Raw genomic sequence first — 56,801 nt, forward strand, 5'->3', positions numbered from 1 at the left:
TATACCCGAAGTCCGTTCGTAACCTACGCTTAGCGTACTCCTCTACTCTATTATTTCAGCCTGTTTTTACCCTATCCATCAAATCTTGATAGCTTTTAATGGTGCTTTGGTATTGATTTGGACTTATCCTCATGACTGCAGACAAACCTTTTAAATTTGATAAATCACAGCGGCTGCTAACGCCCAAAGATTTTAAAGCGATGTCGGGTCGTCATACCAAAACTGGTGAAGATCAGTCACAGCATGTTGTCGTTTTTAAAATTCATCAACCTAATCTGTTGTTATTCGTCAAAGTGGTTTTAGCTGATAGCCAAAGACAAGCTGCAGTAAATCGGTTGGGTCTTGCGATTACTAAAAAGAAAGTCAAACGTGCCCATGAAAGAAATCGTATTAAGCGATTAACGCGAGAGTATTTTCGGTTGCATCAGCACCAGCTAAATGCTCAAGTTGATATTTTATTAACTATCAAGCAGTTTTCCGATGATATGCAAAATCAAGCAATTGTCCAGCAATTAGCGATGGGCTTTAACTTAATCAATGATAAGATTGGAAAGTTGAAGCGGAATTAATTTTAGCGGCAGTTCGTAATATCTTTACTCCAATGAAGGTAATAAAAAATCTGGGTTTAATCCATGGATAAATTATTAGCAAAATTTTTGCTGTTGATGATTATATTTTATCAGCGTTTGATTAGTCCCTGGTTGGCACCTCGTTGCCGCTTTTATCCAACGTGTTCTAGTTATGGTCTAGAGGCGATAAGATTACATGGCGGGTATCGAGGGGGATTATTAACAGCCAAGCGTATCGCACGTTGTCATCCTTGGGGTGGGCATGGCATTGATTTTGTCCCTAAGCCATTATATCGCTACCGTTATCATTATATTGACACATTGCCGTCTTACTTTTTGGTATATGCTTATCACTATCATTAATTTATTGGGTTGATGAAATTATAAAAACTTGTTGCGAGTCTTAAATAGCGTAATTGAGTCAACTATTTATGGAATATCTTTTTTAACTTTTTTTTAGTAGAATGTCTTCTATTTTTTAATTGTTTTTCCTTTATTAGCAACTAGTGATTTCAAGCAATATCATTAGATAGGATAGCTATATATGCAAAAAATTTTACGGACATTGATTATTATCGCAATGTTAATTACGGGTTATTTGCTGATTCTGGCATGGCGGGATGATTATACCAATGTAAATAAACCCGTGGCGATAACCCCAACAACCACAGCGGTCAGTAGCAATGATGTGCCAGTGGCGGGGACTTCAAGTACGCCAACGGGCGATGTTCCAACCGCAACAGCAACCACACCAACCGCCGCTCCCACTACCCAGAAAACGGGCGCACAGCTCATTAGCGTGATGACGGATAAATACGATATTCGTATTAATCCAGTCGGTGGCGATGTGGTGTACGCCGCGCTTCGAGAGCAGACTCAAACATTAGATAGCAAACAGCCATTTGTACTCCTTGAAGAAGATAGTAATCGCGTATATGTGGCTCAGTCAGGGTTGATTGGCGCCAATGGTATTGATAATAGCAATGGTCGTGCGACTTTTACCGCACCTAGTAACCAATTTGTCATGCAGCCCAATCAAGCCGAATTGGTCGTTCCTTTAACTTATCAAAAAGATGGTGTAACTATCATCAAATCGTATAAGTTTACCAAAGGTCAATATCCTATCAACGTTAGCTATAACATCACCAATAACGGCACGCAGCCTTGGCAAGGACAAATGTATGCGCAGTTAAAACGTGATAATAGCGAAGATCCAGGTAAAGGTGACAAAGGCGCAATTAGCCTATCGACTTACCTAGGTGGCGCATGGGGCACACCAGATCAGCCTTACAACAAACTCAAGTTTGGTAATTTCAATGATGGGTTAAAAGCCAGCAGTGATAAAGGCTGGATTGGTATGGTACAGCACTATTTTGTTACCGCTTGGATGCCAAAGAATTACACAGCAAATTTTTATAGCCGTGAAGCTGGCAAAGATCACATTATCGGGTTTACCAGTAACCCTGTGTCAGTCGCTCCCAACAAGCAAGTGACGTTAACGTCTGCCTTGTATGCAGGTCCAAAAATTCAAACCAACTTAAAGCCTTTGGCAGAGGGGTTAGATAAAACTGTTGATTACGGTATTTTATGGCCGATTTCAAAAGTCCTATTTTGGATTTTGGATAATGTGCATAAAGTATTGGGCAACTGGGGTTGGTCAATTATTGCACTCACTTTATTGGTTAAAATCGCGTTAATGCCAATTGCCAATAAAAGCTATCACTCGATGGCAAAAATGCGCGCAGTGGCACCACGATTACAAGCCCTAAAAGAAGAATATGGTGATGACCGTATGCGTATGTCACAAGAGATGATGCGCATCTACAAAGAAGAGCAAGTCAACCCAATGGCAGGTTGTTTACCTGTATTGCTGCAAATGCCGATTTTCTTGGCGTTGTATTGGGTACTGGTCGAATCGGTCCAATTACGCCATGCCCCTTGGATTGGCTGGATTCGTGACTTATCATCCATGGATCCATTGTTTATCTTGCCACTGATTATGGGCGCTGCGATGTTTTTCCAGCAGATGTTAAACCCACAGCCGCAAGATCCTATGCAAGCCCGTGTGATGAAATTTATGCCGATTATTTTCACCGTGTTTATGCTATTCTTCCCAGCGGGTCTAGTGCTGTATTGGACGGTCAACAACTTGTTTAGTATGGCGCAGCAATACTTTATCAATAAGAAAGTTGAGCGTGAGCAAGCGGCAAAAGAGGCAGCACGTAACGTGGTCTAAATTCGTCAATCAGTAAGTTAACCGCCCTTTAAACAGTTGTTTAAAGGGTTTTTTATTGGCAAAAAATAATCATGTTGTAATCAGTGAACGGATGTTAAAATATCAGCATTAAGTCAATGCTGACTACCCAAAATGTTAGATTGTAAAAAATTATGTTAAATAACTCTCAGACAGTGCTTACTTCAACCATTGCCGCCATTGCAACACCAATCGGTCGTGGCGGGGTTGGTGTGATACGCCTATCAGGTCCAAACAGTTACCAAATTGCCTTGGCGTTAACCGGTCGTCAAGCTTTCAAACCGCGATTTGCCCATTTTTGCCGATTTTATGATAGTGATGATACAGTGATTGATGAAGGATTGGTGTTATATTTCCCTGCCCCCCATTCTTTTACCGGTGAAGATGTGATTGAGTTGCAAGGTCACGGTGGCATGATTTTGCAGCAGCAGCTTTTGACCCGTGTGTTTGAATTGGGTGCAAATCAAGCGGTAGCGGGCGAGTTTTCGGCGCGGGCTTTTGATAATGATAAGCTTGATTTGGTACAAGCAGAAGCGATTGCTGATGCCATTGATGCCACCAGTGTGGCTGCCGCAAAAAGTGCCATGCGCTCATTGACCGGTGAGTTTTCACAAAAAATTAATGCGCTGCTTGAGCAGTTAATTCAGCTACGGCTGTATGTTGAAGCCGCTATTGATTTCCCGGATGAAGAAGGGGTTGATTTTTTGGCAGATGAGCATATCGCCAAGCAATTACGCCAAGTTTGTGAGCAATTAAACAATGTGTTAGCCACTGCCAAACAAGGGCAGCTGCTGCGAGATGGTGTCTCAGTTGTGATTGCCGGGCGACCCAATGCGGGAAAATCTAGCTTGCTCAATCGCTTAGCAGGGCAAGAGCGTGCCATTGTGACCGATATTGCCGGGACAACCCGTGATATCCTACAAGAAACCATTGTGTTAAATGGTCTAACGCTGAATTTGACCGATACCGCTGGGCTACGTCAGACTGATGATATTGTGGAACAGGCGGGCATTGAGCGAGCACGACAAGCCATCACCCAAGCTGATTTACTGCTTATGGTGTATGATGCGCACCGTGAGCATGAGCCGTTACGATTGGCGACGGAATTATTTGGTAGCTTACCCAATGCCAATTCGATATTAATGATTGCCAACAAAATTGATTTATCCGACAATCACCAAAATTTGCCCAAGCAATTTTCATCACAAGAGCAGATTTATCACCCCGTCTATGTGTCTTGTAAATATGGTACAGGGCTTGAAGAATTGGTCAATCAAATCTGTGATAAAGTCGGTTTTCACCCCCCTGAAAATAGCTTAATTGCACGAACCCGCCATCTTGATGCGCTGCGCCGTACCCAAATGGCGCTGCAAGAAGCCGATGAACAACTGCATTTGTTTCATGCGGGTGAATTGGTGGCGGAAAGCCTACGCCAAGCACAGATTAGCCTCAACGAAATCACCGGTGAATTTACCGCCGATGATTTATTGGGTAAGATTTTTGGCAGTTTTTGTATTGGTAAATAACGTAATAGGTTTAAACTTAGCTAGGAAATCGCATGCACTGTCCATTTTGTAATGCTGAAGATACCAAAGTCATTGATTCAAGACTCGCGGCAGAAGGGGCGCAGGTACGCCGTCGTCGTCAGTGTACCGCGTGCCAAGAGCGATTTACTACCTTTGAAATCATTGAGGCAGTAATGCCCCGTATCATCAAATCCAATGGTCGTATTGAGCCGTATGATGGACAAAAACTGCGTCGCTCAGTGCAGCTACCGTTACAAAAACGTCCAATATCGACCGACAACATTGAAGCCATGATTAGCCGTATTGAAAAACAGCTCAGGCAGCTCGGCGAGCGTGAGGTGCCCAGTAAAATTTTAGGTGAAATCGTCATGAAAGAGCTAAGCCAAATTGACGATGTCGCCTACGTTCGATTTGCTAGCGTCTATCGTGATTTTCAAGATATTGAAGCGTTTAAACACATGGTGTCAAACCTCACCACTGATGCCAATAAACAAGAAATCAATCAACGTATCGAAGATTTGACTCACCCACACAAGCTCAAACATCTACAATCCTAAGTTTTTTATGACGGCAACTTTATCGTCCGCTGAGCGCTATCAGCACCAATACTACATGTCACGCGCCATTGAGCTGGCTAAAAAAGGACGTTTCACCACCCGTCCCAATCCTAATGTCGGCTGCGTCATTGTCAAAGATAATCAAGTCATTGGCGAAGGTTTTCACTATCAAGCAGGACAACCCCACGCCGAAGTATTTGCCCTTCGCCAAGCGTATGAGCATGATGCCAAGCAATTGCAAGGTGCAACAGCGTATGTCACGCTTGAACCTTGTAGCCATCATGGACGTACTCCGCCCTGTGCTGATGCGCTAATCAAAGCGGGTATCAGCCGTGTGGTGATTGCTGTTGTCGATCCTAATCCTAAAGTTGATGGTGGTGGTATTGCCAAACTGCATCAGGCAGGTATCGAAGTCATTACCGGTATTTGTGAGCAAGCGGCTTATCAATTAAATGAAGGCTTTTTTAAAGTCATGCGTGGCGGCTTGCCTTTTGTGCGCTTAAAGATAGCGACAAGTTTGGATGGACGCACCGCGATGGCAAATGGCGAGTCAAAATGGATAACCAGCGACCAATCACGCGAGGATGTACAGCGTTTACGAGCGCAGGCAGGGGCGATTATTACGGGGAGCGAAACCATCCTACAAGACCATCCTGCGCTAAATATCCGTAGTCAGCAATTAGGGGTAAATTTAGACGACATACCCCAGCCGCTATTGGTAGTGCTTGACCGTCGTCAACGCATCCAAATGACGGATGCATGGTACCAAAGTCAAATCAACAAGCGTCCCGTTTTGCTTATCCAAGACGCAACTATGAGCTTAACCACACTACTCAACACTTTAAAAGACAATTACCAAATTAACGATGTGCTAGTTGAAGCAGGTGCGACGGTCGCTGCTAGTTTTTTACAACAAGGTTTGGTAGATGAATTAGTCGTGTATCAAGCGCCATGCATTTTGGGTAACAATGCTAAGCCCATGATTAACTTTACGGCACAGCATATCCACCAGCAAATTATCGCTTCGTTAGTTTCACATGAAACAATGGAGACTGATATCAAATTAACCTATCGTTTTGATAAGTAAATACACATAATGGGTTGGATAAATCTCGCTGAAAATAAAATAGTTAAATTATTATATTTTTCGCTTTTTAAAACTTATCCACATTGTTAGCTAAATTTAATGAAAGCGTTAAAACCAGCATTTCTTTTGTGGATAAGTGTTTCACATGAAACAGTCATTAAAGCTATGTTTTACTGCAATACTAGACTATAAGCGGTGTTTCACATGAAACATAGCACAAAACACCCGTAATCTATCACAATTAAGACCAGTGGATAAGTAGATAAACAAGGTCATAAGTAGTCTATGATGGTAAGTTATCCACCAAAAGCTACCTCTATCATGTTAATTTTTTGAACGCTTGATGCTCGATTTGAGTTAGAGTCCAGCAGCAATTATAATTTAATTATTCTAAATAATATTTTATATTTGTGATAGTCGTAAAAGTACATTAAAATGCATTGATATCATAAAAAACAAGGATAAACAATGTTCACAGGTATTATTGAAGCGACTGGAAAAATTGTTGCCATTACGCCAACACAGGGTGATGTACGCTTAAAAGTTCAATCTGACTATTTGGATTTTGCTGATGTCAAATTGGGTGACTCGATTGCAAGTAACGGGATTTGTCTCACTGTTGTAGAACAAGGTAAAGACTGGTACGCCGTTGATGTTTCACGTGAAACACTCAATAAAACAGCGATGCAACAATGGCAAGTTGGCGATGTAGTAAACCTTGAAAAAGCCATGTTGCCTACCACACGATTTGGCGGACACATTGTCACCGGTCATGTTGATACCACGGGTACAGTTAAACTGATAAAAAATGATTCGCGCTCGATTTACATAGAGATTGAGATTCCAAGCGAGTTTACCAAATATGTCGCTACCAAGGGTTCTGTAACAGTCGATGGTGTTAGCCTGACCAGTAATTTGGTGGAAGGTAATGTGATTAGTTTAAATATCATCCCTCATACAGCGCAGGTCACCAACATAAGCAGACATTGGAAAGTGGCAACAAAAGTTAACATCGAGGTGGATGTGGTAGCCAGATATTTAGAAAAACTTCTTGTGTCAACACCAGACACCATGTCAAATTCTAATCATGAAGGCATTACATTAAGCTTCCTACAACAAAATGGGTTTAGCAAATAGAGCGCAACTGCTTTATAATGATGGACAAAGAACCACCAACCAATTTACTTTTAAAACTCGACCCTCATAACGTTTTACTTCAAACAAAAAAAGACCAAGTTAACCTGGTCTTTTTTATTGTCTCAGACCATGTAATGATTGATGGCTTCGATGAGTTTTTGCTTGTTGATGGGTTTGGTCAAAAAACTGTCCATCCCCGCTTCTAAACAGATATTCTTATCATCATCAGAATCATTGGCGGTTAAGGCAACAATCGGCACACTATCTTTATTGAGGCGAATAATACGCGTCGCTTCAATACCATCTAGAATTGGCATGCGACAGTCCATCAACACAAGGCCGATTTGCTGACGATTTTCACTGAGTAACTTAACTGCTTGCTCGCCATCGGATGCTACAAGATAGCGATAACCCAAGGCTTCCAAATGCTTTTTGGCAATTTTTTGATTAACCGGGTTGTCTTCTGCTATCAATATCAATTTTTGGCTAGAAGAATGCGCATCGTTTGGGCTCTCAAGATTGGTGTGGCCCTCATCAACCACTTGAATTGGTCCATCCAATAACAGATTAGGGTTATTAACGGGGGGCGTTACGGATGCTACGTTAACGCTAGAATTAGAGGGATTGGGGTACTGCTGCAAAAATTGCTTAAAGGCCAGTTGTACGGGCAGATGGGTATTGGTTTTTTCTTTTTTGATTTTTAACTCATATAGATGATTCACCTCAGCAATCAACAGGCTTAAAGACGCAGGTTTTTGCAAATACCCATCAAATTGTAATTGCAGCTCGGGTGGCAGAGTTTTAGGTGATTCAATACTTAAAATAATTTTAATCGCATCATTATAAAAATGAATATTATTTAATAAATGGTTGTTGGCTTTGAGTGCTGCATCATCAATCACAAAGACAGGAACCAAGCCTTGCAAATTAAGGTTATTAATCGTATTGATAACGGTTTCATCAATAGTTGTGAAGATATGGTGCGATAATTCCACATAACTTAAAACTTTATTCGCTCGCTCAAAGATAGAAAATGGCGAGATAAGAATGAGTGTTACCCTTAAATTCCTGGTTTTATGTTGGTAAACAGGTTGCAGACTAAACTTTGGAATCGGTAAAAATAGTTGGAATTCGCTGCCTTGACCAAATTGACTTTCTAAATGAATAAAGCCACCCAATAAATGTGAAAAACTATTGGAAATAGCTAAACCAAGTCCTGTACCGCCAAACTGCCGACTAATGGAATCATTGGCTTGTTCAAAGTAGGAAAATAATTTTTGTTGGTCTTTTTCGCTAATACCTAAACCGGTATCTTTTACCGTTATTTTTAACCAATCTTTGCTGACAGTCATATTTTGGCTGGTTTTAGCCGCGATTAATGGGTGACGGCTATCGGTTTTATCAACCGTGATAGCCACGTAGCCCTCTTTGGTAAATTTTACCGCATTGGTCAATAAGTTTAAAATAATTTGGCGTAATTTGCCTTCATCACAATCAATAAAACGTGGGGTAAATGGGTCCACAAAAATATACAGACTAATTTTTTGACGTCGGGCGTTACCAACCATCAGTCCAGTGGTTTGGCGTAGTAACTGCAAGAGATCAATAGACGTGACATTGGTTTGTAGCCTGCCTGCGTCTAATTTGGCCACATCAAGCATATCATTGAGCAGTTGAATCATGGTATAGCTAGATTGTTGCAGGGTTGCGATAGTCTCTTGTTGCTCGCTATTAAACTGTGCTTTATCTTCAGCAAGTAGATCTATCATGCCGACTAGACCACTGAGTGGAGTACGCAATTCATGCCCCACTACCGCCCACATTTTATTAAAATTGGTTAGTTTATCAGTAGTAAATTTATCTTCGACCCACGCTTTTTGCAGCTTATCGTGATAATCGGTGGTATCTTGTAAGCCACAGCTATAACCTTGTAGTTGACCAAAACGGTTATAATACGGGGTAATGCGTAAATCAAAATACAGATTTCGCTGTAGATTGGTCACGGGTAAGGTCGCATAAGTCTGAATATTCTCGAGCGAATTTAGTAACTGCTGCGTGGTTTTATTGGCACCGGTGATAAAGTCACTGAGAATATACATCGAACCCGGTTGAAACGGGGTATAAAACACTTGTGAAAATTTATGATTAAAGTAAACAATCCGACCATTTCTGCTCATGATAAATAGCAAAATTGGTGAAGTATCAATCAAAATATTTTGTCGATAGGTTAACTCGCGAACCTTATCATAATATTGCCCCATCTTATAAGCATATCGGTTAAATAGCTGAGCCAAATAGCGCGATTCAGGGTGGTCACGAAACTCATGAAGCTTGGCAGGCTGATAACCTTGACTAATTTGCAATTGCAAATTTTGGGCGTAATCGAGAAATTTATCCCAAACATCATAAACTTTTCGTAGCTGAATCATCACATATAAAAATAGGCAAAGCCCTAGTAGCAGCGGCAGCAAATAGATAGGGTTAGCAAAATTACGCCAAAGCGGGAAGTATTGTACTTTAACATATAAGCGGTAACCCGCTGCCAGATTCTGCCAAACTTCAAAGCCATGAATATCATAAAACATTTTATTGCTTTGTTTGTTAGATAGCGTCCAATTGGGTAAGGGGACAGAAAAATCGTCATGGTTGTTTTTGACAACGGTAGTAGCACCCGTCGGCTCAACGATAATCAACTGATAATTTTTAATCACCGCATGGTGATCTAAAGTGACTTGGCTCCAATCGTACTCATGATGGCTAATTTTATGATTGAGTTTATCAACCAGCTCAATGAGGTAGCTTTTACCAAGCTGCTGTTGCTGCTGCAACGCATAAAAACCTAGCAACCCATAACCTGCCACTATCAGTATCAGTTCGATAGCCACTAAGGTTACGATGAGTCGCCGAGCTGCCGGGCGATTGTAGAGAGAAAACTGGTTTGACACAGCGTGATATACCCAATAAAGAAAACGGTCAATGAAGGTAAAAGAAAAAAACCCATCATCACAATGCTAGATTTAAGTATTGTGCCAATTCATATTATAATAGCAGAAATTTATTGTATTTAAGACGAAATTTATCATGTCTCAAACCCCGCTTAGGGTCGTATTTGCTGGTACGCCCGAATTTGCTAAAGTCGCCTTACAAGCGCTCATCAGTCACCAAAAAGCCCTTAATATTGACGTTGTGGCAGTCTATACACAACCTGACCGCAAATCTGGTCGTGGGCAAAAAATTAGTGCATCGCCCGTCAAAGCACTTGCCTTGGCAAATAACATTGCGGTAGAACAACCTGAAAGCTTTAGCTTAAAATCAGCCAATGGGAGTGTTTCACGTGAAACACTCAAAAACTATCGACCCGATATCATGGTGGTGGCGGCCTATGGGTTGATTTTACCGCTTGGCGTGCTACATACCCCAAAATTTGGCTGTATCAATATTCATGGCTCATTATTGCCACGCTGGCGCGGTGCAGCGCCCATTCAGCGTGCGATTTTGGCAGGTGATAACATTACAGGCATTACCATTATGCAAATGGCGCAGGGACTCGATACGGGCGATATGCTGTATAAGATAGCTTGCCCCATCACTGACACAGATACCACCCAACTATTGCATGATAAATTAGCCAAATTAGGCGGTGAAGCCATTGTGACGGTGCTGTCTGATGTAGAAAACTATCAACAAAAAGCCGAAAAACAAGACGACGCTTTGGCTAATTATGCCGAGAAAATCACCACGGCAGAGGGTGAGATTAACTGGCAAAATGATGCCATCAGTATTCAGCGTCAAATCCGTGCGTTAAATGCCTTTACCTATCTTGATGAAAACAAAGACCCCAATCAGCGTATCAAAATAATAGAAGCAGCGCCCATTAAACTCGACCAACAAATCTATGAACCCGCAGGTAAAATCGTCAGTGTGGGTCGTAACGCGATTTTGGTCGCGTGTGGCAAAAACGCGACCAACCACCAACATCAGGGTGCACAACATTTGATTAATATCACCCAAATGCAGTGGCCAGGTGGTAAGCCGTTAACCGCTGAGCAAATTGCCAATGGAGATAAACTCAACGATGGTGATATTTTTCACTCATAATCAATTAGGCACATCATGACCCAATTACATTCTCAGCTTAACACTCGCGCCAAAGTTGTCGCCACCCTCGAGCGTATCCAACAAGGTGAGTCCTTAGCTAGCTTGCTTGAGCCACTACTCAACCAAGTGAGCGACAAAGACAAAGGCTTTGCCCATGAATTATTGCTTGGCACACTGCGTCAATGGTGGGCACTCGCTCGTATTGGTGAAAGCTTGATTGAGCATGAAGTCACTGACAAAGGCGTATGGGCAGCACTCAATATCGGACTGTACCAACTGCTGTATATGGACACGCCAGATTACGCGGCAATTGGTGAAACGGTCGAAGCAGTCAAACAACTGGATAAAGGTTACGGTGCTGGACTCATCAATGCCATACTGCGAAAGGTGCAAAAAAACCCTGCCAAATTTGCCAAAAAAATTGAGAAAAATCACAGTCTACCCAATTGGCTTGCCAAACAGCTCAAACAGGATTGGGGTGAATACTATGCCGAGCTTGGACAAGCGCTTCGCCAACCTGCGCCCATATTCTTACGCGTCAATCGCAAATTTTGTAGTGTAGAGGATTATGCCAATATATTAACCCAACAAGGCATCGGTTTTGACCTAGTGTCAATTGGCATTGAGAAGGTGCAAACCATTCAACTCACTGACGCTATAAGAATCACCGATTTGCCTAAATTTGCCGAAGGATGGGTCAGTGTGCAAGATAAACATGCCCAGTTATCAGCACATATTTTGGCAAGCCTCGCCTTGGATAAATCTTTGACGGTACTAGATGCTTGTACTGCGCCCGGGGGTAAACTGGCGCATTTATTGGAGCTTGATGAGTCAAAAACGTTTCACGTGAAACATCAAAATATCGCGCATGTAATCGCTTTGGACAGCGATGAAAAACGTTTACAACGGGTAAGCCAAAACCTTGAGCGTTTGCAGTTAAAGCAAGAAAATGTACAATTGGTATGTGAGGATGCCACAACGTTTCAAGCAGATACCCAATTTGATGTGATAGTGCTTGATGCACCTTGTACCGCAACGGGTGTGATTCGCCGCCATCCTGATATTGCATTGCTACGTACTGAAGAAGATGTAGGGCAAACTGCCGCGTTACAAGCCAATATTTTAGCAAACTGTTGGCATAATTTAGCCGATAATGGTTATCTACTCTATATCACTTGCTCGATGTTAAAAGCAGAGAATGAAAATCAATTACAAGCGTTTTTAGCCACACACAAAGCGGCGCAAATCGTGGATTTTAGCCTTAATTTATCCAACCAAATCAAACGGGACATCGGTTATCAATGCTTGCCGCTTCATCAAAACGATGGCGATGGCTTTTATTATGCCTTACTGCAAAAACTTGGGTAAAAAATTGGCATTCATTGCAATGCTAGGTTTATGCTAAACTGCATCAAATTGATTAAATGGATGGAAAGATGAACTATATCAGCACGCGTGGCAAAACAGCCCCTATGCAATTTAGTGATGTGTTACTGATGGGACTTGCCCCAGACGGCGGCTTAATGCTACCTGAAGAATACCCACAGATTGATGAAGTAACCCTCACCCAATGGCGCACTTTAAGCTACCCTGAGCTTGCCTTTGAAATCATGCAATTATTTGCCACCGATATTCCAAAACATGATTTAAAAACACTGATTGAGAAAACTTACACCGTGCAGGCATTTGGCAATCCCGATATCACCCCTGTTCGTACACTCAAAGATGGCATCAAAATCATCGAGTTATCAAATGGTCCAACACTGGCATTTAAAGACATCGCCATGCAGTTTTTGGGCAATGCTTTTGAATATGTGTTAAAGAAAAAAAATGAGCGTCTGACTATCATCGGTGCGACATCAGGCGATACAGGCTCGGCTGCTGAATATGCGCTGCGTGGCAAAGACAATATCGAAGTGTTTATGATGTCGCCACATGGCAAAATGAGTGAGTTCCAGCGCGCACAAATGTATAGCCTCGATGACAAAAATATCCATAACATCGCCATCAAAGGTATGTTCGATGACTGCCAAGATATCGTAAAAGCCTTGCAGCAAGATGCCGAATTTAAAGCCAAATACAGCCTTGGGACTGTCAACTCCATTAACTGGGGTCGTATCCTCGCGCAAATCGTCTACTATTTTAAAGGTTACTTTGCCAGCACCACCGACAACAGCCAAAAGGTCAGTTTCTGCGTGCCATCGGGTAACTTTGGTAATATCTGCGCGGGACATATTGCCCGTGAAATGGGATTACCCATCGAGCGGTTAATCGTTGCCACCAACGAAAACGACGTTCTGCACGACTTTTTTACTACTGGCAAATATAGCCCGCGTACCGCTGACAAGACCTATGTGACATCAAGCCCATCGATGGATATTTCAAAAGCATCGAATTTTGAGCGTTTTGTGTACCTGCTCGCTGAGAAAAATGGCGAAAAAATTAATACACTTTGGCAGGATGTCAACGTAGGTAAAGGCTTTGATATGTCGGATTTGATGGCAAATATCAATGGCAAATATGGCTTTGCATCGGGTAAATCAACGCATGCCGACCGTATCGCCACGATCAAACAAGTGTATGCCGAAGACAACCAGCTAATTGACCCGCATACCGCTGATGGGATAAAAGTGGCTCGTGAAGTACGCAAAGAGGGTGAGGTCATTGTCTGCGCCGAAACCGCATTGCCAGCCAAATTTGCCGAGACCATCACCGAAGCTGTTGGTCAACTTGACATTCCCCGTCCCAAACATACCGATAATATCGAAAGCTTGGCACAGTATGTGACTGTGCTTGATAACGATGCAAATTTGGTGCGGGCGCAAATTGAACAGTTTGTGGTAGCCAAATAATAGCTATCTAATAAATTGACTCAAATAAAAGCCTTTTAATTTGCTAGTTAAAAGGCTTTTTTGCTTTACTGTTTATGGACAAATTTGCGCAGTATCGCTTTGACTTCATCCGTCTGTAGACGGTTACTAAAGTGAATGTTTTCTTGTTGGATACGCGCTAGGATTTCCGTGGCATTACGCATCAAGTCTTTGGTTTGTCTTACCGATGGCACCGATTTTTTGGCGAGTATTTCTGCTTTTTGGCGCGCCGTGCTTAGTACTTCATCGCTACTAGCAAAAGCTTGGTTGGCTAAGCCCAATTCAACTGCCTGTTTGCCTGTGATTTTTTCACCCATCACAAACACCTCAAAGGCACGCTGATAACCAATTCTATGCGTCAGCAAAAGCGTCGAACCTGCTTCTGGCACCAAAGATAAATCCACAAAGGGGGCTAATAATTTAGCGTTTTCTACGATATACACCAAATCACAATGAAGTAGCAGCGTCAAGCCAATGCCAACGCCTGAGCCTGTCACCGCTGCCACGATGGGTTTAGGATAATCGCCCAAAAACTGCACGAAATCTAACGCATTAAGCTCAGCATCATCATTTTCTGCTTTGGTTAAAAAATCGACAAGATCATTACCTGCGGTAAAAAAATCACCGGTTGACGTAAACAAAATCACTCGAATATTATCGTCACTTTTTGCCTGTTCCATCGCGGTTTGTACGGCTTGGTACATGGCATTGGTTAGGGCATTTTTTTTATCAGCACGATTAAACTGGATTTCTAAAACGCCATTTTGCGTGTGAAAATTGACAAGTTGTTCCATGAAAGTGTTTACCTTAGTATCTTATCAGTGTCTAGTAGATATTTGGTACTAGAAACCAAGTCAACAATATAGCATTATTCTAAGCTGAGATTCTAAACTTAGTGAGACAATGACCGCAAAAAAATCAAACTGAAAAAAATTTAAAGCCAACATACCAACTGTTCAAAGAATTTTAGCCAATAAAAAAGGCATTTAATTTAAATGCCTTTTTTTAATTGATTTTTTAAATTGATTGCTTAATTAATTAATGCAGCATTAACCAATACGGCGTTTACCCGTCGCTAGTTCATAAACGAATAGCACAATAATGGCACCAATCACTGAAAAGATTAAACCGGTAAAGCCACCATTGGCATTCATACCTAGCATACCTGCTAAGAAACCGCCTACTAACGCACCAATAATACCGAGTACAATGGTAAGAATCCAGCCCATTGCGTCCGCACCTGGCTTAATAGCACGCGCGATAACACCAACGATAAGACCCATGATAATCATATAAATAAAGCTCATTTTAACACTCCTAATTTTTTAACTTGTCTAATTTTTAACTTATTTTGTTGCCTAATCGATTGGCAGGCGTTACAGCGCTAAATTGTTATATTTATGGTTTTAACTAATAACTGCCTCTCTGATGACTGTCATTTTATAGCCAAGCTATCAGGAGTTAAAATGTTGGTTTGTTAATTATGTAAGTTCTCTTTGAAGTATTAAGAGGATTTTTTATTTAATGTAATGCTATGTCAGTAGAGACGATTAAATGTAAGTTCCGTTATCTGGATTCGATTTCTTGATAAAGCGCAGCATACTGCTGGGTGAGTTTATGTTTAGCGTCCAAATAAATTAGCGGTAAGCTTTGATGGTGGGACTGTTTCATGATAATTGAAGGGCTAAGTTTGGTCTCATACACAGGATAGCCTTCATTGACCAACGTTTGTACCACTTCTTTGGGTAAATTGGCACGTGGGTCAAACTGATTGACGATAATACCTTCAATTAACAAGTCACTATTATGGTCCTGGCGCGTCTCTAAGATATTTTGCACCAAGGTTTGCAGCGCGCGTTTGGAGAAAATATCACAATCAAACGGGACGATGACACGATCAGCCGCGATCAATGCCGACAAAGTAAAAAAGTTAAACGCCGGTGGTGTATCAATGTACACCCGATCAAACTGCTGACTTAAAAGGTTTAAGCCGTCTTTTAATTTATAAATTTTATGTTTGCTTTCAAGGGGCTGCAAAATATCGGCAAGCATGGGGCTGGCTGGAATCAGTGATAAATTATCAAATCGGGTGGTGTGAATGCAATGCTCCAACCCTTGATTGCGACTACCCGCCATACCGCCAAACGGAAATGCAAACATCATCGGCATGGGGCTAGACGTCGCTTGCAGGGTTTGCGAAAAGAAATTTTCAATATTGGGTTCTGTGATATGCGCGGGATGAATGTCTGTGGCATCATCGCCGATGATATATTGGGTTGCGTTGCACTGGGGATCAAGGTCGATGAGTAAGGTACGCAAACCTTGATGGGCACTCATCGCGGCAAGGTTGACAGCAATGCTGGATTTACCAACACCGCCTTTTTGATTAAAAATGACTCGGGTAAGCATTGTGTAACCTAATATTTGTACAAGTAATCATGAGTATGCTAAAAAATCACGATTTTTGCTAGCAAATTTACAAGGTTAAAACAGTTAGGCTTGCTGCAGTGCCTTCACCAGTCGACCATGAATGCCTTCAAAGCCGCCATTTGACATTACAATCACCGCATCGTCATCGCCAATGTGCGCTGCAATATGCTTAATAATCGCATCGGTCGATGTCATCACTTGTTGGTTGGCAGCATTGCCAATCGCATCGGCAACTGACCAATCTAGATTGGCAGGTTGATACCAAATGACTTGGTCGGCGATACTCGCTGATGGCGCAAGCAAACCTTGGTGGGTACCGAGTTTCATGGTATTTGAACGCGGTTCAATCACTGCCCAAATTTTACGCTTTGGGTTATCCGCAAAACGTTTTTTGGCACCATCGAGCGTGGTTTCAATGGCGGTTGGGTGGTGGGCAAAGTCGTCATAAACTTCTATATGTTTGCCGTGGTTATCGATTGTGCCGACCAGCTCCATACGGCGTTTGATACCCGCAAAATTGGATAAGGCTTCACAGGCTTGTGCAACCGATACGCCAACATTGTAGGCTGCCGCAATTGCCACTAAACCATTATTGACGCTATGTAGCCCGCTCATCTGCCAATGGACTTGTCCTTTGTGACCATCAAACATAACTTCATATTGGCTTCCGTCTTGTTTCACTAGCTTGGCTTTCCAATCCGCGTGGGGATTAGTGCTAGCAATCGCCGTCCGCCAAATCGGTGTCCAGCAGCCTTTTTTAAGGGTTTCTTCCAAGCTTTCGGTATCTGCTGGCATGATGATTTTGCCATTTGACGGTATCATGCGTACCATGTGATGGAACTGGGTTTGGATGGCGGCAAGGTTTGGGAAGATATCGGCGTGGTCGTATTCAAGGTTGTTTAAAATTGCGGTGGTTGGGCGATAGTGAACAAACTTAGAGCGTTTATCAAAAAAAGCACTGTCATATTCATCCGCTTCGATGACAAAGTAACCTTCATGATCCGCAGTTTTATCACTCCCCAAATAACTACTGTGGGCAAACGCTTTTTTTAGGCGTTCATCTTGGGTATCAACCAGTGGCACGCCACCAATCAAAAAGCCGGCATCAATGCCTGCATAGTGTAAAATCCATGCCAGCATCGTGGTAGTGGTGGTTTTGCCATGCGTGCCTGCGACGGCTAATACATGACGGTATTGCAATACCTGCTCTGCCAAAAACTGCGGACCTGAGGTATAAGGAATACGCTCATTGAGCATATATTCAACCGCTTCAATGCCGCGCTTCATGGCATTGCCGACAATCACCAAATCAGGTGCAGGTTGTAAATGACTAGCAGCGTACCCTTGCATAATCTCAACACCCGCATTTTCAAGCTGGGTGGACATTGGTGGATAGACATTGGCGTCTGAGCCTGTCACGGTATGTCCAAGGTCACGCGCAAGCAGCGCCAACGAACCCATGAAGGTACCACAAATACCAAGAATATGAATGTGCATAAGTTTGCCTTAGGTCAAATACGCATTAGCGGCTAACCAAAGCCGCTAAACCTTGCTAAAAATTAACAATTTTAAAGGACAAATTAGGCTTTGTCAGCTATTAAATCCAGTTGTAGGTTAACTTGCTCGCAAACACCCATGTCTAGTTTTCGGCAACCCATCCTGCCAAAGGGGTACAGAAAAATAGTTTTACAAATTACAAAATAGTTTTACAAATTACTATGACAGTGATAAGTTACTATAAATTCACCAAAATAGTGTTTTTGCACTATTTTTATGAAGTTAAAGCATTGAGGAGTGGTATGAAAAGCAGTGAGTTATTAAGCATTTTAAAGCAGTGTCATAGCAATGAGCCAGAGTTTATCCAAGCGGTCGAAGAATTCTGGGAAGATATCGCAGCGGTTTATGACCAATCCACTGTTTATCAACACCTTAATCTATTTGACCGCTTAACCAACCCTGACCGTGTTATTCAATTTCGTATCAACTGGGAAGATGACCAAGGCAATGTTCAAGTCAACCGCGGTTGGCGTGTGCAATTTAACAATGCATTAGGCCCTTACAAAGGCGGTATCCGTTTTCATCCCAGTGTGAATCTTTCGGTACTAAAATTTTTAGGGTTTGAACAAATCTTTAAAAACGCATTGACCGGTCTGCCCATGGGTGGGGGTAAAGGCGGTTCAGACTTTGACCCAAAAGGTAAATCAGACGCCGAAATCCGCCGATTTTGCTATGCCTTTATGCGCGAATTAGCGCCCTATATTGGTGCAGATATAGACGTACCTGCGGGTGATATCGGTGTCGGTGGCCGTGAAATTAATTATATGTTCGCCATGTATAAGACGCTTAATCGTGAGTTTACGGGGGTATTAACCGGTAAGACAGTGGGACAAGGTGGTAGCTTGATTCGTACCGAGGCAACGGGGTTTGGTCTTGTGTATTTTTTACAAAACATGCTAGAAGCCCATCATGACGGCTTGATGGCTAAGACTGTCCTAGTCTCAGGTGCGGGCAATGTTTCGCTACATGCGGCACAAAAATGTATTGAGCTTGGCGCGCAGGTACTGACATTATCAGACTCAAAAGGCACCTTATATCTCAAGCATGGCTTTACCTTAGAGCAAATTGAAGCGCTCAAAACTTATAAAGCGCAAGATAAACGTTTAAAAGACTTCGTCGGTACCAGTGATGACGCAGAATGGATCGACGGTAGCCGTCCATGGCATATCAAAGCCGATATTGCCCTACCTTGCGCCACCCAAAACGAAATCAATGGGCACGATGCGCAAAATCTGGTCAATCATGGCGTTAAATACGTGGCAGAAGGTGCCAATATGCCCAGTGATGCCGATGCCATCGCCATCTTCCAAACTAATGGCGTCATCTATGCGCCGGGAAAAGCCTCGAATGCCGGTGGGGTTGCGGTATCCGGTCTTGAGATGTCACAAAACTCGGTACGTCAATACGCAACCTTTGCGGTGCTTGATGAGCAATTAAAAACCATCATGACAAATATCCATGACGATTGTTTTAACCATGGTAAACAAGCGGATGGCAGCATTGATTATAAAAAAGGCGCCAATCTAGCAGGTTTTAACAAGATTGCTAAAGCCATGGTGAATTACGGCATTCTATAATAATAAAAAACCTCTCATTAACTTTACTAAATAAAAAGCTCCGTCATTGTGATGGCGTTTTTTATTGAAGCAATAGCAATCAGTCAGTACAAGCCTGAAAAAATTTAAAGCTGGTGCTAGGCAGCCAATTCACATTGAGTTTTTTGTTTTGTAATTGTACAAAGCCCACATGCCCACCATGCTGGCTATACAGTAAGCGCACACAAGGTGACACATCGGCTTGGGTGGCAAGAATGCCCAAAAATGGGTCGTCTTTGGCAGTGATAATCAGCGTGGGTTTAGTGATATTTTTGAGTACAGGTAGGGCAGAGGCTTGGATGTAATAATTCGCCCCTGTACCAAAACCATGGCGCGGCGCGGTATATAACTCATCAAACTCATCAATCATCTTGATATTTTTTAATGCATTAATTAATGATGGATCATCCACCTTTTTGAAGGCTTTTTGCAATAAAGGATTGAGCAAATAAGGCGTATACACCCGTTTGGCGACAAAACGATGCATGGCTTTTGCCGAAGTCGTCAAATCGACGGGCGCAGAAATCACCACTGCTGCTTCACAGGCAGCTGCATCGCCTTGCTCGCCCATATAACGCGCCAGCATATTGGCGCCGAGCGACACGCCACTGGCTACAATTCGGCTATAGCCGTACTGAGTTTTTAGCAGGTCAAACATATGTACCGCTTCGGCAGTATCACCCGCGTTATAGTCCAATTCTGAGGTATTATCCACCCCGCCGCAGCCGCGAAAATGGACGATAACCGCATCATACCCCAATCGGTGGGCTTGGTGGACAAAGGCAATGGCATAATGGCTGTCGCTACTGCCTTCAAGCCCATGAAACATCACCGCCAATGGCTTATCAAGATTTGGCTGATTGTCGGTATTGGCAAATACAAAGTCATAAGCCACTTGGGTGGTGCCGGTACGGTCAGGGTGAAGGTGTCGCTGATAGTTAGGTTTTGGCAGTTTGATAAACTTGGGTAAAATGGTTTGAACGTGGGGGTTGGCTAAGAAAAACGGGGTGCGAAATGGCGTTAGGGGTAGTTGGTGAATGTTCATAATATACCTAGTGATTGTTATAATTTTTGACTATTTTACGGCTTTTTGACAGTTTTTTCATGGCGACTTGTGAGCTAAGTTTGGGGTGTTTTGTAGGTTTTTTTGAGGACAATTTTGCTAGGCTATCACTTTTACGCTACGGCTGTAGTTAGTCGCTCGCTTTCACAGTACCGTAAAAGCCGATTTTTTCGCTGAGGGCTTGAACCGACTTTTGCGCAGCCTCTACGGTCAAAACGACATTTTTACCATAATCAACCTTTAAAATCGTGGCATTAAAGCCGTCTAATGTATGCCTAACAAAGGATTCATTGGCAAAATCGGTTTCAATCATTATCACGCTTAACGGCACAAACGCGTGCAAATTCATGTTATCAACCACGGCTTGCGCGCTGCTGCTATAGGCACGTGTCAGCCCACCTGCACCAAGTTTGATACCGCCAAAGTAACGCACCACAATGACCACGCAGTTACCAATCCCCTTATGTTGTAGCACGTTTAAAATCGGCTTGCCTGCCGTACCACTGGGCTCACCATCGTCATCAAAACCTGCCGAGGTGGTGTTGTGCGGGTCGCCAATAATATAGCCATAGCAGACATGGCGTGCATCGGGATACTGGCTGCGTAATTGTTCCACGTGAAACATTAATTGCTCGCGGCTATCAATGGCAAAGCCAAAGCCCAAAAATTGGCTTTTTTTAATCTCAAGTGTGGCAGTACATGGGTCGCTAAGCGTGTAATAGGTCATGGTTAATCTATGTTACAATAAACAAAACAAGCACTAGGATAACAAAAAAATGCGTTTAGACAAATTTTTAAGCAAAGCCACCGAGCTATCGCGTAAAGACTGCAAAAAAATCTTGCACGCAGGCGAAGTCACTGTCAATGGCGAGGTGGTCAAAGATGCAAGTCTACATATCGATGAAGTGGGTGACGATATCGAATGGGCGGGTGAGCCATTATCGGTCGCGATGGGCAATCGCTACTTACTGTTATATAAGCCAGAAGGCTTTGAGTGCACCCTAAAGCCAAAAGAGTGGCCGATTGTCACAGACTTGATTGATGTACCCCAGCTAGGTAGCTTGCGGATTGCAGGGCGACTCGATGTCGACACCACAGGTGCGCTGCTGCTTAGCGATGATGGTGGCTTTTTGCACCGCGTCACCAGCCCAAAACATCATGTGGCAAAGGTGTATGAGTTGACCCTTGCCGACCCAATGACTGAAGCACAACAGGCATTTGCTATCAAAGAATTGGCAAAAGGCATCATGCTTGAGGACGAGTATGATAAAACCAAACCCGCTGAGTTAAGTTTTTCTGATGCTACCCATGCCAAGTTGGTACTCACGGAAGGCAAATATCACCAAGTCAAACGCATGATGGGCTATTTTGGCAATAAAGTTATTGAGCTACATCGTGCCAGCATCGGTAACATTACCTTAGCAGGATTAGAAAAAGGCGAAAGCCGATTTTTGACCGCTGAAGAAATTGACCAGTTTTAAGTATTTAGCGGCAGTGTCACACCCACGATTTTCCAATGAATGAGCCCTTGGCGCTGCAAGTGGAGCGTTAACGGGTAGCCACGTACCTGTCCGGTGACTTCAAAACAGTTAACACCGCAATAGTGTGTGGTGGGTTGGGTCTGCGACGTTGCTGTGGTGGCATTGGGATTAGGCGATTGTAGTTGTTGTTTGATTTTTTGATTAAGCTCAGTTGAATTGCGCGCCAAAATCAAGTCTTTGATATCAATCTTATCCATCGCTACTGCCACCAAGCCCCCCAGTAGTTTGACATTTGTTTTGAGCAGCTCGGTGGTCGCTTGTCCTGTCAGCGCATACTGTACGCCCTCTGGCGTGGCGGTATTATCCACGGCTTGATTGACCATTTTATTCACTAGGTCATCAGGGTTTAGCGTGATATTGAGCATCTGCAAAATAGGGGATTTTGCCACATGATTGGCTTTTTCCACCAATACAGGAGTTAGCTGTGATTTGATACTTTGCTGCAGTTGCGTAAATTCAATCGCTGCACTGATAGTGTCTGCTTGTTGTGCATCATAGGCTTTTTTCAGTTGGTACACTGCCCAATAAGGGGAAGCAAATACCCATGCGACGACAATCAGTGCAAGGATGATTAGCAAAGATAATACTTTTTTCATAAATCACTATCAGAGTTAGAGTTTGCTAATTAGTTTAAAACAACGGGCTAGGCTATTGCGAATTTTTCTTGCAAAAAAAGCAAAATATTTTTGCGCTGATTGCCGATTATTTGCTTGATTATTTAACAAAAATCGCCACTATATTGCATATTTTTAAATTTTAGTCTTTCAAAGGTTTGGCAGCTGCTAAACGTTGCTACTGGTCGAATCCACTCTTCCGTACTGTCAAAACTATGCTGCCAAAGGAGTTACTATGTCAAAACGCGATTTTTATGAAGTATTAGGGGTAGATAAAACCGCTAATGAACAAGAAATCAAAAAAGCCTACCGCAAACTTGCGATGAAATATCATCCAGACCGTAACCCTGATGACCCTGCCGCCGAAGAAAAATTCAAAGAAGCCTCGATGGCATACGAAGTGCTAAGCGATGATAGCAAACGTTCAGCGTATGACCGTATGGGTCATGCAGCGTTTGAGAATGGCATGGGCGGTGGCGGCTTTGGCGGTGGAAACTTCCAAGACATTTTTGGCGATATTTTTGGCGGCATGGGCGGCGGCCGTGGTGGCAGCGCCGGCGGCTTCCAAGACATTTTTGGCGACATTTTTGGGGGTCGCACAGGGGGTGGACGTAGCAGACGCGGCTCAGATTTACGCTATATGCTTGATTTGACGCTTGAAGAAGCGGTGCAAGGGACAAAAAAAGAAATTACCTTTACCGCACCTGCCCCTTGTGAAACTTGTGATGGTAAGGGCGCCAAAGACAGCAGCGATATCGTGACCTGCGCAACTTGTGGTGGTGCGGGTGTGGTACGTATGCAGCAAGGCTTTTTTGCTGTGCAACAGACTTGCCCCAACTGTGGCGGCTCAGGTAAACAAATCAAAAATCCTTGCAATGACTGTCATGGCTCGGGTGTTAAAGAAAAATCACGCACCCTTGAAGTCACCATTCCTGCTGGTATCGACAATGGTGATCGGGTACGTTTAACGGGCGAAGGTGAAGCGATTGCAGGCGGTGAAAGCGGCGACTTGTATGTTGAAATCCGTGTGGCACAGCACCCTATTTTTACCCGTGAAGGCGCTGATTTATACATGGATGTGCCAATCAGCTTTGCGGATGCAGCCTTAGGTCGTGAGGTGGAAGTACCAACGCTTGAAGGACGTATCAATTTACGCATTCCCGAAGGCACCCAAAGCCACAAAGTATTCCGTATCAAAGGCAAAGGCGTTACCCCCGTGCGCACGACGATGAAAGGTGACTTGTTATGCCGTGTGGTGGTAGAGACACCGACCAACCTTAACAACAAACAAAAAGAGCTACTTCGTCAGCTACAATCATCCATGGGTGATCATCAACAATCGCCCCAGAAAAAATCTTTCTTTGATAAACTCAAAGAAGATGTCAAAGACTTGTTTGACTAGGTTTTATTGGTTTATAGTGTTTGATAGATGTTTCACGTGAAACATCGAACCCTTGTAATGATTGCAAGGGTTTTTTTGTATAAGGCAATATTGAGCTAAGCTAGGATTCAGCGAGACAAGCTGTTATGATTTGAACTTAGAAAGTTATACTAGAAAATCAGGCTAGAAAATCAGATTAGCAAGTTACACTAGGTAATTGGGCGAGATAAAGGATAAGCAAATGGTAAAAATCGGGGTCATAGGCGCAGGTGGGCGCATGGGACGTATGCTGATTCAAGCAGTGGCACAAAATCCACAAACTACCCTTGCAGGGGCGATAGAGCGTCAAGGCTCAAGCTTGTTGGGCGTGGATGCGGGCGAGCTAGTTAATCTCGACAAAACTAATGTCGCTTTGGTCGATGACTTGGCAGGCGTCATTCATGATATTGATGTGCTCATAGATTTTAGCTTGCCTGAGTCGACTGCCAAAAACTTACAACTTTGTGCTGACCAAGGCGTCAATATGGTCATTGGGACAACAGGCTTAAACGATGAGCAAAACGCCATCTTAAAACAGGCAAGTGAAAAAATCGCCATCGTGTATGCGGGCAACTACTCAACTGGAGTAAATTTAACCCTTAAACTGCTTGAAATGGCTGCCAAAGCATTTGGCGACAGCGCCGATGTTGAAGTTATCGAAGCCCACCATAAACACAAAATTGATGCGCCATCGGGCACCGCTTATATGATGGCTGAAGCGGTTGCCAAAGGACGCGGTCAAAACCTAAAAGACGTGGCGATTTATGGCCGCGAAGGTCAAACTGGCGCACGAAAAGCAGGCGAGATTGGTATCCATGCCATTCGCGGTGGCGAGATTGTCGGCGACCATACGGTGATGTTTATCGCCGATGGCGAGATGGTTGAAATCACCCATAAAGCCCGTGAGCGCATGACCTTTGCTGCAGGTGCGGTGCGTGCTGCGGTGTGGGTCAATGAGCAGCAAACGGGACAGTTTGATATGCAAGATGTGCTTGGGCTGAAAGATTAGCATCAACTGCTTATGCAACAAAAAAGCCGAAACACCATCAAAGTGTTTCGGCTTTTTTATTAACGAATGCTTATTTGGTTTTGGGTTGTAGCACTTGTTTTTTAAAACCCGCTTTTTTCATTAGGGTTTCTAAGCCATTACGCACTGCTAGCGTTAAATTTTTTGATTTGGTGAGTTGTTCTGCAAATTTTTTCTTAGAGTCAGCGGTCGGTTTTGGATTGGCGATGACGATTTGAGCGGCAGCGATATCGCTATTTAGCGTTTCGATATATTGGTCACGCAAGTTTGATACGCTTGGCTCGGTCAATTTGATTGCCGCAAATTTTTGTTTTTGATAGCTTTTATAGGCAATCACCTCATTTAAAAACTGGGTCTGAATCGCGGCTTTTTGGGCATCGGTTTTGGCTTCAGCGACTTTAGGCTGGTATTTTTTTTCGATTTCAGCTTGTTTGACTTGGGTCTCAGCTTCCATCGCTTGACCAGCTTTGATTAAAGTCAATAGATTTTGCTGTAGCAGAGTAGGTGCAGTTTGGTTGGCAGCACGGGCAGGCGTGGGATTAGTAGGCGCTGCATGCGCAGCCCCGACATGTGTAACCACTGAGCCAAGCACGGCAAGGGTCAAAGCTGTTAGCATTTTAGGGTGCATAAAAACCTCTTGATTTCTTTGTAGTACGCTTGTTTTTTTAATTCAATTAAATACGATTTGCAACTTGCGGGTTAAACGACTTTGCAAATTAGTAGCTGTTATAGGTTCGCGCGTTTTTTTTAACTTTAATTAATGGCACATTAAAAAGGCACTACCGTAACAGGTAACTGATTGAAAAATCAATAAAAAATATGATAAAAATTGGTGTAAAAAAGCCGCTAAGCTGCAACCAGTATTTGGCAAGTTGACTATGCTAGCGGCTGTACATCATAGCGGCGTTAGATTAGCTGGGGCTTAAACTTCTTTATACAGCTGTTTGCCTTCTTCAATAAATTTTTGCTTCATCTGCTCCATGCCTAGGCGGACTTCATCGGCAGACGCTTCACCCACTTGCCCGACCAATTCAGTATCCACCTGCTTGATAGCGTGGCTTGTATCCGATAACTCGCCTGTATCTGGGGTGATATCTTGCCCAAGCTGTGGTTTATTAAACTCAAGCCCTGCTGCATAATCCCGCACGTTTTGGGTGATTTTCATCGAGCAGAATTTTGGACCGCACATCGAGCAAAAATGCGCTGATTTATGCGCTTCTTTTGGCAAGGTTTCATCATGGAATTCACGTGCCGTGTCTGGGTCTAGGCTGAGATTAAACTGGTCGTCCCAGCGAAACTCAAAACGCGCTTTTGATAAGGCGTTATCCCGCGCTTGGGCACCTGGGTGTCCTTTTGCCAAGTCTGCTGCATGTGCTGCGATTTTGTAAGTGATGATACCGTCTTTGACATCCTTTTTATTGGGTAAGCCTAAATGCTCTTTTGGCGTGACATAGCACAGCATGGCAGTACCATACCAACCAATCATCGCCGCACCAATGGCGGATGTGATATGGTCGTAGCCTGGGGCGATATCCGTCGTCAAAGGTCCAAGTGTGTAAAAAGGCGCTTCTTTACAGACTTCAAGTTGTAAGTCCATGTTTTCTTTGATACGGTTCATAGCAACGTGCCCTGGACCTTCAATCATCACCTGCACGTCATGTTGCCATGCCACTTGGGTCAGCTCGCCCAAGGTTTTGAGCTCACCAAACTGCGCATCATCGTTGGCGTCTTGTAGGCAACCGGGGCGCAAACCATCACCCAGACTAAATGCCACATCGTAGGCTTTCATAATCTCGCAAATTTCTTCAAAGTGGGTATAAAGAAAATTCTCTTTATGATGGGCAAGACACCACTGCGCCATAATCGAGCCGCCGCGGCTGACGATGCCTGTCAAACGATTGGCGGTCACCGGTACGTAGCGCAGCAGTACACCCGCGTGAATGGTGAAATAATCAACACCTTGCTCGGCTTGTTCAATCAAAGTGTCTTTAAAGATGTCCCATGTCAAATCTTCGGCAACGCCATCCACTTTTTCTAGGGCTTGATAAATCGGTACGGTACCGATGGGCACGGGGGAGTTACGGATAATCCATTCACGGGTTTCATGGATATGCTTACCGGTTGATAAGTCCATGATGGTGTCCGCGCCCCAACGGGTAGCCCAGGTCATTTTGGCAACTTCTTCGTCAATGCTAGAGCCCAGGGCTGAATTACCGATATTGGCATTGATTTTAACCAAAAAATTACGACCAATAATCATCGGTTCTGATTCGGGGTGATTGATGTTATTGGGAATAATCGCCCGTCCCGCAGCGACTTCGGCACGCACAAATTCTGGGGTGATAATTTTGGGGGTGTTGGCACCAAAGTTGTTACCAGCGTGCTGACGCAAATCTGTCAGGTCATGCTGCTTTTGGGTTTCACGGATAGCGATGTATTCCATCTCTGGGGTGATGATGCCTTGTTTGGCGTAGTGCATTTGGGTGACGTTTTTGCCATTGATCGCCCGTCTTGGCTTGTCGATATGCCCAAAGCGCAGGTTAGCAGTGGCGATGTCATTGGCACGCTCATTGCCGTATTGGCTTGAGAGTTTGGCAAGCTGCTCGGTGTCGCCACGCGCTTCTATCCAAGCTTGACGCAGTTTTGGTAAGCCTTTAGTCAAGTCAATTTCGACATTGGGGTCGGTATACACCCCTGAGGTGTCATACACATAAAACGGTGGGTTTTTTTCGCCTTCTGCCTTGCCAAAACCGCCCACCGGGGTATCGGTCAAGGTGATTTCTCGCATCGGCACTTGGATGTCGGGGCGTGAGCCTTGGATATAGACTTTGCGAGATGCCGGCAACGCGCGCGTCAAATCACGCGCTTCTTCTTCAAAGCGGTCATCGGTAGGGTCACGGTGGGCAGGGGTTTTGTGAGTAACGTTGGTAAGTTGGTTCATAGCGAGTCCATGTTATGTTATGAAGTGATGGTTTGCTGGACTCGGGCGAAGATAGGTGAGTATGACTGTTTCTAAAAAACTGATTCTAGAAAAAACTAATTCTAGAAAAATACTGGTCTAACTAACCTAATAGACGACTTCCCTACGACGGTATTAACCGTGTCAGGTTCGACGGGTATGTCTCAGCCGTTGGTATGTCATCCAACTGCACCCCGAGTCAATACCTCCATATTAACAAAAACTCACAGGTTTACCTAATAGATTTTTAGCCATTTTGTGATGATGATTTACTGCACTAAATTACTGATTTTTTTGACAACTATCGGTATGATAGAGGCTCCTTGGTTGTTGAAAATGTTGTAATTATTGATATGGAATGCATCTGTTTGTGGAATCGTAAAGCGACTGGCGCCCGATGGCGGTTAGGGGCGATGGTAGTGTCATTGATAGGGTCGATGTCCCTCAGCCCAGCCGTGATGGCAAAAGATTTGTGGGAATTGTATAGCGCCGCCCACCGCACCAATGGCAATTGGGCAGGGCAGCAATATGACTATTTGGCAACGCAAAAAAATGTGCAGCTAGCGTTTGGCGATATGCTGCCGCAAGTGGGGCTGCAAGGCAGTGTCAAACATAACCAGTTTTATCCCAAAGACGATAACATCCCTGACACGGGCAATACCGCAAGCCAAATTGGTATCGGACTGCGCCAAGCCTTGTTTCGTGCTGATAAATGGGCAAACTATGAAAAAGCCGTGCTCGCCAGTCAAGCCAATGACATCCAGCTATTACAGCAGCATCAACAACTCATCGAGCAAATCAGCAAAGCCTATCTCAATGTATTGCGCGCTGAAGCGATGACAGATAGCCTTAATGCCGAGTTCACCGCACTCAAAGCACAAAATGACATGATGCAAGCGAGACTCGCACAAGGGGTAGCGGCGCGGGTAGATACCGAAGAAAGCCGTGCAAGGCTTGAAAGCGTCAGCGCCTCTATCGCCAACAATGACGTGGCAATCGTGAATGCCAAACAGCAGTTATCACTGCTCACCGGTCAACCAATCAATCAGCTAGACAGTATCAAGTTACCGCCTGATTTAAATCTTGTGGCAAGTCAAAGTATCGGAAACTGGATGCAGCAGTCACAAAATAATAATCTCGATATTCAGCTAGCACAAACCCAAGTGGCGATTGCCAACAAACAAGTCGATTATCTCAAAGCCAATATCTACCCCCGTGTCGATTTGGTAGGCAATGTGGGGTGGCAAGACTATACCCATAATAATGTTAGCGCTATTGATGGCACCAATTATAGCTTTGGGGTGGAAGTGGATTTTCCGTTTTATACCGGTGGGCGGACACGCGCAGGCGTTGAGCAAGGCACTCTGCAAGCGCAAGCGGCAAAAAGTCGCCTCGCCTATGTGTACCAAGCTGCGATGACTCAGACCAGCCAAGCGTATTTAAATTTGGTCGCACAGCGTGCCACGATTAAAGCCCAGCAAGTTGCGGTGGAGGCCAATCGCCGCGTCGCCCAAGCGTCAAAAACAGGCTATGATTTGGGGGTGCGCTCGATGGTAGATACACTACTGGCAGAGCGCCAATATCACGCTGCCAAACGCGATTTGATTAATGCGTATTTTGATTATTTAAATGCCTACATTGACCTACAAAAAGCTGCGGGCAATCTGACCGATGAGACGGTCAAAGTGTTAGATAATCAGCTGATTTGATGCTTTTTTTGGCAAAATTTTAAGCTAAAAAACCCCGCCTATCGGCAGGGTTAATTTGCGTAGTAAGCTGACGCAAATGACTATTTAACTTTCGTCCATTCTTTACGAACCGCAGCTTTGGTGTCGGCAGGTAGCGGAACGTAGTCAAGAGCGGTTGCTTGTGCATTGCCGTTAGTAAATGCCCAGTCAAAGAATTTAAGCGCTTCTTTCGCTTTAGCACCACCCGTACGGGGTACGAGGATGAACGTCGCTGCAGAGATTGGCCAAGCGTTGGCTGCTGGCATGTTAGTAATCGTCACCGCAAAACCAGGGTATTGTGCCCAGTTAATGTTTGATGCTGCGGCAAACGTTGAATCGTCAGGCAGGACAAATTTACCCGCGCGGTTTTGAAGTTGGGTATAAGCTAAACGGTTTTGTTTTGCGTAAGCATACTCAACATAACCGATGGAGTTTGCAACACGTTGTACGTTGCTTGATACGCCTTCGTTACCTTTACCACCCACGCTTGCTGAAGCATTAGGCCATTTAACGGTTTTGTCCGCGCCTACTTTTGCTTTCCAATCGCTTGATACTTGGCTTAGGTAGTTAGTAAATACGAAAGTAGTACCTGAACCGTCTGAGCGGTTAACGGTGGTAATCTTAGCGGCAGGTAGGGCAACACCTGGGTTTAATGCTTGGATACGTGCATCGTTCCAAGTAGTGATTTTGCCCATATAGATGTCAGCAAGGACGGTGCCCGATAGTTTTAATTGACCGGGTTTGACGCCAGCGATGTTGACCACAGGTACGATACCGCCAATGACTGCGGGGAATTGGATTAAGCCGCTGGCATTTAGCTCTGCTGGGCTCATGGGCGCATCAGTGGCACCAAAATCAACCGTTTTTGCTTGGATTTGTTTGATACCGCCTGAAGATCCGATACCTTGATAGTTTACTTGGTTACCCGTTGCTTTTTGGTAGTCGCTTGCCCATTTTGAGTAAACAGGTTGTGGGAAGGTTGCACCAGCGCCTGTGATGTTGACAGCATTGGCTTGTACGCCTACAGCAGCGAATGCCACACTGACGATTAAATGTGATAGTTTCATAATGATTCCTTGATGGACAAATGAGATGATTGTCAGGGAAGATGGTAACTTAGCTTGGGAGTCGCCAACTAATGTGTCGCGTTTTAAATCACCCAAAGCTGAAAAATTGTTGCCATGTTAATGTAACAAAATGTCAAATCTATTACGGTTATGTTAAAGTTTGATGACATTGAAATGTTTGTTAGGTTTTTTGCTCGGTTTATATGATGCAATATCAGCGAATAGGCGCGCTATTTTTCATCATTTTGTCGTAATTTTTAGTTATAGTTAGCTTTTCTTTAACGTCTTTTTTAATCACAATTTTGCACAGTCCATGAGTCACAATCCATGAGTTAGGAAGGGAAATATGAATTTAATTGGTGAGCATTTATCAAAAAGTTATGACCAAGATTTACAAAACTTGGTCAATTTATTTTTAAAAATGGGTGGCATGGCAGAAGCCAATCTCACCAAAGCAATTGAATCTTTGGTAAAAAGTGATGTGGCGCTTGCCGAAGATGTCATTGATGGTGACAAAGAAATCAACTTTACTGAGCAGCAGCTTGATGATTCGGTGGTCAAAGTATTGGCACGTCGTCAACCTGCCGCAACCGACTTACGCCTAATCATGGCAGTGAGCAAATGCAGTGCTGACATTGAGCGTATTGGTGATGAAGCCAAAAAAATCGCCAAGATGGCGCGCCGTGCCACCCGAGAAGGTCAATCACCGATTGGGTATCATGAAGCGCATCAAATGGGTAATTTTGTGCAGATGATGCTAAAAAATGCGCTAGAAGCTTTTGCCAAGTTTGATGCAACAGGTGCTTACCGAGTAATAGAGCAAGATAGTGAAATTGATGCGATGTACAAATCTGCGTCACGTGCGATGATGACCTACATCATGGAAGATGGTCGCTATGTAGCAAAAGTCATTGATATTTTATGGGTACTACGTTCGATAGAGCGTATTGGTGCGCATGCGCGTAATATCGCTGAGCAATTGATTTTTTGTATTACCGGTGAAGATGTGCGTTATCAAAAACTGGGTGCCAACAAAGACAGTGCATTTAACCCCGCAGCTAGCCATGAAATCGCCGATGCCTCACTAGATTATCAACCGAGCAATGGCGAAAACTAACATTTGCTAGCAACACCTACTGTTAGAGGCAGTGAGCTATCCGTGTTAGGTTATTTTAATGGACGGTTGCATGGTATTTTTAAGTGATTCTGCTACACTGTAGCCTATCAACTTTTGGTGAAAAAACGATAGGAAACACCATGTCTAGCGAATCACTTAAAACCCCAATCCCCACACCCACTGGGGAAAATATCACCCAAAAATCATTACTTATTTTTGACTTGGACGGTACGTTGATTGATAGCGTGCCAGATTTGGCGGACGCCGTCAATGCGATGCTAACCACGCTTGGCAAAGCCAACTTTAGCGAAGATGTCATCCGCAACTGGGTGGGCAATGGCGGCAAAGTGCTGGTGCAACGTGCCTTATCAGGCTCACAAACCATTGACCCCAATCTCACTGAAAACGATACCAATCAGGCGCTTGCTTTATTCTTTGACTACTACCATCAAAACACCTGTGTCAGAACCCAGCCCTATGTAGGGGTGAGCGAAGGGTTGCGTCAGCTTAAAGAGCAAGGCTATACCCTCGCTATCGCCACCAATAAACCCATTGATTTTGTTCCTGCGATTGTCGAAAAATTGGGTTGGCAAGCCCTTTTTGCTTATATTTTGGGTGGTGATAGCTTGCCTGCAAAAAAACCCGACCCAATGCCACTACTGCATGTCTGTGACCAATTAGGCTTTAGCATCGCTCAAAGCTATATGATTGGTGATTCCAAAAACGATATTTTGGCAGGGCAAAATGCGGGCATGGATACATTAGGATTGTCATACGGCTATAACTATGGGCAGGATATTCGTGACTATCACCCGACCCAAACCTTTGATGACTTTGCCACGCTGACTGAGTTTTTGAGTCATGCACGAGTTTAATTATCATCTCAACTTTGACACGCTGAATTTTCGCGAGCATCCAGGGTTGTATCGGGTGGGGCGCGGTGAGCAAGGGGTGTTATTGGTAGAGCCGTATAAATCCGAGATTTTGCCGCATTGGCGATTTGCTACGCCAGAACTTGCGCGCGAGAGTAGTGATACTATCTATGCGATGTTTTTGGACTACCTTGCTCAAGGGGATTTTGTCGGTGCTGATATGGCGCGTAAATTTATCCAAATGGGTTATACGCGCTCGCGTCGTTATGCCAATCACAAAGGGGGCAAAAAATATGACGGCGCTGTCCCTGACGCTAAAAAAGGACAAAGTGGCGCGCATGGGCGTGAGCAATTGCCGCAGCAATCACAGCAGCTTGAATCCGCACAAATCAAAGCCCAATCTGCACAAATTTTTAAGCAAAAATGGGATGAATGCCGCGCCAATGCGGACTACAAAGCGCTAAAGAAACAGTTTGAAGCCAAATACGTCAACGACACGCAATACGATAACCTGCCGCCCACGTTTTTTCGCGAGCATCCGTTTTTATAGCCTTGCTATATGATGAGTTAGCACGAAAATTAGGCATTCGTTAATTGACTACGATAACTTAATGCCTCAGTTAAATGCGCGGTTTGGATTGCTTCACTACCTGCCAAGTCCGCAATCGTGCGGGCGACGCGAAGGACGCGATGATAGCCGCGCGCGGACAGATTCAACCGACTTTGTGCCATTGCCAAAATACGACTTTCTGCATCGCCAAGCGGCGCAAATTGGTCAAGTTCACTGGGGGAGAGTTCATTATTGGCTTTGCCCTGTCTGGCTTGCTGACGCTGATAGGCTTGTATCACCCGCTCACGCACTACCGCAGAAGATTCACCCCTTTGTGCTGACTGCAAATCACTGGCAGGCAGGGCAGGCACGGTAATATGCAAATCAATACGGTCCAGCAAAGGTCCTGATAGTTTTTCTTGATAGCGTTTGATTTGCTCGGGTCGGCACTGGCAGCGACCTGATTTATCCCCATAGTAGCCACAGGGGCAGGGATTCATCGCTGCTACCAGCTGAAAATTGGCGGGAAAGCGTACTTGAGAGTTGGCACGGCTGATGACAATTTCTTTGTTCTCGATGGGCTGTCTGAGTACCTCAAGCACCTTGCGATCAAACTCTGGAATCTCATCCAAAAATAACACTCCCCGATTGGCGAGCGTGATTTCACCGGGTTTGGGCGATGAGCCGCCGCCCACGAGCGCCACTGCTGAAGTAGTATGATGGACTTGGCGAAAAGGGCGTGTGCCGTAGTCATAATCACTGTTGGCAATCGAATAGATGCTGGCAACTTCAAGCGCTTCATGGTCGTTGAGCGGTGGCAAAATGGTGGGTAGGCGAGATGCCATCAAGGTTTTGCCTGTCCCAGGTGAGCCACAAAATAGTAGCGAATGTCCGCCCGCTGCCGCAATCTCTAGCGCACGTCTGGCTTGGTGTTGTCCTTTGACATCGGCTAAATCTAGCTGATAATTGGCTGATTGGTAAGATGTTTTATGCTCGGCTTGGCTAAGTTGTTGCTCGTTCATCAAGTGTTGGCACACAGCTTTGAGGGTATCGGCTTGCAACACCTTCACGCCATCGACTTTGACCGCTTCATCGGCATTGTCTTTGGGAACAATCAAGGTGCGCTGCGCCGCCTTGAGTGCTCGTGATACTGCCAACGCACCAGCAATGCCTCGTAAATCGCCATTGAGTGCCAATTCGCCAATAAATTCGTACTGCGCAAGCACGGTTTCATCAATTTGACCACTCGCTGCCAAGATGCCTATGGCAATGGGCAAATCAAGCCGTGCGCCATCTTTGGGTAAATCCGCGGGGGCAAGGTTGATAGTTAATCTGCGATTGGGAAATTGAAAACCCGAGTTGATAATGGCAGAGCGCACCCTATCTTTACTCTCGCGTACCGCGGCTTCAGGCAAGCCCACTATGGTGACTGCAGGCAATCCTTGCGATAAATGTACTTCAACCATCACGCTTGGCGCGTTTAAACCTACCACCGAGCGCGTATATACTTGAGCAAACGACATTTTTAAAATCCTTTTTCAACCACTTGGCGGCTACCTTGACACAAGACAGGCCGTTTTTTTATGGCAGCAACTAGACAATTTTTGATAAAAAACGACTAAATCATAGCATAGTTCATCTATTTTCTCATCATCGGCTATCTAGGATGACTATGTTATAATCACAACCAATATTCCGAGAATTTTACGCTACACGCTATACGAGACTATTATGACAGACCAAACTCGCCCTTTATCTGACAGCGAACTGCCCACCTTTGATCGTCCTGTCGAAATCATCGAAAATCCGTATGCCAATGCCAATCGTAGCTACACGACCCAAAGCCATTTGTTTAACGAAGCTATCATCAATAAATACAACCGCTCAGGTCCCCGTTATACCTCGTACCCAACCGCGCTAGAATTTGCCCCCATTGCTGACGGTATGGAAGCCCGCGTTTTGGCAGAAAAAGACCCACGGGTGCCAGTGTCCTTGTATTTTCACATCCCATTTTGTCGCCACCTGTGCTATTACTGCGGCTGCAATAAAATCATCACCAAGAAAAACAGTGATTCGGGCGACTATTTAGCGTATCTTTTTGCCGAAATTCGGCATAAACGCAGCTTGATGCAAGGGGACCCTATCGTCGAACAAGTGCATTTTGGCGGCGGCACACCGACCTTTTTGACCGATGATGAGCTGGTCAAATTGTGGAACTTTTTGCAAACCCAATTTACTTTTAGCAATAAACCTACCGCAGATTATTCGATTGAAATTGACCCGCGAGAATTGCGCCCGACCACGCTTGAGATATTGCGTGGACTTGGATTTAATCGGGTGAGTTTTGGTGTGCAGGATTTGCAAGAAAAAGTACAAATTGCCGTCAATCGTGTGCAGTCAGAAGAAATGATTCAAGGCGTGATGACGGAAGCTCGCCGCCTTGGGTTTCATTCTATCAATATTGACTTGATTTATGGCTTACCGCACCAAACGCTGGATAGCATGCGCAATACGGTTGAGCGCATCATCACTATCTCGCCAGACCGTCTGTCTGTTTTTAACTATGCCCATTTGCCAGAGCGATTTAAAGGTCAGCGTCAGATTAATGAAGCGGATTTGCCAAGCCCTGCCGATAAACTGACCATGCTCGGTAATACCATCCATGCGCTGACTGACGCAGGCTATCAATATATCGGCATTGACCACTTTGCCAAGCCTGATGATGAGCTGGCGATTGCGCAACGTGAGGGCAAATTGCACCGCAATTTTCAAGGCTATACCACGCATGGCAATTGTGATTTACTGGGGTTTGGGGTGTCGTCGATTAGCCAAATCGGTCTGCATATTTTGCAAAATCCAACGGATTTGAATGATTACCAAAATCTCATCAATGCGGGAAAATTGCCTGCGGTGAAGGTGATTTCTGCGCGCTTGCCTGACTTGCTGCGCCGTTATGTGATTATGAATCTGCTATGCCATGATTATATTGATTTTAAAGATGTGAATGCGCGCTTTAGTATTGACCCGATGACCTATTTTATTGATGAAATCCGCCAACTGGGGGAGATGCAAGCGGATAAACTCGTTGATATGGATGCCAAAGGGATTCGGGTGCTACCAAAAGGGCGACTTTTGGGACGTAATGTGGCAATGGTTTTTGATACTTATTTGGCGAGTAAAGAAGGCAATCGTTTTAGTAAGGTGATTTAAAAGGATTTTAAAATGTTTTCAAAGTTAAAAATGGTTGGTTTAACGATGGTTTTTGGCTTGTATGGTTGTCAGCAAAATACGCTTATAGAAAAAGCTGAAATTCCGCCAGCTTCCACACCAAAACCTGTTGAAATAGGTAAAGAAATTCCCGATTCAAGAGTAGCGACTTTTGTACGCCCCAAACCAAAACCCAATGAAATTCCTACTTGTATGGCAGCAGCATTAAGTGGTCGTTTAAAAGTACAAGGTAGTTGTTTGGTAATAGCGAATGGAAACGATTATACCCAACCTATTTTTGAAAAGAGTTCCATAAATTGGGATGAAGCCAGTAAAACACTTACTTTTGAAGGTAAAAAGTATAAGGAAGGCGATGAAATTCGTGTTGGAGGCGGTGGTTTACCGACTGATGAAACTTACCCAAAAAAAATGAGTATGGGTATTCCTGACTGCCCAAACTCTCATTTATTTCTTGTTTGTTAATAATAGATTTAAGGAATAAAATTGCAAATCACTAATCCAAGCCCAACGATTGCCCAAGCCGTTCACCAATTGCAAATACTGCCGCCTGCAAGTCAGCAAACAGCATTGGATTTTATCAATTTTTTGGTCACTCAAAATTTAGGAAAATCCTCACAGCCTAGCGAAAAACCAAACGCCAATTTGGGAAAATGGTTGGCAAAGGCAGTTTTACCATCAAAGATGATTTTGAGATGACCGAAGAAGAATTTATCAATCTATGAAAAAGCTGTCAAAAAAACTAAAGCCCCATTTTATCGTTGATACGCATATTTTACTATGGCTTGTTTTTAGTCCGCCGGCAAATTCAGCACGTATCAGCCATTTGGCTTAACCCTTCTTTAATTTTTGGAATAAACATGCACCCCATCGACCCTGACTTACTCAAAAAATCTGCCTACTGGCGCGAAGACATCCAATTTACCCAAGAGGTACTCGGCAAGCCGTTTCACTTTACCAGCACTTGGGGTATTTTCTCGCCCGAAAAACTCGACGAGGGTAGCCTTATGCTGCTTGACTATATCGAGTTCAAAGCCGATGACCACTCAATCGACCTAGGCTGTGGCTATGGCGTACTGGGTATGACTGCCGCCCGTGAATGCCCAAACGGACAGCACCTGCTCATCGACAAAGACTTTGTGGCGGTGGAATATGCCAAACTTAACTGTCAAAAAAATCATTTAAATAATGCCCAAGTTCAGCTATCCAATGGCTTTCGTGATGTTGAAAAAGATAAAAAATTTAGCCTAGTGATGAGTAACTTACCTGCCAAAGCCAGTAAAGAACAGCATTATCTGTATTTGCTCGATGCGTATAATGCGATGGAAAGTGGCGCACGGTTTTACGTGGTAACCATCAACGGCTTGCGAGACTTTATGAAACGCTCATTTACCGAAGTGTTTGGTAACTCAGATAAAATCAAGCAAGGTAAAACTTATACCATCACCATGGCGGTCAAAGACTAACGCCCTTCAGCTAAATTCTCAGCGTTTGGGTTTTTGATTTACTGTAGGCTCGTAACCGGATGTATAGGGTCTTGGTGACGGTGGCGACCACCTCATTTTGGTCATCAACCACTTGTACCTCATAGTTGCGGAACACCGCTTTACCATCCTTTGCTAAGGATTTTATGGTATCGATTTCAGTGTCATCAAGGTGAAAATCGGCAAACACATCGCTTTTGCCCGCTTTAACAAAATCAATGCTCGCCGACTTATCCCATACCACGTACTTATTGCCCAACGCTTGCATCAACAAAATCATCAAAAATGGGTCGGTCATCGAATACAAACTGCCCCCAAACTGGGTGCCGACGATGTTTTGATTGAGTTTGTTTAAGGGTAAACGCACGCGAATATGATGGGTGGCGAAATCAAGGCTTTCAACACGGATACCCGCCCCAAAATATGGCGGATAAAAGTTAAAAAACTGCTTTAACAACTTGGGGTTATGAAACGGATTAAGGTAGTCTTTGGCTTGAGATTGAAAGGTTTGGCTTAGCTTAGATAACTTGGATAACCTAGATAGCTTGGATAAATTGGATAGCTTGGATAACATGGCAGACTCGTTTTTAACATGAAAAAAGCATTGCACAACACGCCATTGGCAAAGCAACAATGCTATTGTATGATGGATACAACTGATAGCAAAGCGTGACAAACTAATGGCAAAAGGTAAAGCAAAAAATAACGAAGATGCAGCATTCTGGGAGGCGATTTTGGCTGAAAAAGCGCCATCGCCACCGTGTGAATTGTGTGGACGTGATGAAGTTGAATTAACCCAACATCATCTGATTCCCAAATCCCGCCACGACAAAGCCCGTACCAAACGCGAATTTAGCCGTGACGAAATGAAAAACGACATCGCCATGCTGTGTCCTGCTTGTCATGCACAAGTGCATGAAGTGTTTAGCAACCAAGAATTATCCAGCTACTACCATACGGTTGAGCGGCTAAAAGAACATACCGAGATGCAAAAATTTATCAATTGGGTAAAAAAACGCCCGGCTGGACAAACTATTCGTGTCAAAAGTGGCAAAGATTTTTAGTGAATAGATTTTTAGCAGATAGTAGCTACTTGTAAAAGTCTTTTTACGATTACCATTATATGCAGCGAGGACATAAGCAAGGATATCGCATGATGACTTGTTAGGCGGGTAGAAGGGTTTTATATCTGGCCGTCCCTGTTAAAGTTTAATCTTACTTGCATTGAAAAGTGATTGAATTAACTTAATATAGTATAAAAATCGTGAAATAGTAAACAAGCAATGCCAAAAAACAAAACGCCCAGTATCGACTCAGCCACCATTGAAATTGCTGCAGCGACTGCCGACCGCAAAGCGCGATTGGATCACTTGATTAAGCGCCTGCCCAACTTGCCAGGCGTGTACAAAATGCTGGGCAAAAATGGCGACATCATCTATGTGGGCAAAGCCAAATCGCTCAAAAGCCGCGTCAACAGCTACTTTGCCAAAACCATCGACCACCCCAAAACGCGGGCGCTGGTGCAACGTATCGACAACATCGAAACCATCATAACCCGCTCTGAGACCGAAGCGCTGCTGCTTGAGCAAAACCTCATCAAGCTGCATCGACCGCCCTACAATGTGCTACTGCGTGATGATAAATCTTATCTATACGTGTTTATCTCAGCGGATAAACCTTATCCAAGACTTGCCTATGGGCGCGGTAAAGGGCAACACCAAAAAGGCAGATTTTTTGGACCTTTTCCTTCGGCGCATGCCGCCAAGCAAACCTTGTTAATGATGCAAAAAATTTTTATGGTGCGCCAATGTACCAATACATTTTTTGCCCAGCGTCAGCGCCCTTGCCTAGAGTACCAAATCAAACGCTGTAAAGCGCCGTGTGTCGGGCTGGTGTCGCCCGAAGAGTATGCCGATGACGTCAACAACACCATTCGATTTTTAAAAGGTGAAGGCACGGATTTGCAAGTCAAATTGGTGGGTAAAATGGAGCAGGCGGCTGAAGACATGAACTTTGAGCAAGCCGCCTTGTATCGCGACCAACTCTCGATGCTACGCGAAGTACAAGCCAAACAAGCGGTATATACGGTCAAAGGTGAAGCCGATATCATCGCCATCGCCAGTCAAGCGGGCATTACCTGTGTGCATGTCATGAATGTGCGTAATGGGCAGGTTTTGGGCGGCAACAATTATTTTCCTGATGTGGATAGTGAAAACGACATAGCGGATAACTTGTCTGAGTTTGTCAGCTCGTTTTATTTTCAAGTCAGTGATGATTTGCCCGAAGAGCTGATTATAAGCCATGAGTTGCCCGACCAAACCGCGATGACAGAAGCCTTAACTGAAACCTTTGGCAAAAAGGTGACGATAAAAACCAAAGTTCGTGAGCAGCGGAGCGAATGGCTCACCCTTGCCCAAATGAATGCCAACAACGCCCTGCAAACCAAATTGGGCGATTATTTGGAAGTTAAATCTCGCTTTAACGCGCTCAATGCGGTATTAAAAGAGGCGCTGCAAGGCAAATCGCTCGACCGTATCGAATGTTTTGATATCTCCCATACCATGGGTGAAGCCACCATCGCAAGCTGTGTGGTCGCTGACCAAGGCGGGCTACGCAAACGCGACTATCGCCAATATGCCATTCATGGCATCACGGGTGGTGATGACTATGCCGCCATGAAGCAAGTATTAAACCGCCGCTATAGCAAGCAGCCGCTGCCAGATTTACTGCTGATTGATGGCGGTAAGGGGCAGCTTAATATGGCAAAAGACGTACTGAGCGAGCTGGGGATTTTAACCCAAACCTTGCTCGTCGGGGTGGCAAAAGGCGAAGGTCGCAAGGCTGGGCTTGAAGTACTGCATTTTATTGACCGTGAGCCGCTCGATTTGCCGGCTGATAGCAAGGCACTGCATTTGATTATGCATATCCGTGATGAAGCGCACCGCTTCGCCATTACCGCACACCGCAAAAAACGCGATAAACGCCGCTCAAGCTCGGTGCTAGAAGCCATCCCTGGGTTGGGAGAAAAACGCCGCCGAGAGTTGCTCAATCATTTTGGCGGCTTGCAGCAGCTGCTTGGCGCATCACAAGATGAAATTGGGCAAGTAAATGGCATTGGTAAGGTAATGGCCAATACCATTTATAAAGTGTTGCATGGCTGATATTAAATTTTTAGCCGTTTTGGCTGAAATGGGTAGTTAACAATGATAATGACATGGCATTGTAACAATGGCAGAAATTTTTTTTAAATCAAGCGCAGCTTCGGATAGCGATACCTGCATGCACTGTGGCGCATGTTGCGCTAACTATCGGGTGTCTTTTTATTGGGCAGAAGGCGAGACACTCGGTATCCCCGAGGATATGACGGTCAAAGTCAATGATTTTTATACCTGTATGAAAGGTACCGAAACAAAGCCGGTCAGATGTATTGCATTAGCGGGCGAAGTTGGTAACTCGGTGGCTTGCCAAATCTATGATAAACGTTCAAGCACCTGCCAATCGGTACAAGTCGGTGACGAGCAATGTATCAAAGCCCGTCATCATTATGAGTTATCTAACGATATCTTTAGTCAAGTGCCTGTTTAATGGCTTTGTGATAAACGAACAGTCAGCTGTTTTTCCACTTCGGTTTTGAGCCATTGATTCAAATCCTCATTCATCAGCGTCATTGATTCGAGCAAATAGTTGTCGATATAGCCTTGCAGCTGTTTGACGATATCTTGTTTGATTTGTTCAATAGCGGGCGTGGTGGCGATAGATGGGTTGGCAATATCAACAAGTGGGTCAGTAACGCGCGTTTCATGGGTCATCACGGCAGCCGTTGGGTCATCAGCTAACGGCTCGGCAATGTTATCAGTGTTATCAGCGGTATCAGTATGATCAATGGCATAGACCATCTCACTGCGATGGCGCTCAATCGTGACATCGCTGGTTGCGGCATCCGTGGATTGAGCTTGTGCATCTAGCTGGTGATTTGCTTCCTCGATTGAGCCAGTTGATAGTTGCGTCGCTGGTTGTGCAGGATTGCTTTGTTTTGCCAGATGCGCTTGTTTGGCAATGGCGCGTTCTTGCTCGAGTGCCGCAATAGCTGCGTCATCTTGTGCTTGGCGTTCGCGTTGTAGACGTTCTTCTTGCGCTTGGCGTTCTTGCTCGTTTTCCTGTGTTAACTGTGCTTGTTCAAGGCGCTGTTGTTCAAGATGTTCTGCTTCACGCCTTTCTTGTTTTAAGCGCTCAGCTTCAAGTCGTTGTTGCTCAAGGCGCTCTTTTTCCAAACGCTCGGTTTCTAGGCGTTCAATTTCTAACCGTTCTTGTTCTAGCCTGTGTTGTTCTTCAAGCTCGCGCTCACGTGCTTGCGCTTGTAATTTTTCTTGGTTATCACGCTCGATAGCCAGTAATTCCTCGACTTTATCATGCAAATTATGCACGCTAAATTGATACTCATCAAGGTCGGTATCCGGGTAAAGCAAGGTAACGATATCATCGAGTTCTTGAATAATCGCGTGTTTGACAGGGGTAGGGGTGGCAAGCCAGCGCTTTGAAAATTGGTGGGAGAAGGCAAATCCTGACATGAATGGTGTCCAGCGTTAAGGATGAAATAGGATAGTTTCATTTAACGAAAAAACGGCTACAATTTCAATAGCCGTTTTCAAAATTCACACCGTTAAAGGGTCAATGTTGTCATCACAGTGATTGCTATTTATCGTGACTGCCATTTGGCAAACAACAGCGAGCCGTTAGTACCCCCAAATCCAAAGCTGTTAGAAATCGCATGGGTTAAGTGGTCGACTTTTCGGGCTGTATGCGGTACATAGTCAAGCTTGCACTCAGGGTCTTGATGATCCAAATTGATGGTCGGTGGCAATATTTGTTGTTGCAGCGCCTTAACGGTGAAAATCGCTTCGATACCCCCTGCAGCACCCAGTAGATGACCGGTCATTGATTTGGTGGAACTTGCCACCATATTCTCACCAAAGATACCCGCAATCGCACGGCTTTCTGCCACATCACCCGCTGGGGTACTGGTGCCATGGGTATTGATGTAGCCAACGTCACTGGGGGCAATGCCAGCATCACTCAAGGCGTGACGCATCGCCATAGCGGCACCTTCGCCATTTTCCGGTGGCGCAGTGATATGACTGGCATCATCACTCATGCCAAAGCCGACAAACTCTGCCAGAATCGTCGCACCGCGCGCTTTGGCGTGGGCAAGGCTTTCCATCACTAGCACGCCTGCACCATCACCCAGCACAAAACCATCACGGTCTTTGTCAAATGGACGACTGGCTTTGGTGGGTGCATCGTTGCGCGTTGATAACGCTTGCATTGCTGAGAAGCCACCGATACCGAGTTGGCTTGAGGCTTTTTCACAGCCGCCCGCCACAATCACATCGGCATCGCCATACGCAATCAACCGTGCCGCCAAGCCAATCGCATGAGTCGCTGTGGTACAAGCGGTAGAAGTGGCAAGATTTAACCCTTTAATCCCATGACGAATCGCCACTTGCCCAGCTGCCATATTCACAATGGCTGAGGGCACAAAGAACGGCGAGATTTTACGCGGACCTTCGCTATTAAGTTTTACCGCTGTATCTTCAATGGTGGTGATACCGCCAATCCCTGAGCCGATAATCACCCCGATACGGTCGGGGTCAACCTGCTGTACAGGCGCGGCTTGCAACTCACTAATAAAGCCTGCTTGCTTCAAGGCTTGCGCTGCTGCGGCAACGCCATATTGCACAAAGGTGTCATACCGACGCGCGTCTTTGGCGTTCATATACAAGCTGATATCAAAACCATCCACTGTGCCGGCGATTTGTGCGCGGTAGTCAGTGGCGTCAAAATGGCTAATCGCTTTGATGCCGCTTTCGCCATTAATGAGCCGTTGCCAAGTGCTCTCTACATCGAGTCCTAGCGGGGTAATGGCTCCCATGCCTGTGATGACAATACGCTCATGGTCGGGGCGTTCGTCGTAGCGGGGCTTTTTTGGGCTAATTTTTGTGGTCATTTTATGCTCGAATTTTTGAATAATATTTTTTGAATAACATTTTATGAAAGTTTAGCAAAAATAGTGTACGAGTGTAAACACAATAACTTTAACGTCTTTAGGTTGATTGTATATAATATCTGATAAATTAAACAATGTTTTTAAGGGTTATAAATGCCACAATTTAGCGATTTTATGGTGTATGTGGACGAAAGTGGCGACCATAGCTTAACGTCTATTGATAAGAGTTATCCAATTTTCGCTCTCGCTTTCTGTGTGTTTTATAAATCGCATTACTTAAATAAAGTTGTACCCAAAGTCCAACGTTTAAAGTTTGATACTTTTGGACATGATTTCGTGGTTTTACATGAGCATGAAATTCGAAAAGAAAAAGGCGATTTCAATATTTTTAAATCAGCTGAAGAAAAGCGTCAATTTTTAGAAAAGTTGAATCAAATCATGAGTGAAAGTAACTTTATTTTAATCGCTCATGTAATTGAAAAGCATAAAATTAAAGCTGAGCAAATCAAAGAATTACACGCTTATCACTATTCCCTAAAGCATTGTATCGAAACACTTTATGAATTGATGATTGAAAAATCTCAACAGGATAAAATCACGTTTGTGGCAGTAGAGAGTCGTGGTGCAAAAGAAGATAACGAATTAGAGTTGGAATTTTTGCGAATTTGCAATGGTGAAAATCGTTTTAAAATCCCTTTGCCTTTCAAGGTCAAAGTCGTTTCAAAAATGACTAACTCTGTGGGTTTACAATTGGTGGATTTGGTAGCTCGCCCGATTGGTCGTTATGTGTATCAACCAGATCAAGCTAATCGTGCATTTGAAATTTTGAAAGCAAAATTTTATTGTAAAGGTGGGCGAAACCAAGTTGGCAGAGAATTTGACCAAGTGGGGTTAAAGCATTTTCCATAAGTAGAGAGATAGTAAACTAAAAACCCATACTCCTAAAAAGCGAAAAGTCCCGATGAATCCACCGAGACTATAACGCCGACTGGGCACCCCCAATCCATTTATAGCTAAAACTATAACATAATTATCGCTTTAAAACAATTGATTTAACTTTCAAATTAAAACCAATTGTTCTAGAAACACACCTGCCCAAGCACCACTTTTTTACTTGCCCCGGTGACACTCGGCAAGTTACTCGGTACGTTCAAAATCGTCTGCTGAGCCAGCCATGCAAACGCTACGGCTTCGACCCACAACGGCGACAATCCAATTTTGTCGGTAGTTTGTATGGTCCAAGTGGCTAAATTATCTTGTAAACGGCTCATTAAATAGGTATTTAATGCCCCACCACCACAGACAAACAACTCGCCTTGCGCACCATCAGTGACGGACACAATGGCATCGCTGACGGATTTAGCGGTAAGCTCCACCAACGTCGCTTGCACATCGGCAGGTGAATACGCCAAACTGGGGAATTGCTGACCCAATTGTTCTAGCATAGCGTCAAGCCAAGCCAAATTAAACTCCTCTCGCCCAGTGCTTTTTGGGAACGGCTTGGCGAAAAATGGGTGGGTCAAAAGCAAACTTAATAATGGCTCAAGCACTTGCCCCGATTTTCCCCAGTCGCCATTGTGATCATAAGCTTGTTGGGTATGGCGCTGGCACCAAGCATCAATGAGCAAATTTGCCACCCCTGTATCAAATCCAATTACATCATCACTGCCATCAAGTACCGTGATATTGGCGATACCGCCTAAATTTAAAATCACTTTTGGCACAACTTTATCGGCATGATAAGGCGGTGTAGCAAACATGGCTTGGTGAAACGCAGGCACGAGTGGTGCGCCTTGCCCACCCACTGCCATATCACGGCGCCGAAAATCGCTCACCACCGCAATAGCAGTGCGCTCAGCCAGTACATTCGGGTCAAGCAGTTGCAAGCTAAATGACCACTGTGGGCGATGGCGCACAGTTTGCCCATGACAACCAATCGCGGTTACTTCATCAGGGGTGACCTGCGCTTTCTCGAGCAATTGATTGACCAAATTTGCGGCAAATTCAGCATAAAACACGCTCGCCCAACCAAATACATCCAGTTCGCTCTGGAACGCCAAATTACCATCAGCGATGAGTTGTGCCACCCCGTTTGGTTGGGTGAGCGCTAACAACACGGCGCGTAAATCATCGGGAAACGGCTCGCTTACCGTCGCCAAAATCTCGACAGGCTCATCATTGTCTTCATCAATCTCATAAAACTGGCACAGCACCGCATCGAGTCCGTCAAGGCTGGTGCCACCCATCATGCCAATCACATACGGCGAGTCGGCAAGCGGGTTTTCTTTGGTGCGCATCATATCATCCATGAGGTCGGTAAAATGGCTAAAAAATCCTTCATCAAAAGGCAGGTTTGCAGGTAGTCCAGTCGGCAACGTTTGGCTCATAATTATTCTCGTTAGGGCTGTCAAAGTAGAAAGTGCCTTGATTATAGCATACTAAAAGCCTGCCTTATTTTATCTGCAAATTTGCTATAATGGCTAAACTTCACTTTTTTTCAGCCGTTTTAACCCGCGCTTTTTTCGAGGTAAGCATGACCGAGTCTACTCATAGATTTTTAGCACCAGAAGAACAACTCAAACTCATCCAACGTGGTACGCACGAAATTATTTCGCAAGACGATTTAATTAAAAAACTCAAGGAAAACCGCCCACTGCGAGTCAAAGCAGGGTTTGACCCGACCGCACCCGATTTGCACTTGGGTCATACGGTTTTAATCAATAAGCTCAAGCATTTTCAAGATTTGGGACACCAAGTGTTGTTTTTGATTGGGGATTATACCGCGCGCATTGGCGACCCAACGGGTAAAAATACCACTCGTCCGCCATTGTCTGAAGAAAAAATCTTGGAGAATGCCCAAACTTATAAAGAGCAAGTATTTAAAATCCTTGACCCCGCCAAAACCCAAGTGATGTTTAACTCCGATTGGTTTAGCAAAATGTCGGCAGGCGACATGATTGGTTTGGCAAGCCAGCAAACCGTGTCCCGTATGCTCGAGCGCGATGACTTCTCAAAACGCTATCACAGTCAAACGCCGATTTCGATTCATGAGTTTTTGTACCCACTGGTGCAAGGTTATGACTCAGTCGCCATGCAAGCTGATGTTGAGCTAGGTGGTACTGACCAAACCTTTAACCTACTCATGGGTCGTACCCTGCAATCTCGCTACGGTCAAGTACCACAAGTCTGTATCACCGTGCCGATTTTGGAAGGTTTAGACGGCGTACAAAAGATGAGTAAATCGCTTGGCAATTACATCGGCATTTATGACAGCGCAGGCTCAATGTACCAAAAAATCTTGTCCATGCCAGACACTTTGATTGCGCGTTATTTTGAGTTACTTAGCTTCAAACCCATGGATGAAGTCGAAGCCTTGCTAAAAGACATCGAAAACGGGCGCAATCCGCAAGAAGTCAAACGTATTTTGGCACTAGAGCTGATTGAGCGTTTCCATGACAAAGAAGCCGCCGAAAATGCTCACAAATCAGCGGGCAATCGCTTGGTAGAAGGTGAATTGCCAGTGGATTTGCCAGAGGTGACGATTAGCCTTGATGGTCAAGCGCAGTTGTTTATCACGCAAGTGTTAAACCAAGCCAATTTGGTGAAAAACTCGGCGCAAGCCAAAGACTTTTTGAAAAACCAATCGGTGAAAGTGGATGGGCAGGTCGTGGATGCAGGATTTGCCCTCACGGCAGGACAAACGGTGGTGATTCAAGCAGGCAAAAAAGCGTATGCCAAAGTGACGATTTCCTAAAGTCTATTGCTTAACCAATGGTTTTATTTTAAAATGTAGTGACAATATCACTACATTTTTGCTTTTTATAGAGGTCAGTAGCTATGACACAATCAACTATGTATCAATTTCGACTTGATGCCAATGAAAAGCGCCAAGCCTTTGAAGTGTTTGACGAACTAGGTATTAAGCCTGCGCAAGCGATTCGTCTATTTTTACGTCAAGTTACGGCAACAAAGTCTATTCCGTTTGACGTCGCAATTCCTAACGCCACCACGCAACGAGCGATGCAAGACGTTGAAGCCATGATTGCAGACAAGCAAGCCCGATTTAGCAGTAACAAGGAATTGTTTGATGCCCTCGAAAAAGACGATTAATTCAAAACGCACGAATTTACCAAGAGCCTCAGATTTTACCAAAGATTTTTTGAATGATTGGCAAAGGCTAGTTAAAACAGGGCGTTATGACATGGTTAGGCTCAAAGAAGTCATGCTGTTATTAATTGCCAATAATGAGCCGTTAGGGGCAGAGTGGAAAGACCATGAATTAAAAGGAAATTGGGCAGGATTTCGAGAGTTACATGTGGGTGGCGATTTTTTATCCTCTGTTACCGTAAAACCACCGACTTCAGGCGGTGGATATAAGGCAACTCCATAACCATGCTTACGCACAGATGGTATTTAGTGCGGTGTATTCTGCTGTTCAATGTACTGGCGGATAATCTCAATGGGAGCACCACCACAACTACCTGCAAAATAACTCGGCGACCACAACGCATCGCCCCATAACTGCTCTTTAATAGACGGATATTCTTTCTTACGCAATAACCGACTAGACACACCTTTCAAGCTATTCACCAAACTAGAAATAGCTACTTTAGGCGGATAAACCACCAATAAATGCACATGGTCGTTTTCACCGTCAAACTCAACCAATTGTGCCTCAAACTTTGAACAAACTTCCTCAAAGATGACTTGCATATCGTCTAAAATCTGTTTGGTAAATACTTTTCTGCGGTATTTCGCCACAAAGACCAAATGCACATGAAGATTGTAAACAACGTGCCTACCACGTCTTAAATCGTTTGACATATAATTAGACCAACTGTAAAATAAAAAAATCCAATTATACTTAAACCCATGAAAACACTCAAGTTGCGCATACGAGACAAACACATAGCGAAGCTTAACCGCCTAAGCGGTTCGGTCAATTTCGTGTGGAACTATGTTAATGACTTGAGTTATAAGCACTTACAAAAGACTGGTAAATTCTTTAGTGCTTACGACCTAAACGAATATACCAAAGGTAGCGGTGAATTACTTGGCTTACACTCGCAAACTATTCAAGCCATCAACGAAACCCACGCCAAAAGCCGTAAACAGTTTAAAAAGGCAAAGTTAAACTGGCGAACCAACAACCCAACATCAAAGCGTAAAAGCTTAGGTTGGCTACCATTTAAACAATCTGCCATCAAGCATATTGCCACCCACCAAACAGGCAAAAAAGGCTTAAAATCCACCTTGCAACTATCCCTAGCCAAAGGACAAAAGCTAGTCATCGACCTATGGGACAGCTACAACCTTAGCCTATATCAAATTAACACTTGCGAATTGGTACAAGACAGCCGTAACCGTTGGTATGCCTGTATCACCGTCAAAGAATACCCTAAAACCACTTGTGGAACTGGTAGCGTCGGTATTGATTTAGGTTTAAAAGACAGTGCTACAGCCTCAAATGGCGATAAACTACAAATCAAGCAAACGCTCAAATATGCCAAAGCATTAGCCATCGCCCAACGCGCCAAAAATAAACAGCGTGTCAAAGCGATTCATGCCAAAATCAAAAACACACGGCAAGACCTAATCCACAAATTCACCACACAGCTAGTTAAAGACAATGCCCTAATCGTGGTGGGTGATGTTAAAACCACCCAATTTAACAGTAAAAAAGGCAAACTAGCCAAATCGGTTTACGATGCAGGTTGGTTTGAACTCAAGCGACAACTGACCTATAAATGCGAGAACGCAGGTTGCCGTTTTGAAATCGTAAATGAGAAATACACTACCCAAACTTGCTCGTGCTGTGGCGATATGTCCAGTAGCTTGAGCGGTAGAGCAGGTTTGCGAATAAGAGAATGGACTTGTGCGAAGTGTGGCACACGGCATGATAGAGATATTAATGCCAGTCGGAACATTCTTGCGGTCGGGCTTGACCGTCTTGTAGAAGGAATCCCCGAACGATAGGGAGGGGAGGAAGTCAAGCTGATACTCTCAGCCATGCGAGCGGCTCGCCACTATCATCATGAAGTGGTCAAGGGTGACTGGCAAAAAGATGGTCGCTTTTGTCTGCTCGATACACCACTCATTGACCTTGAAAGCAAAACGCTGGGCATTATTGGCTATGGCACGATTGGCAAACGGGTTGGGGAAATTGCCAAAGTCTTTGGTATGACAGTATTGATAGCCGAACACCAAAACAAACCGCCAAGAAATAGCGACTATAGCGCGTTTGATGATGTCCTTGCTCAGTCCGATGTCATTACCCTGCATTGTCCATTGACCGAGCAAACGCAGCATTTAGTGAATGCCGATAGCATTGCCAAGATGACAAAAAAACCGTTGATTATCAATGTCGCGCGCGGTGGCGTGGTCGATAGTCAGGCAGTGGCTGATGCCGTTACACAAGGTAAATTATTGGGCTATGGGGCAGATGTGTTTGAATATGAACCGATTAAAGACAACGACCCATTACTCACACTTAAAGACCACCCAAGAGTGATTTTTACCCCCCATAATGCGTGGGGAAGCGTCAATGCCCAGCTTAACCTATGGGACATACTGTGTCAGCAAGTGCAAGAGTTTATCCAACTATCGCATAAGGGAAAATAACGAAAATAACGGAAAATAAATATGACAAGTAAACTGCAATTTCAGGACCTAATTATCGGCACAGGTAAAACTGCCGAGCGTGGGGCACTGATTACCGCGCATTACACGGGCTATCTGCCAGATGGCACGGTATTTGACTCATCGCATCACCGCGGGCAACCCTTTGAAGCTGTGATTGGCACAGGGCGGGTGATTAAAGGTTGGGACGTGGGCGTTTTGGGTGGCGAATACGCCCAAAAAATCGGCTATCAAGCCCAAGTTGAAAACCCTGCCAATCTCATAGCCATGCAAGTTGGTGGCAAGCGCAAACTCATTGTGCCAAGTCACTTGGCGTATGGTGAGCGCCAAATCGGAAAAATCCCGCCAAATTCAGACTTAACCTTTGAAATTGAATTATTGGATGTCAAAACTCGTGATTGAGATTACATTGGGTATTTATCAGCACTACAAAGGCAATCTGTATCAAGTGCTGCACATCGCCAAACATAGCGAAACTGAAGAGGAGTTGGTCGTCTACCGTGCGCTCTACCAAGCGTATGGGGTTTGGGTGCGACCGCTTGCGATGTTTGCCGAAACGGTGGAAGTCAATGGCGAAGCTGTGCCAAGATTTAAGCTGATAAAACCGCTAGACAGTTAAGTTTGGCGGTAGTTGATAGGGGGCAGTGATATAAAAATGACTGACAACAAAAAACCCCAAACTAATAAGCTTGGGGTTAATCGATTTATACCTAAGACAAATGATGGTGGCGTGGGGCAGGATCGAACTGCCGACACACGGATTTTCAATCCGTTGCTCTACCGACTGAGCTACCGCGCCATGTTTGTCAGCATCAGTATTTGAGCGGCTATTAAACTAAAAATCGCCAAAGGTGTCAAGCACTATTTTAAACTTTTTGCAAAAAGTTGCTAGTAACTGGCAAAATCCCAAGTTATATCAAGTTATATCAACTCGTACATGGCTAAAATACGATGAATTGCGCCGCAGCCAGGTACAAACTTGGTATTGCCTTTTTTGCGCTCAATATCGGTAACTTGTTTGACAAATTTGGGGGCAAGACCGCGCCCGCGATTGGCAGGATGTAGTACGATGTACTGTAGCAAGCGGCTAGACTCGATGCCTTCATTAAAGCAGCCAATCGCGGCAATCGGTTTTTCATTAAACATCCCCAAGTACAGGATATCACCCTTGGCAAAGGCCTTTTCAAAAAACGCCACAGCATCACGACCTGTAGCAAACTCAGGCGAGCTGTCGTACAATTTTTCCACCCGCAATTTAAGTTCAGGATCGTCAATGCTGTTGTTTTCAAAGTTATTGATGGCAACGGATTCTAATGGCATAAAGCCCTCCTTGTTAATTAGCGCACGTTTTAATTAGTGCATGTTGATTTAGTATAAAATAGTAACTAGGATACCAACAAACTTGTATTTGTTATCCAGTATTTTTTGCTAAAAATAAAAGCTGTCAAGGCGTTGGCAAGGCCTTGGCAAGCCGTGATGGCTTTTTTAGTCAACCAAATCTTGGACAAACTCTGTGAAATGATAATGTGTTTTTCAAAACAACCTGCTCGATGCCGTCCACTAACGGCGGGCGAAAAAGCCATCGCGGGTAGCGTATTTGGTGATACGTTACAGCTTGATAGTATACGCCTAAAAACTGCATGGTGGGTGCTCAAGGGATATGCGGTCAGTCCCAATGGTCATGTATATTTTCATCCAGCAGATTTTTGTGATGATTTTAGTCAGCAAAATGTTTATCTGCGCGCGTGGCTGGTGCATGAATTGACCCATGTCTGGCAAATCCAACAAGGCATTAAGGTGTTTCGCCGCGCCCTGCTCAATCGGCGCTATAGCTACGAGCTGCAAGCCAATAAGCCATTTGGTCGTTATGGCATAGAGCAGCAAGCGCGTATGGTGGAAGATTATTATCGAAAACGTGAGCTCAAACAGGATTATGAGCCATTACTCGCCTTTATTCCGTTTGCCAGTTTACAGCCTGCCACCGCCTAGCGCTATCAACTCTCTGTGTCGCTGTCACCACCCAATGTTTGTAGCGATTGCGGTGGTTTTTTTAGCATAATTGCTTGATGGATGGTTGTCTTAAGTTTCAGTTAAGCTAAATCTGTATGATAGCCTCATCCTAAATTTGGTTATTATATAATGGCTATTTTTTGGTGCATTTGGATAAGGTGAGTAATCGTATGTCAGTGAATAACTCTCGATGGGTAGCATGGCGTCAGCAAGGTATTAATGCTTATGTGATGATGGGTATTGTCGCGCTATTTTTGACCCTGACCGCAAACGTTACTTTCTTTGATAAAGCCACTGATGTCTATCCGTTTGCCCAGCATATTGGCTTTATAGGCTCATTGCCGTTGGTGCTATGCGGTGTGATGCTACTGGTTATTGTGCTGCTTAGCTATCGTTACACCCTTAAAGCAGTATTGATTTTTTTGCTATTGACCGCAGCAGTCACGGCATATTTTACCGATACCTATGGCACTGTCTATGATGTCAATATGCTACAAAATGCGCTACAAACCGATAAAGCAGAAAGTGCCGATTTGTTTAATGTCAATTTTATCTTACGCATTTTATTGCTTGGGGTATTGCCTAGTGTGGGGGTGGCGTGGCAAAAGGTCACATTTCCCCCCATTAAGCGCAGTCTATTGCAGCGCGGCTTTACGTATTTGGTCAGTCTCGGCTTGGTGGTGTTACCGATTTTGGCGATGAGTAAAAATTACGCCAGTTTTTTCCGTGAACATAAACAGCTTCGTAGCTATACCAATCCTGCAACCCCTGTATATGCACTGGGTAAACTTGCCAGTATACAGCTCAAACAAGCACAAGCTCCCAAAACCCAAATCATGCATGCAACCGATGCGGTGCAGGTGAGCAATCCCACCACCCGTAAGCCAAAACTGGTGGTATTTGTAGTCGGAGAAACCGCACGCGGCGACCATGTGCAGCTAAATGGGTATAACCGAACCACCTTCCCACAGATGGCAGCGACGGCTGGGGTAACTAATTTTAACCAAGTCATCGCCTGCGGTACCTCAACCGCTTATTCGGTGCCTTGTATGTTTAGTTATGTCGGTATGAAAGACTACGATGTGGATACCGCCAACTACCAAGAGAACGTACTTGATACTTTAAATCGCCTAAAGGTCAATATCTTATGGCGTGATAACAACTCAAGCTCAAAAGGCGTCACTAATCGTTTGCCCGCGGAGAATTTTGTCGATTATAAAACCGCGCGCAACAATACGATGTGTAATACCAACCCCTATGGCGAGTGCCGCGATGTGGGTATGTTAGTAGGTTTGGATGACTACGTCAAACAGCAAGCTAACCAAGATACCCTTAACCAGGACACGCTAATTGTGCTACACCAAATGGGTAATCACGGACCTGCGTATTTTAAACGATATGATAAGCAATTTGAAAAATTCACCCCAGTCTGCCAAAGCAATGAACTTGCCAAATGCGACCCACAAAGCGTGATTAATGCCTTTGATAATGCGCTACTTGCCACCGATGACTTTTTGGCAAAAACGGTGAACTGGTTAGACAAATATGACAGCACCCACCAAGTGGCGATGCTGTATGTCAGTGACCACGGTGAAAGTCTGGGCGAAAACGGCATCTATTTACATGGTATGCCTTATAAAATCGCGCCTAAAGCGCAAAAACACGTCGCATCGATGTTTTGGGCAGGTAAGCACTCAGGCATTCAAGCAGTGCCATCTAATACTGAACTCACCCATGATGCCATTACCCCAACCTTGTTAAAACTGTTTGATGTGCGTGCGCAAACCGTACAAGGCAAACCATTATTTATCAAGTAAAGTTATCCAGTAAAGCCATTTGGTTAATTAGAGCCATTTAAGTAATGTTAGACATAACAAGTGCGTCCAACTCCAGCGACAGCAAGATAGATGGTTCAAAATAGATGAGTATACAGATCGCTAAATTAAAAAATTTTGCCAGTAGGCAGACCGTGCTCGGACTGGTGCTGGCTATCATCTTTACGCTAACGCTGGAGCACAGTGCTATTGATGTAGCCATCAGCCAGTATTTTTACTCCCCCACAGATGGCTGGCTGCTTGCCAAAGAATCACTACTCCCTAACTTAATTTTTTATACCATTCCCAAAAGATTATTAATTGCGTTTGAAGTCTATATGGCAATCGCATGGCTACAATGCTACTTATTACAACGCCGTACATCGAGTCACTGGCTTGCCAAGCAACAGGCATGGTTTAAGCCTTTTAGCCCACTATCACTGACTGAAATAGGCTATCTATTCTTCGTGATGGTGTTAGTACCTTTGATTATCGCATCACTTAAAGGGGTGACGCATGTGGTGTGTCCCAATCACTTGCAAATTTTTGGCGGTGAGTATCCTTATCTCACGATACTAGAAGACATCCAAGCCGGCACCCGCTCAAAATGCTTCCCTGCGGCGCATGCCAGTGCTGGGTTTGCCCTGTATGCTTGGGCGTTTATCCCAAGTCTTTGGCACAAGCGCTGGCAAATCGCAGCGATAGTGACGGTGATAGCTTGGCTAATGGGTGGGTACAAAATGTTGATAGGTGACCATTTTTTCAGTCATACCCTGGTATCTATGAGCTTGGCATGGGGGATTTGCGCGGCGGTGGCATGGGCTTGGTGTCGGTTGTATGCCAAAGCTGCGTCCGCAAAAAATTCATAATGCTAACAGTTAATGGTATAAAAAAGCGTTGAGGAACACCTCACGCTTCTTTTCGGTTGCATGACTAGCTTAACCGATTGATGGTCATCACCACTTTATAGCCATCGGGATGACTGGCAGTTAAGCGAGAAGGCAGTTTATCGTTACTGTTGCTATAGCTAAAAGTGGCTGTCCAATCGCCATTTTGGGCACTGACTAGGCGATTAGTGCTGTCTTTTTTATCATTGGCATCACTCGGTGCTGGCTGACCTTGAATCCAGTAAGGCAGCTGTGAAATGGGCGCTTGCCAACCGGTTGCACGTAATAGCAATTCTTCAGGGGTAGCGGCATTAATGGTGCCTTTTTCATTAGTTAACGTCGCAGATTGACCATTGTAGCTGATTTTGGTTTGACCTGCATTCATCGCACCTGCAATCTCAATGGCAAAGTTTTGTCCTTGCTGTGTCCAAATATAAAACGCGCTGCCTGCCTGCTGCGGCGTGGTCATGCCAATTTTACCATTGATGGTAAATTGCGCGCTTGGTAGCGTACTTGCAGCCACTTGCTCAGTAGTGGTAGTCGATGGCGTCGTGGCAGTTTGGGTATTGACCACAGGATTTGTCATCACTGTGGTGACAGGCTTGGCGGTGATAGGCTTAGTTGTTGCCTGTACTGACTGACAGCCTGTTAGCAGCATGCTACTGATGCCCAAACAGGCAATACTTAACACCGTGACTTTGCTGGTGACCGCTGGTAATAAATGCATAATATCCTCAAATGTTAATCAAATTTGTTAATCAAGTTTTCATCAAATGTTAACTGGTTGCGCTCAAGTATAATGGTTTAAAAAACTGATGGGTAAACTATAAATAGCCATTGTTAAGCCTGTTTTGCTTAACTGCTCAAATTGGTGAAAAAGCGGTTATTATTTATCTGTTGTTTATCTGCCATTTACCTGTCATTTACTTGCCGCTTATCTGCCTTACAACCGTCATTGCTCGCTAGTCGTCATGCTTAGAGACGATTTTAGGCAGCGCTATTGCAGATTTTTGGGTTGATAACCGAGTTCATGGACCAAGATTTGGTTGATGCGAGCCGCTTCTTTTTGGTTGCCCAAATTTAAGTAGGCTTGTTGCAGCA

At 44.4% G+C, this 56,801-nt stretch carries 56 protein-coding genes, 1 tRNA gene and 1 riboswitch (1 of these 58 running past the window's edge); of the genes, 36 read left to right on the plus strand and 21 right to left on the minus strand.

Annotation, left to right across the window (positions count from 1 at the left end; genetic code table 11):
• Positions 1-131: 131 nt before the first annotated feature.
• The 7 genes from rnpA to RNZ41_RS00035 all read left to right on the plus strand — a co-directional run bounded on the left by rnpA (position 132) and on the right by RNZ41_RS00035 (position 7,130).
• Positions 132-569, plus strand: a complete 438-nt coding sequence (gene rnpA / locus RNZ41_RS00005) for a ribonuclease P protein component (protein ID WP_060994940.1) — start codon at positions 132-134, stop codon at positions 567-569.
• A gap of 63 nt (positions 570-632) precedes the next feature.
• Positions 633-932 (plus strand): membrane protein insertion efficiency factor YidD, encoded by a 300-nt coding sequence (gene yidD / locus RNZ41_RS00010; protein WP_065253945.1) that lies wholly within the window; start codon positions 633-635, stop codon positions 930-932.
• Between the two features lie 181 nt (positions 933-1,113).
• Positions 1,114-2,805: a membrane protein insertase YidC gene (gene yidC, locus RNZ41_RS00015; RefSeq protein WP_309596077.1), complete on the plus strand. Its 1,692-nt coding sequence runs from the start codon at positions 1,114-1,116 to the stop codon at positions 2,803-2,805.
• A gap of 152 nt (positions 2,806-2,957) precedes the next feature.
• Positions 2,958-4,349, plus strand: coding sequence for a tRNA uridine-5-carboxymethylaminomethyl(34) synthesis GTPase MnmE (gene mnmE, locus RNZ41_RS00020; protein WP_314027266.1), 1,392 nt, complete (start codon positions 2,958-2,960; stop codon positions 4,347-4,349).
• A 32-nt stretch (positions 4,350-4,381) separates the two neighbouring features.
• Entirely contained in the window at positions 4,382-4,906 is a 525-nt protein-coding gene (gene nrdR / locus RNZ41_RS00025; protein ID WP_036601355.1) for a transcriptional regulator NrdR, read from the plus strand.
• 7 nt (positions 4,907-4,913) lie between these two features.
• Complete coding sequence (gene ribD, locus RNZ41_RS00030; protein ID WP_314027267.1) at positions 4,914-5,993, plus strand: bifunctional diaminohydroxyphosphoribosylaminopyrimidine deaminase/5-amino-6-(5-phosphoribosylamino)uracil reductase RibD; 1,080 nt, start codon at positions 4,914-4,916, stop codon at positions 5,991-5,993.
• A gap of 468 nt (positions 5,994-6,461) precedes the next feature.
• Positions 6,462-7,130 carry a riboflavin synthase gene (locus RNZ41_RS00035; protein WP_314027268.1) on the plus strand — a complete coding sequence of 223 codons (669 nt, stop codon included), beginning with the start codon at positions 6,462-6,464 and terminating at the stop codon, positions 7,128-7,130.
• A gap of 122 nt (positions 7,131-7,252) precedes the next feature.
• Here the strand turns inward: RNZ41_RS00035 and RNZ41_RS00040 are convergent, their stop codons facing one another.
• Positions 7,253-10,075, minus strand: a complete 2,823-nt coding sequence (locus RNZ41_RS00040; protein WP_314027269.1) for a response regulator — start codon at positions 10,073-10,075, stop codon at positions 7,253-7,255.
• Between the two features lie 136 nt (positions 10,076-10,211).
• Between RNZ41_RS00040 and fmt the strand changes: the two genes are divergently transcribed.
• The 3 genes from fmt (at position 10,212) to thrC (ending at position 14,080) form a co-directional block, all read left to right on the plus strand.
• Positions 10,212-11,228, plus strand: a complete 1,017-nt coding sequence (gene fmt / locus RNZ41_RS00045; protein ID WP_314027270.1) for a methionyl-tRNA formyltransferase — start codon at positions 10,212-10,214, stop codon at positions 11,226-11,228.
• A 15-nt stretch (positions 11,229-11,243) separates the two neighbouring features.
• Positions 11,244-12,596, plus strand: a complete 1,353-nt coding sequence (gene rsmB / locus RNZ41_RS00050; RefSeq protein ID WP_314027271.1) for a 16S rRNA (cytosine(967)-C(5))-methyltransferase RsmB — start codon at positions 11,244-11,246, stop codon at positions 12,594-12,596.
• 68 nt (positions 12,597-12,664) lie between these two features.
• Positions 12,665-14,080: a threonine synthase gene (gene thrC / locus RNZ41_RS00055; protein WP_314027272.1), complete on the plus strand. Its 1,416-nt coding sequence runs from the start codon at positions 12,665-12,667 to the stop codon at positions 14,078-14,080.
• A gap of 65 nt (positions 14,081-14,145) precedes the next feature.
• Here thrC and RNZ41_RS00060 read toward each other — a convergent pair whose 3' ends face one another.
• The 4 genes from RNZ41_RS00060 to mpl form a co-directional block, all read right to left on the minus strand.
• Entirely contained in the window at positions 14,146-14,892 is a 747-nt protein-coding gene (locus RNZ41_RS00060) for an enoyl-CoA hydratase-related protein (RefSeq protein WP_314027273.1), read from the minus strand.
• A gap of 255 nt (positions 14,893-15,147) precedes the next feature.
• Positions 15,148-15,405 (minus strand): GlsB/YeaQ/YmgE family stress response membrane protein, encoded by a 258-nt coding sequence (locus RNZ41_RS00065; protein ID WP_036601338.1) that lies wholly within the window; start codon positions 15,403-15,405, stop codon positions 15,148-15,150.
• Positions 15,406-15,664: 259 nt separating this feature from the next.
• On the minus strand, positions 15,665-16,507 hold the full coding sequence (locus RNZ41_RS00070) for a ParA family protein (RefSeq protein ID WP_314027274.1): 843 nt from the start codon (positions 16,505-16,507) through the stop codon (positions 15,665-15,667).
• Between the two features lie 84 nt (positions 16,508-16,591).
• Positions 16,592-18,025 (minus strand): UDP-N-acetylmuramate:L-alanyl-gamma-D-glutamyl-meso-diaminopimelate ligase, encoded by a 1,434-nt coding sequence (gene mpl / locus RNZ41_RS00075; protein ID WP_314027275.1) that lies wholly within the window; start codon positions 18,023-18,025, stop codon positions 16,592-16,594.
• 302 nt (positions 18,026-18,327) lie between these two features.
• Here mpl and gdhA point away from each other — a divergent pair, with 302 nt between their 5' ends.
• Positions 18,328-19,662, plus strand: coding sequence for an NADP-specific glutamate dehydrogenase (gdhA, locus tag RNZ41_RS00080; RefSeq protein WP_314027276.1), 1,335 nt, complete (start codon positions 18,328-18,330; stop codon positions 19,660-19,662).
• Positions 19,663-19,741: 79 nt separating this feature from the next.
• Here gdhA and RNZ41_RS00085 read toward each other — a convergent pair whose 3' ends face one another.
• Both RNZ41_RS00085 and RNZ41_RS00090 read right to left on the minus strand, forming a co-directional pair.
• Positions 19,742-20,725: a YheT family hydrolase gene (locus RNZ41_RS00085; RefSeq protein WP_096489569.1), complete on the minus strand. Its 984-nt coding sequence runs from the start codon at positions 20,723-20,725 to the stop codon at positions 19,742-19,744.
• Positions 20,726-20,873: 148 nt separating this feature from the next.
• Positions 20,874-21,470, minus strand: coding sequence for a YigZ family protein (locus tag RNZ41_RS00090; protein WP_314027277.1), 597 nt, complete (start codon positions 21,468-21,470; stop codon positions 20,874-20,876).
• A gap of 49 nt (positions 21,471-21,519) precedes the next feature.
• Here RNZ41_RS00090 and RNZ41_RS00095 point away from each other — a divergent pair, with 49 nt between their 5' ends.
• Positions 21,520-22,224 carry a pseudouridine synthase gene (locus RNZ41_RS00095; protein ID WP_007116604.1) on the plus strand — a complete coding sequence of 235 codons (705 nt, stop codon included), beginning with the start codon at positions 21,520-21,522 and terminating at the stop codon, positions 22,222-22,224.
• Here RNZ41_RS00095 and RNZ41_RS00100 read toward each other — a convergent pair.
• The gene (locus RNZ41_RS00100; protein WP_314027278.1) at positions 22,221-22,880 is read right to left on the minus strand and encodes a DUF2939 domain-containing protein; all 660 of its coding nucleotides are present in this window, start codon (positions 22,878-22,880) and stop codon (positions 22,221-22,223) included. The two genes, RNZ41_RS00095 and RNZ41_RS00100, sit on opposite strands and share 4 nt — an antisense overlap.
• A 253-nt stretch (positions 22,881-23,133) precedes the next feature.
• On the opposite strand from RNZ41_RS00100, the gene dnaJ reads away from it, so the two are divergent.
• A complete protein-coding gene (gene dnaJ / locus RNZ41_RS00105; protein ID WP_314027279.1) occupies positions 23,134-24,300 on the plus strand; it encodes a molecular chaperone DnaJ in 1,167 nt (388 codons plus the stop codon).
• 220 nt (positions 24,301-24,520) lie between these two features.
• Positions 24,521-25,327: a 4-hydroxy-tetrahydrodipicolinate reductase gene (dapB, locus tag RNZ41_RS00110; RefSeq protein ID WP_177343773.1), complete on the plus strand. Its 807-nt coding sequence runs from the start codon at positions 24,521-24,523 to the stop codon at positions 25,325-25,327.
• Positions 25,328-25,397: 70 nt separating this feature from the next.
• On the opposite strand, the gene RNZ41_RS00115 is transcribed toward dapB, so the two are convergent.
• The gene (locus tag RNZ41_RS00115; RefSeq protein WP_282842206.1) at positions 25,398-25,961 is read right to left on the minus strand and encodes a hypothetical protein; all 564 of its coding nucleotides are present in this window, start codon (positions 25,959-25,961) and stop codon (positions 25,398-25,400) included.
• Between the two features lie 306 nt (positions 25,962-26,267).
• A complete protein-coding gene (gene thiC, locus RNZ41_RS00120; protein WP_314027280.1) occupies positions 26,268-28,286 on the minus strand; it encodes a phosphomethylpyrimidine synthase ThiC in 2,019 nt (672 codons plus the stop codon).
• 122 nt (positions 28,287-28,408) lie between these two features.
• A riboswitch (TPP riboswitch) is annotated at positions 28,409-28,511 on the minus strand.
• Positions 28,512-28,741: 230 nt separating this feature from the next.
• Here thiC and RNZ41_RS00125 point away from each other — a divergent pair.
• Positions 28,742-30,013, plus strand: a complete 1,272-nt coding sequence (locus RNZ41_RS00125) for a TolC family protein (protein ID WP_314027281.1) — start codon at positions 28,742-28,744, stop codon at positions 30,011-30,013.
• An 80-nt stretch (positions 30,014-30,093) separates the two neighbouring features.
• Here RNZ41_RS00125 and pstS read toward each other — a convergent pair whose 3' ends face one another.
• Entirely contained in the window at positions 30,094-31,098 is a 1,005-nt protein-coding gene (pstS, locus tag RNZ41_RS00130; protein WP_065253924.1) for a phosphate ABC transporter substrate-binding protein PstS, read from the minus strand.
• A 346-nt stretch (positions 31,099-31,444) separates the two neighbouring features.
• Here pstS and phoU point away from each other — a divergent pair, with 346 nt between their 5' ends.
• The 3 genes from phoU (at position 31,445) to RNZ41_RS00145 (ending at position 33,637) form a co-directional block, all read left to right on the plus strand.
• Positions 31,445-32,215 carry a phosphate signaling complex protein PhoU gene (gene phoU / locus RNZ41_RS00135; RefSeq protein ID WP_060995892.1) on the plus strand — a complete coding sequence of 257 codons (771 nt, stop codon included), beginning with the start codon at positions 31,445-31,447 and terminating at the stop codon, positions 32,213-32,215.
• Positions 32,216-32,355: 140 nt separating this feature from the next.
• Positions 32,356-33,090, plus strand: coding sequence for a phosphoglycolate phosphatase (locus RNZ41_RS00140; RefSeq protein WP_314027282.1), 735 nt, complete (start codon positions 32,356-32,358; stop codon positions 33,088-33,090).
• Positions 33,077-33,637 carry a DUF4385 domain-containing protein gene (locus RNZ41_RS00145; RefSeq protein ID WP_051500238.1) on the plus strand — a complete coding sequence of 187 codons (561 nt, stop codon included), beginning with the start codon at positions 33,077-33,079 and terminating at the stop codon, positions 33,635-33,637. The genes RNZ41_RS00140 and RNZ41_RS00145 overlap by 14 nt, the downstream gene beginning before the upstream one ends.
• 29 nt (positions 33,638-33,666) lie before the next feature.
• Here the strand turns inward: RNZ41_RS00145 and RNZ41_RS00150 are convergent, their stop codons facing one another.
• Positions 33,667-35,160, minus strand: a complete 1,494-nt coding sequence (locus RNZ41_RS00150; RefSeq protein ID WP_314027283.1) for a YifB family Mg chelatase-like AAA ATPase — start codon at positions 35,158-35,160, stop codon at positions 33,667-33,669.
• Between the two features lie 208 nt (positions 35,161-35,368).
• Here RNZ41_RS00150 and hemN point away from each other — a divergent pair, with 208 nt between their 5' ends.
• The 4 genes from hemN to RNZ41_RS00170 all read left to right on the plus strand — a co-directional run bounded on the left by hemN (position 35,369) and on the right by RNZ41_RS00170 (position 38,328).
• Positions 35,369-36,847, plus strand: coding sequence for an oxygen-independent coproporphyrinogen III oxidase (hemN, locus tag RNZ41_RS00155; protein ID WP_314027284.1), 1,479 nt, complete (start codon positions 35,369-35,371; stop codon positions 36,845-36,847).
• A 12-nt stretch (positions 36,848-36,859) separates the two neighbouring features.
• Positions 36,860-37,327, plus strand: coding sequence for a hypothetical protein (locus tag RNZ41_RS00160; RefSeq protein ID WP_314027285.1), 468 nt, complete (start codon positions 36,860-36,862; stop codon positions 37,325-37,327).
• 21 nt (positions 37,328-37,348) lie between these two features.
• Positions 37,349-37,561 carry a hypothetical protein gene (locus RNZ41_RS00165; protein ID WP_128681029.1) on the plus strand — a complete coding sequence of 71 codons (213 nt, stop codon included), beginning with the start codon at positions 37,349-37,351 and terminating at the stop codon, positions 37,559-37,561.
• 161 nt (positions 37,562-37,722) lie between these two features.
• Positions 37,723-38,328: a class I SAM-dependent methyltransferase gene (locus RNZ41_RS00170; RefSeq protein ID WP_314027286.1), complete on the plus strand. Its 606-nt coding sequence runs from the start codon at positions 37,723-37,725 to the stop codon at positions 38,326-38,328.
• Between the two features lie 10 nt (positions 38,329-38,338).
• On the opposite strand, the gene RNZ41_RS00175 is transcribed toward RNZ41_RS00170, so the two are convergent.
• Positions 38,339-38,920 carry a DUF4442 domain-containing protein gene (locus RNZ41_RS00175; RefSeq protein ID WP_314027287.1) on the minus strand — a complete coding sequence of 194 codons (582 nt, stop codon included), beginning with the start codon at positions 38,918-38,920 and terminating at the stop codon, positions 38,339-38,341.
• Positions 38,921-39,026: 106 nt separating this feature from the next.
• Between RNZ41_RS00175 and RNZ41_RS00180 the strand changes: the two genes are divergently transcribed.
• From RNZ41_RS00180 to RNZ41_RS00190, 3 genes are all read left to right on the plus strand, one after another.
• Positions 39,027-39,410, plus strand: coding sequence for an HNH endonuclease (locus tag RNZ41_RS00180; protein WP_051500239.1), 384 nt, complete (start codon positions 39,027-39,029; stop codon positions 39,408-39,410).
• 219 nt (positions 39,411-39,629) lie between these two features.
• Positions 39,630-41,507 (plus strand): excinuclease ABC subunit UvrC, encoded by a 1,878-nt coding sequence (gene uvrC, locus RNZ41_RS00185; RefSeq protein WP_314027288.1) that lies wholly within the window; start codon positions 39,630-39,632, stop codon positions 41,505-41,507.
• Positions 41,508-41,574: 67 nt separating this feature from the next.
• Positions 41,575-41,931 (plus strand): YkgJ family cysteine cluster protein, encoded by a 357-nt coding sequence (locus RNZ41_RS00190; RefSeq protein ID WP_314027289.1) that lies wholly within the window; start codon positions 41,575-41,577, stop codon positions 41,929-41,931.
• On the opposite strand, the gene RNZ41_RS00195 is transcribed toward RNZ41_RS00190, so the two are convergent.
• Together RNZ41_RS00195 and fabF are read right to left on the minus strand one after the other, a co-directional pair.
• Positions 41,928-42,914: a hypothetical protein gene (locus RNZ41_RS00195; RefSeq protein WP_314027290.1), complete on the minus strand. Its 987-nt coding sequence runs from the start codon at positions 42,912-42,914 to the stop codon at positions 41,928-41,930. The genes RNZ41_RS00190 and RNZ41_RS00195 overlap by 4 nt on opposite strands.
• A gap of 128 nt (positions 42,915-43,042) precedes the next feature.
• Positions 43,043-44,350 (minus strand): beta-ketoacyl-ACP synthase II, encoded by a 1,308-nt coding sequence (gene fabF / locus RNZ41_RS00200; RefSeq protein WP_314027291.1) that lies wholly within the window; start codon positions 44,348-44,350, stop codon positions 43,043-43,045.
• 153 nt (positions 44,351-44,503) lie between these two features.
• On the opposite strand from fabF, the gene RNZ41_RS00205 reads away from it, so the two are divergent.
• Positions 44,504-45,259, plus strand: a complete 756-nt coding sequence (locus RNZ41_RS00205; protein WP_050325299.1) for a DUF3800 domain-containing protein — start codon at positions 44,504-44,506, stop codon at positions 45,257-45,259.
• Between the two features lie 170 nt (positions 45,260-45,429).
• On the opposite strand, the gene RNZ41_RS00210 is transcribed toward RNZ41_RS00205, so the two are convergent.
• On the minus strand, positions 45,430-46,659 hold the full coding sequence (locus RNZ41_RS00210) for an anhydro-N-acetylmuramic acid kinase (RefSeq protein ID WP_314027796.1): 1,230 nt from the start codon (positions 46,657-46,659) through the stop codon (positions 45,430-45,432).
• A gap of 224 nt (positions 46,660-46,883) precedes the next feature.
• Here RNZ41_RS00210 and tyrS point away from each other — a divergent pair, with 224 nt between their 5' ends.
• From tyrS to RNZ41_RS00225, 3 genes are all read left to right on the plus strand, one after another.
• A complete protein-coding gene (gene tyrS, locus RNZ41_RS00215; RefSeq protein WP_314027292.1) occupies positions 46,884-48,104 on the plus strand; it encodes a tyrosine--tRNA ligase in 1,221 nt (406 codons plus the stop codon).
• 83 nt (positions 48,105-48,187) lie between these two features.
• Positions 48,188-48,460: a type II toxin-antitoxin system RelB/DinJ family antitoxin gene (locus RNZ41_RS00220; RefSeq protein WP_060995878.1), complete on the plus strand. Its 273-nt coding sequence runs from the start codon at positions 48,188-48,190 to the stop codon at positions 48,458-48,460.
• Positions 48,438-48,740 (plus strand): type II toxin-antitoxin system YafQ family toxin, encoded by a 303-nt coding sequence (locus tag RNZ41_RS00225; RefSeq protein ID WP_060995877.1) that lies wholly within the window; start codon positions 48,438-48,440, stop codon positions 48,738-48,740. Before RNZ41_RS00220 ends, RNZ41_RS00225 begins: the two co-directional genes overlap by 23 nt.
• Positions 48,741-48,763: 23 nt before the next feature.
• Here RNZ41_RS00225 and tnpA read toward each other — a convergent pair whose 3' ends face one another.
• Positions 48,764-49,174 (minus strand): IS200/IS605 family transposase, encoded by a 411-nt coding sequence (gene tnpA, locus RNZ41_RS00230; protein ID WP_314027293.1) that lies wholly within the window; start codon positions 49,172-49,174, stop codon positions 48,764-48,766.
• A 48-nt stretch (positions 49,175-49,222) separates the two neighbouring features.
• Here tnpA and RNZ41_RS00235 point away from each other — a divergent pair, with 48 nt between their 5' ends.
• From RNZ41_RS00235 to RNZ41_RS00250, 4 genes are read left to right on the plus strand one after another with little or no spacing between them, the layout of a single operon-like run.
• Positions 49,223-50,326 carry an RNA-guided endonuclease InsQ/TnpB family protein gene (locus RNZ41_RS00235; protein WP_314027294.1) on the plus strand — a complete coding sequence of 368 codons (1,104 nt, stop codon included), beginning with the start codon at positions 49,223-49,225 and terminating at the stop codon, positions 50,324-50,326.
• A gap of 21 nt (positions 50,327-50,347) precedes the next feature.
• Positions 50,348-50,971 (plus strand): NAD(P)-dependent oxidoreductase, encoded by a 624-nt coding sequence (locus tag RNZ41_RS00240; protein WP_314027797.1) that lies wholly within the window; start codon positions 50,348-50,350, stop codon positions 50,969-50,971.
• A gap of 21 nt (positions 50,972-50,992) precedes the next feature.
• Complete coding sequence (locus tag RNZ41_RS00245; RefSeq protein ID WP_203171225.1) at positions 50,993-51,391, plus strand: FKBP-type peptidyl-prolyl cis-trans isomerase; 399 nt, start codon at positions 50,993-50,995, stop codon at positions 51,389-51,391.
• The gene (locus tag RNZ41_RS00250) at positions 51,372-51,608 is read left to right on the plus strand and encodes a DUF1653 domain-containing protein (RefSeq protein WP_286130682.1); all 237 of its coding nucleotides are present in this window, start codon (positions 51,372-51,374) and stop codon (positions 51,606-51,608) included. The genes RNZ41_RS00245 and RNZ41_RS00250 overlap by 20 nt, the downstream gene beginning before the upstream one ends.
• 104 nt (positions 51,609-51,712) lie before the next feature.
• Here the strand turns inward: RNZ41_RS00250 and RNZ41_RS00255 are convergent.
• Together RNZ41_RS00255 and RNZ41_RS00260 are read right to left on the minus strand one after the other, a co-directional pair.
• A tRNA-Phe gene (locus RNZ41_RS00255) sits at positions 51,713-51,788 on the minus strand.
• A gap of 122 nt (positions 51,789-51,910) precedes the next feature.
• The gene (locus RNZ41_RS00260; RefSeq protein ID WP_065253908.1) at positions 51,911-52,309 is read right to left on the minus strand and encodes a hypothetical protein; all 399 of its coding nucleotides are present in this window, start codon (positions 52,307-52,309) and stop codon (positions 51,911-51,913) included.
• A gap of 204 nt (positions 52,310-52,513) precedes the next feature.
• On the opposite strand from RNZ41_RS00260, the gene RNZ41_RS00265 reads away from it, so the two are divergent.
• From RNZ41_RS00265 to RNZ41_RS00275, 3 genes are all read left to right on the plus strand, one after another.
• Positions 52,514-52,978, plus strand: a complete 465-nt coding sequence (locus RNZ41_RS00265) for a type IV secretion protein Rhs (RefSeq protein ID WP_314027295.1) — start codon at positions 52,514-52,516, stop codon at positions 52,976-52,978.
• Between the two features lie 191 nt (positions 52,979-53,169).
• Complete coding sequence (locus RNZ41_RS00270; protein WP_314027296.1) at positions 53,170-54,816, plus strand: phosphoethanolamine transferase; 1,647 nt, start codon at positions 53,170-53,172, stop codon at positions 54,814-54,816.
• A 104-nt stretch (positions 54,817-54,920) separates the two neighbouring features.
• The gene (locus RNZ41_RS00275; protein WP_314027297.1) at positions 54,921-55,682 is read left to right on the plus strand and encodes a PAP2 family lipid A phosphatase; all 762 of its coding nucleotides are present in this window, start codon (positions 54,921-54,923) and stop codon (positions 55,680-55,682) included.
• A 64-nt stretch (positions 55,683-55,746) separates the two neighbouring features.
• On the opposite strand, the gene lolB is transcribed toward RNZ41_RS00275, so the two are convergent.
• Together lolB and RNZ41_RS00285 are read right to left on the minus strand one after the other, a co-directional pair.
• Positions 55,747-56,427 carry a lipoprotein insertase outer membrane protein LolB gene (gene lolB, locus RNZ41_RS00280; protein WP_409950580.1) on the minus strand — a complete coding sequence of 227 codons (681 nt, stop codon included), beginning with the start codon at positions 56,425-56,427 and terminating at the stop codon, positions 55,747-55,749.
• 270 nt (positions 56,428-56,697) lie between these two features.
• Positions 56,698-56,801: the end of a tetratricopeptide repeat protein gene (locus RNZ41_RS00285; RefSeq protein WP_314027298.1), read on the minus strand. The gene runs 1,804 nt beyond the window's last position; 104 of the gene's 1,908 nt are visible here — the last part of the coding sequence; the start codon falls outside the window, past its right edge; the stop codon is at positions 56,698-56,700.

The organism is Moraxella sp. DOX410 (assembly GCF_032248735.1).
Lineage (GTDB): Bacteria > Pseudomonadota > Gammaproteobacteria > Pseudomonadales > Moraxellaceae > Faucicola > Faucicola tetraodonis.

What these genes read in the sequence shown, in the direction of transcription:
- rnpA (WP_060994940.1), top strand. Translation starts at nt 132, where the DNA reads ATGACTGCAGACAAACCTTTTAAATTTGATAAATCACAGCGGCTGCTA.
- nrdR (WP_036601355.1), top strand. Translation starts at nt 4,382, where the DNA reads ATGCACTGTCCATTTTGTAATGCTGAAGATACCAAAGTCATTGATTCA.
- rsmB (WP_314027271.1), top strand. Translation starts at nt 11,244, where the DNA reads ATGACCCAATTACATTCTCAGCTTAACACTCGCGCCAAAGTTGTCGCC.
- tnpA (WP_314027293.1), bottom strand. Translation starts at nt 49,174, where the DNA reads ATGTCAAACGATTTAAGACGTGGTAGGCACGTTGTTTACAATCTTCAT.
- RNZ41_RS00160 (WP_314027285.1), top strand. Translation starts at nt 36,860, where the DNA reads ATGTTTTCAAAGTTAAAAATGGTTGGTTTAACGATGGTTTTTGGCTTG.
- RNZ41_RS00195 (WP_314027290.1), bottom strand. Translation starts at nt 42,914, where the DNA reads ATGTCAGGATTTGCCTTCTCCCACCAATTTTCAAAGCGCTGGCTTGCC.
- RNZ41_RS00190 (WP_314027289.1), top strand. Translation starts at nt 41,575, where the DNA reads ATGGCAGAAATTTTTTTTAAATCAAGCGCAGCTTCGGATAGCGATACC.
- uvrC (WP_314027288.1), top strand. Translation starts at nt 39,630, where the DNA reads ATGCCAAAAAACAAAACGCCCAGTATCGACTCAGCCACCATTGAAATT.
- RNZ41_RS00210 (WP_314027796.1), bottom strand. Translation starts at nt 46,659, where the DNA reads ATGGATGATATGATGCGCACCAAAGAAAACCCGCTTGCCGACTCGCCG.
- RNZ41_RS00140 (WP_314027282.1), top strand. Translation starts at nt 32,356, where the DNA reads ATGTCTAGCGAATCACTTAAAACCCCAATCCCCACACCCACTGGGGAA.
- RNZ41_RS00205 (WP_050325299.1), top strand. Translation starts at nt 44,504, where the DNA reads ATGCCACAATTTAGCGATTTTATGGTGTATGTGGACGAAAGTGGCGAC.
- RNZ41_RS00235 (WP_314027294.1), top strand. Translation starts at nt 49,223, where the DNA reads ATGAAAACACTCAAGTTGCGCATACGAGACAAACACATAGCGAAGCTT.
- pstS (WP_065253924.1), bottom strand. Translation starts at nt 31,098, where the DNA reads ATGAAACTATCACATTTAATCGTCAGTGTGGCATTCGCTGCTGTAGGC.
- RNZ41_RS00265 (WP_314027295.1), top strand. Translation starts at nt 52,514, where the DNA reads ATGTGTTTTTCAAAACAACCTGCTCGATGCCGTCCACTAACGGCGGGC.
- RNZ41_RS00150 (WP_314027283.1), bottom strand. Translation starts at nt 35,160, where the DNA reads ATGTCGTTTGCTCAAGTATATACGCGCTCGGTGGTAGGTTTAAACGCG.
- fmt (WP_314027270.1), top strand. Translation starts at nt 10,212, where the DNA reads ATGTCTCAAACCCCGCTTAGGGTCGTATTTGCTGGTACGCCCGAATTT.
- RNZ41_RS00225 (WP_060995877.1), top strand. Translation starts at nt 48,438, where the DNA reads ATGCCCTCGAAAAAGACGATTAATTCAAAACGCACGAATTTACCAAGA.
- RNZ41_RS00090 (WP_314027277.1), bottom strand. Translation starts at nt 21,470, where the DNA reads ATGACCTATTACACGCTTAGCGACCCATGTACTGCCACACTTGAGATT.
- yidD (WP_065253945.1), top strand. Translation starts at nt 633, where the DNA reads ATGGATAAATTATTAGCAAAATTTTTGCTGTTGATGATTATATTTTAT.
- RNZ41_RS00170 (WP_314027286.1), top strand. Translation starts at nt 37,723, where the DNA reads ATGCACCCCATCGACCCTGACTTACTCAAAAAATCTGCCTACTGGCGC.
- hemN (WP_314027284.1), top strand. Translation starts at nt 35,369, where the DNA reads ATGACAGACCAAACTCGCCCTTTATCTGACAGCGAACTGCCCACCTTT.
- RNZ41_RS00060 (WP_314027273.1), bottom strand. Translation starts at nt 14,892, where the DNA reads ATGGAACAACTTGTCAATTTTCACACGCAAAATGGCGTTTTAGAAATC.
- tyrS (WP_314027292.1), top strand. Translation starts at nt 46,884, where the DNA reads ATGACCGAGTCTACTCATAGATTTTTAGCACCAGAAGAACAACTCAAA.
- mpl (WP_314027275.1), bottom strand. Translation starts at nt 18,025, where the DNA reads ATGCACATTCATATTCTTGGTATTTGTGGTACCTTCATGGGTTCGTTG.
- RNZ41_RS00065 (WP_036601338.1), bottom strand. Translation starts at nt 15,405, where the DNA reads ATGAGCTTTATTTATATGATTATCATGGGTCTTATCGTTGGTGTTATC.
- RNZ41_RS00260 (WP_065253908.1), bottom strand. Translation starts at nt 52,309, where the DNA reads ATGCCATTAGAATCCGTTGCCATCAATAACTTTGAAAACAACAGCATT.
- RNZ41_RS00100 (WP_314027278.1), bottom strand. Translation starts at nt 22,880, where the DNA reads ATGAAAAAAGTATTATCTTTGCTAATCATCCTTGCACTGATTGTCGTC.
- dnaJ (WP_314027279.1), top strand. Translation starts at nt 23,134, where the DNA reads ATGTCAAAACGCGATTTTTATGAAGTATTAGGGGTAGATAAAACCGCT.
- yidC (WP_309596077.1), top strand. Translation starts at nt 1,114, where the DNA reads ATGCAAAAAATTTTACGGACATTGATTATTATCGCAATGTTAATTACG.
- RNZ41_RS00220 (WP_060995878.1), top strand. Translation starts at nt 48,188, where the DNA reads ATGACACAATCAACTATGTATCAATTTCGACTTGATGCCAATGAAAAG.
- RNZ41_RS00085 (WP_096489569.1), bottom strand. Translation starts at nt 20,725, where the DNA reads ATGAACATTCACCAACTACCCCTAACGCCATTTCGCACCCCGTTTTTC.
- RNZ41_RS00275 (WP_314027297.1), top strand. Translation starts at nt 54,921, where the DNA reads ATGAGTATACAGATCGCTAAATTAAAAAATTTTGCCAGTAGGCAGACC.
- dapB (WP_177343773.1), top strand. Translation starts at nt 24,521, where the DNA reads ATGGTAAAAATCGGGGTCATAGGCGCAGGTGGGCGCATGGGACGTATG.
- RNZ41_RS00270 (WP_314027296.1), top strand. Translation starts at nt 53,170, where the DNA reads ATGTCAGTGAATAACTCTCGATGGGTAGCATGGCGTCAGCAAGGTATT.
- RNZ41_RS00035 (WP_314027268.1), top strand. Translation starts at nt 6,462, where the DNA reads ATGTTCACAGGTATTATTGAAGCGACTGGAAAAATTGTTGCCATTACG.
- RNZ41_RS00095 (WP_007116604.1), top strand. Translation starts at nt 21,520, where the DNA reads ATGCGTTTAGACAAATTTTTAAGCAAAGCCACCGAGCTATCGCGTAAA.
- RNZ41_RS00175 (WP_314027287.1), bottom strand. Translation starts at nt 38,920, where the DNA reads ATGTTATCCAAGCTATCCAATTTATCCAAGCTATCTAGGTTATCCAAG.
- phoU (WP_060995892.1), top strand. Translation starts at nt 31,445, where the DNA reads ATGAATTTAATTGGTGAGCATTTATCAAAAAGTTATGACCAAGATTTA.
- RNZ41_RS00115 (WP_282842206.1), bottom strand. Translation starts at nt 25,961, where the DNA reads ATGCTAACAGCTTTGACCCTTGCCGTGCTTGGCTCAGTGGTTACACAT.
- RNZ41_RS00250 (WP_286130682.1), top strand. Translation starts at nt 51,372, where the DNA reads ATGTCAAAACTCGTGATTGAGATTACATTGGGTATTTATCAGCACTAC.
- gdhA (WP_314027276.1), top strand. Translation starts at nt 18,328, where the DNA reads ATGAAAAGCAGTGAGTTATTAAGCATTTTAAAGCAGTGTCATAGCAAT.
- RNZ41_RS00070 (WP_314027274.1), bottom strand. Translation starts at nt 16,507, where the DNA reads ATGCTTACCCGAGTCATTTTTAATCAAAAAGGCGGTGTTGGTAAATCC.
- thrC (WP_314027272.1), top strand. Translation starts at nt 12,665, where the DNA reads ATGAACTATATCAGCACGCGTGGCAAAACAGCCCCTATGCAATTTAGT.
- RNZ41_RS00145 (WP_051500238.1), top strand. Translation starts at nt 33,077, where the DNA reads ATGCACGAGTTTAATTATCATCTCAACTTTGACACGCTGAATTTTCGC.
- fabF (WP_314027291.1), bottom strand. Translation starts at nt 44,350, where the DNA reads ATGACCACAAAAATTAGCCCAAAAAAGCCCCGCTACGACGAACGCCCC.
- mnmE (WP_314027266.1), top strand. Translation starts at nt 2,958, where the DNA reads ATGTTAAATAACTCTCAGACAGTGCTTACTTCAACCATTGCCGCCATT.
- thiC (WP_314027280.1), bottom strand. Translation starts at nt 28,286, where the DNA reads ATGAACCAACTTACCAACGTTACTCACAAAACCCCTGCCCACCGTGAC.
- RNZ41_RS00180 (WP_051500239.1), top strand. Translation starts at nt 39,027, where the DNA reads ATGGCAAAAGGTAAAGCAAAAAATAACGAAGATGCAGCATTCTGGGAG.
- RNZ41_RS00245 (WP_203171225.1), top strand. Translation starts at nt 50,993, where the DNA reads ATGACAAGTAAACTGCAATTTCAGGACCTAATTATCGGCACAGGTAAA.
- lolB (WP_409950580.1), bottom strand. Translation starts at nt 56,427, where the DNA reads ATGCATTTATTACCAGCGGTCACCAGCAAAGTCACGGTGTTAAGTATT.
- RNZ41_RS00125 (WP_314027281.1), top strand. Translation starts at nt 28,742, where the DNA reads ATGTCCCTCAGCCCAGCCGTGATGGCAAAAGATTTGTGGGAATTGTAT.
- ribD (WP_314027267.1), top strand. Translation starts at nt 4,914, where the DNA reads ATGACGGCAACTTTATCGTCCGCTGAGCGCTATCAGCACCAATACTAC.